The sequence below is a fragment of the Flavobacterium sp. W22_SRS_FP1 genome, assembly GCF_052113685.1.
GTDB lineage: Bacteria > Bacteroidota > Bacteroidia > Flavobacteriales > Flavobacteriaceae > Flavobacterium.
Genome location: NZ_JBGQOE010000024.1, coordinates 1 through 53,618, shown reverse-complemented (window position 1 = coordinate 53,618; position 53,618 = coordinate 1). Strand labels below are relative to the sequence as shown.

General features: G+C 32.8%; 42 protein-coding genes, 2 tRNA genes and 1 pseudogene. 26 read left to right on the top strand and 19 right to left on the bottom strand.

Annotation, left to right across the window (positions count from 1 at the left end; genetic code table 11):
- The 6 genes and pseudogenes from ACEN2H_RS12595 to ACEN2H_RS12570 all read right to left on the bottom strand — a co-directional run.
- The coding region (locus ACEN2H_RS12595) for a hypothetical protein (RefSeq protein ID WP_441732891.1) at nucleotides 1-906 on the bottom strand (906 nt) is incomplete at its 3' end.
- A 346-nt stretch (nucleotides 907-1,252) separates the two neighbouring features.
- Nucleotides 1,253-2,113 (bottom strand): annotated as a pseudogene (locus ACEN2H_RS12590) (IS1595 family transposase).
- A gap of 55 nt (nucleotides 2,114-2,168) precedes the next feature.
- Nucleotides 2,169-3,617 carry a T9SS type B sorting domain-containing protein gene (locus tag ACEN2H_RS12585; RefSeq protein WP_441732889.1) on the bottom strand — a complete coding sequence of 483 codons (1,449 nt, stop codon included), beginning with the start codon at nucleotides 3,615-3,617 and terminating at the stop codon, nucleotides 2,169-2,171.
- Nucleotides 3,599-4,540: a hypothetical protein gene (locus ACEN2H_RS12580; RefSeq protein ID WP_441732887.1), complete on the bottom strand. Its 942-nt coding sequence runs from the start codon at nucleotides 4,538-4,540 to the stop codon at nucleotides 3,599-3,601. The genes ACEN2H_RS12585 and ACEN2H_RS12580 overlap by 19 nt, the downstream gene beginning before the upstream one ends.
- 27 nt (nucleotides 4,541-4,567) lie before the next feature.
- Nucleotides 4,568-5,104: an RNA methyltransferase gene (locus ACEN2H_RS12575; protein WP_441732886.1), complete on the bottom strand. Its 537-nt coding sequence runs from the start codon at nucleotides 5,102-5,104 to the stop codon at nucleotides 4,568-4,570.
- A gap of 71 nt (nucleotides 5,105-5,175) precedes the next feature.
- Nucleotides 5,176-5,619, bottom strand: coding sequence for a DUF1573 domain-containing protein (locus tag ACEN2H_RS12570; protein ID WP_441732884.1), 444 nt, complete (start codon nucleotides 5,617-5,619; stop codon nucleotides 5,176-5,178).
- Between the two features lie 162 nt (nucleotides 5,620-5,781).
- On the opposite strand from ACEN2H_RS12570, the gene mutS reads away from it, so the two are divergent.
- From mutS to ACEN2H_RS12550, 4 genes are all read left to right on the top strand, one after another.
- Nucleotides 5,782-8,388, top strand: a complete 2,607-nt coding sequence (gene mutS / locus ACEN2H_RS12565; RefSeq protein ID WP_441732882.1) for a DNA mismatch repair protein MutS — start codon at nucleotides 5,782-5,784, stop codon at nucleotides 8,386-8,388.
- Between the two features lie 149 nt (nucleotides 8,389-8,537).
- Nucleotides 8,538-8,613 (top strand) — tRNA-Gly (locus tag ACEN2H_RS12560).
- Between the two features lie 11 nt (nucleotides 8,614-8,624).
- Nucleotides 8,625-8,710, top strand: a tRNA-Leu gene (locus tag ACEN2H_RS12555).
- A gap of 121 nt (nucleotides 8,711-8,831) precedes the next feature.
- Nucleotides 8,832-9,179 carry a DUF1508 domain-containing protein gene (locus ACEN2H_RS12550; RefSeq protein ID WP_441732880.1) on the top strand — a complete coding sequence of 116 codons (348 nt, stop codon included), beginning with the start codon at nucleotides 8,832-8,834 and terminating at the stop codon, nucleotides 9,177-9,179.
- Nucleotides 9,180-9,259: 80 nt separating this feature from the next.
- Here the strand turns inward: ACEN2H_RS12550 and ACEN2H_RS12545 are convergent, their stop codons facing one another.
- Nucleotides 9,260-9,448, bottom strand: coding sequence for a hypothetical protein (locus ACEN2H_RS12545; RefSeq protein WP_441732878.1), 189 nt, complete (start codon nucleotides 9,446-9,448; stop codon nucleotides 9,260-9,262).
- A 474-nt stretch (nucleotides 9,449-9,922) separates the two neighbouring features.
- Nucleotides 9,923-11,149, bottom strand: coding sequence for a 3-deoxy-D-manno-octulosonic acid transferase (locus ACEN2H_RS12540; protein ID WP_441732876.1), 1,227 nt, complete (start codon nucleotides 11,147-11,149; stop codon nucleotides 9,923-9,925).
- A 221-nt stretch (nucleotides 11,150-11,370) separates the two neighbouring features.
- Between ACEN2H_RS12540 and ACEN2H_RS12535 the strand changes: the two genes are divergently transcribed.
- Both ACEN2H_RS12535 and galE read left to right on the top strand, forming a co-directional pair.
- Nucleotides 11,371-12,501: a DegT/DnrJ/EryC1/StrS family aminotransferase gene (locus tag ACEN2H_RS12535; protein ID WP_441732875.1), complete on the top strand. Its 1,131-nt coding sequence runs from the start codon at nucleotides 11,371-11,373 to the stop codon at nucleotides 12,499-12,501.
- Between the two features lie 94 nt (nucleotides 12,502-12,595).
- Nucleotides 12,596-13,609, top strand: a complete 1,014-nt coding sequence (galE, locus tag ACEN2H_RS12530) for a UDP-glucose 4-epimerase GalE (RefSeq protein WP_441732873.1) — start codon at nucleotides 12,596-12,598, stop codon at nucleotides 13,607-13,609.
- A gap of 42 nt (nucleotides 13,610-13,651) precedes the next feature.
- On the opposite strand, the gene ACEN2H_RS12525 is transcribed toward galE, so the two are convergent.
- The 6 genes from ACEN2H_RS12525 to ACEN2H_RS12500 form a co-directional block, all read right to left on the bottom strand.
- Nucleotides 13,652-13,867 (bottom strand): hypothetical protein, encoded by a 216-nt coding sequence (locus ACEN2H_RS12525; protein WP_441732872.1) that lies wholly within the window; start codon nucleotides 13,865-13,867, stop codon nucleotides 13,652-13,654.
- A 160-nt stretch (nucleotides 13,868-14,027) separates the two neighbouring features.
- Entirely contained in the window at nucleotides 14,028-14,903 is an 876-nt protein-coding gene (fabD, locus tag ACEN2H_RS12520; protein WP_441732870.1) for an ACP S-malonyltransferase, read from the bottom strand.
- Between the two features lie 264 nt (nucleotides 14,904-15,167).
- On the bottom strand, nucleotides 15,168-15,695 hold the full coding sequence (locus ACEN2H_RS12515; RefSeq protein ID WP_441732868.1) for an NADPH-dependent FMN reductase: 528 nt from the start codon (nucleotides 15,693-15,695) through the stop codon (nucleotides 15,168-15,170).
- A 127-nt stretch (nucleotides 15,696-15,822) separates the two neighbouring features.
- Nucleotides 15,823-16,539: a pirin family protein gene (locus tag ACEN2H_RS12510; RefSeq protein WP_441732866.1), complete on the bottom strand. Its 717-nt coding sequence runs from the start codon at nucleotides 16,537-16,539 to the stop codon at nucleotides 15,823-15,825.
- A gap of 276 nt (nucleotides 16,540-16,815) precedes the next feature.
- Nucleotides 16,816-18,483: a recombinase family protein gene (locus tag ACEN2H_RS12505; protein ID WP_441732864.1), complete on the bottom strand. Its 1,668-nt coding sequence runs from the start codon at nucleotides 18,481-18,483 to the stop codon at nucleotides 16,816-16,818.
- A 223-nt stretch (nucleotides 18,484-18,706) separates the two neighbouring features.
- The gene (locus tag ACEN2H_RS12500; protein ID WP_441732862.1) at nucleotides 18,707-19,654 is read right to left on the bottom strand and encodes a hypothetical protein; all 948 of its coding nucleotides are present in this window, start codon (nucleotides 19,652-19,654) and stop codon (nucleotides 18,707-18,709) included.
- A gap of 93 nt (nucleotides 19,655-19,747) precedes the next feature.
- Here ACEN2H_RS12500 and ACEN2H_RS12495 point away from each other — a divergent pair, with 93 nt between their 5' ends.
- The gene (locus ACEN2H_RS12495; protein WP_441732860.1) at nucleotides 19,748-20,179 is read left to right on the top strand and encodes a hypothetical protein; all 432 of its coding nucleotides are present in this window, start codon (nucleotides 19,748-19,750) and stop codon (nucleotides 20,177-20,179) included.
- Entirely contained in the window at nucleotides 20,169-20,504 is a 336-nt protein-coding gene (locus tag ACEN2H_RS12490; RefSeq protein WP_441732859.1) for a hypothetical protein, read from the top strand. The genes ACEN2H_RS12495 and ACEN2H_RS12490 overlap by 11 nt, the downstream gene beginning before the upstream one ends.
- A 761-nt stretch (nucleotides 20,505-21,265) precedes the next feature.
- Here ACEN2H_RS12490 and ACEN2H_RS12485 read toward each other — a convergent pair.
- A complete protein-coding gene (locus tag ACEN2H_RS12485) occupies nucleotides 21,266-22,318 on the bottom strand; it encodes an HNH endonuclease domain-containing protein (protein ID WP_441732857.1) in 1,053 nt (350 codons plus the stop codon).
- Nucleotides 22,319-22,607: 289 nt separating this feature from the next.
- Here ACEN2H_RS12485 and ACEN2H_RS12480 point away from each other — a divergent pair, with 289 nt between their 5' ends.
- From ACEN2H_RS12480 to ACEN2H_RS12415, 14 genes are all read left to right on the top strand, one after another.
- Nucleotides 22,608-23,855, top strand: a complete 1,248-nt coding sequence (locus tag ACEN2H_RS12480; protein ID WP_441732855.1) for a hypothetical protein — start codon at nucleotides 22,608-22,610, stop codon at nucleotides 23,853-23,855.
- A 29-nt stretch (nucleotides 23,856-23,884) separates the two neighbouring features.
- Nucleotides 23,885-24,754: a hypothetical protein gene (locus ACEN2H_RS12475; RefSeq protein ID WP_441732853.1), complete on the top strand. Its 870-nt coding sequence runs from the start codon at nucleotides 23,885-23,887 to the stop codon at nucleotides 24,752-24,754.
- A gap of 18 nt (nucleotides 24,755-24,772) precedes the next feature.
- Nucleotides 24,773-25,279, top strand: coding sequence for a hypothetical protein (locus ACEN2H_RS12470; RefSeq protein ID WP_441732851.1), 507 nt, complete (start codon nucleotides 24,773-24,775; stop codon nucleotides 25,277-25,279).
- A gap of 152 nt (nucleotides 25,280-25,431) precedes the next feature.
- Nucleotides 25,432-26,064 carry an RNA polymerase sigma factor gene (locus ACEN2H_RS12465; protein WP_441732849.1) on the top strand — a complete coding sequence of 211 codons (633 nt, stop codon included), beginning with the start codon at nucleotides 25,432-25,434 and terminating at the stop codon, nucleotides 26,062-26,064.
- Complete coding sequence (locus tag ACEN2H_RS12460; protein WP_441732847.1) at nucleotides 26,064-27,296, top strand: hypothetical protein; 1,233 nt, start codon at nucleotides 26,064-26,066, stop codon at nucleotides 27,294-27,296. Before ACEN2H_RS12465 ends, ACEN2H_RS12460 begins: the two co-directional genes overlap by 1 nt.
- 89 nt (nucleotides 27,297-27,385) lie before the next feature.
- Entirely contained in the window at nucleotides 27,386-30,310 is a 2,925-nt protein-coding gene (locus ACEN2H_RS12455; protein WP_441732845.1) for a CHAT domain-containing protein, read from the top strand.
- A gap of 432 nt (nucleotides 30,311-30,742) precedes the next feature.
- Entirely contained in the window at nucleotides 30,743-31,786 is a 1,044-nt protein-coding gene (locus ACEN2H_RS12450; protein ID WP_441732844.1) for an NAD-dependent epimerase/dehydratase family protein, read from the top strand.
- A 56-nt stretch (nucleotides 31,787-31,842) separates the two neighbouring features.
- Nucleotides 31,843-32,775 carry a hypothetical protein gene (locus ACEN2H_RS12445; RefSeq protein ID WP_441732842.1) on the top strand — a complete coding sequence of 311 codons (933 nt, stop codon included), beginning with the start codon at nucleotides 31,843-31,845 and terminating at the stop codon, nucleotides 32,773-32,775.
- A 2-nt stretch (nucleotides 32,776-32,777) separates the two neighbouring features.
- Nucleotides 32,778-33,482, top strand: coding sequence for a glycosyltransferase family 2 protein (locus tag ACEN2H_RS12440; RefSeq protein WP_441732840.1), 705 nt, complete (start codon nucleotides 32,778-32,780; stop codon nucleotides 33,480-33,482).
- Nucleotides 33,472-34,929, top strand: coding sequence for a glycosyltransferase family 39 protein (locus tag ACEN2H_RS12435; RefSeq protein WP_441732838.1), 1,458 nt, complete (start codon nucleotides 33,472-33,474; stop codon nucleotides 34,927-34,929). The genes ACEN2H_RS12440 and ACEN2H_RS12435 overlap by 11 nt, the downstream gene beginning before the upstream one ends.
- Nucleotides 34,922-36,412: a hypothetical protein gene (locus ACEN2H_RS12430; RefSeq protein ID WP_441732837.1), complete on the top strand. Its 1,491-nt coding sequence runs from the start codon at nucleotides 34,922-34,924 to the stop codon at nucleotides 36,410-36,412. The genes ACEN2H_RS12435 and ACEN2H_RS12430 overlap by 8 nt, the downstream gene beginning before the upstream one ends.
- Nucleotides 36,390-37,742, top strand: a complete 1,353-nt coding sequence (locus ACEN2H_RS12425; protein ID WP_441732835.1) for a hypothetical protein — start codon at nucleotides 36,390-36,392, stop codon at nucleotides 37,740-37,742. Before ACEN2H_RS12430 ends, ACEN2H_RS12425 begins: the two co-directional genes overlap by 23 nt.
- A 1-nt stretch (nucleotide 37,743) precedes the next feature.
- On the top strand, nucleotides 37,744-38,493 hold the full coding sequence (locus ACEN2H_RS12420) for a glycosyltransferase family 2 protein (RefSeq protein ID WP_441732833.1): 750 nt from the start codon (nucleotides 37,744-37,746) through the stop codon (nucleotides 38,491-38,493).
- A gap of 41 nt (nucleotides 38,494-38,534) precedes the next feature.
- Nucleotides 38,535-39,248: a glycosyltransferase family 2 protein gene (locus ACEN2H_RS12415; protein WP_441732831.1), complete on the top strand. Its 714-nt coding sequence runs from the start codon at nucleotides 38,535-38,537 to the stop codon at nucleotides 39,246-39,248.
- A gap of 350 nt (nucleotides 39,249-39,598) precedes the next feature.
- Here the strand turns inward: ACEN2H_RS12415 and ACEN2H_RS12410 are convergent, their stop codons facing one another.
- The 3 genes from ACEN2H_RS12410 to ACEN2H_RS12400 are packed head-to-tail and all read right to left on the bottom strand — an operon-like array spanning nucleotide 39,599 to nucleotide 41,020.
- Nucleotides 39,599-39,913, bottom strand: coding sequence for a hypothetical protein (locus ACEN2H_RS12410; RefSeq protein ID WP_441732829.1), 315 nt, complete (start codon nucleotides 39,911-39,913; stop codon nucleotides 39,599-39,601).
- Between the two features lie 35 nt (nucleotides 39,914-39,948).
- The gene (locus ACEN2H_RS12405; protein WP_441732827.1) at nucleotides 39,949-40,470 is read right to left on the bottom strand and encodes a hypothetical protein; all 522 of its coding nucleotides are present in this window, start codon (nucleotides 40,468-40,470) and stop codon (nucleotides 39,949-39,951) included.
- Between the two features lies 1 nt (nucleotide 40,471).
- A complete protein-coding gene (locus ACEN2H_RS12400; protein WP_441732825.1) occupies nucleotides 40,472-41,020 on the bottom strand; it encodes a hypothetical protein in 549 nt (182 codons plus the stop codon).
- A 1,457-nt stretch (nucleotides 41,021-42,477) separates the two neighbouring features.
- Here ACEN2H_RS12400 and ACEN2H_RS12395 point away from each other — a divergent pair.
- Together ACEN2H_RS12395 and ACEN2H_RS12390 are read left to right on the top strand one after the other, a co-directional pair.
- Entirely contained in the window at nucleotides 42,478-42,840 is a 363-nt protein-coding gene (locus ACEN2H_RS12395) for a hypothetical protein (RefSeq protein ID WP_441732823.1), read from the top strand.
- Between the two features lie 593 nt (nucleotides 42,841-43,433).
- A complete protein-coding gene (locus ACEN2H_RS12390) occupies nucleotides 43,434-45,128 on the top strand; it encodes a tetratricopeptide repeat protein (RefSeq protein ID WP_441732821.1) in 1,695 nt (564 codons plus the stop codon).
- Nucleotides 45,129-45,233: 105 nt separating this feature from the next.
- On the opposite strand, the gene ACEN2H_RS12385 is transcribed toward ACEN2H_RS12390, so the two are convergent.
- On the bottom strand, nucleotides 45,234-46,046 hold the full coding sequence (locus ACEN2H_RS12385) for an IS3 family transposase (protein ID WP_441732893.1): 813 nt from the start codon (nucleotides 46,044-46,046) through the stop codon (nucleotides 45,234-45,236).
- Between the two features lie 468 nt (nucleotides 46,047-46,514).
- On the opposite strand from ACEN2H_RS12385, the gene ACEN2H_RS12380 reads away from it, so the two are divergent.
- Both ACEN2H_RS12380 and ACEN2H_RS12375 read left to right on the top strand, forming a co-directional pair.
- The gene (locus ACEN2H_RS12380; RefSeq protein WP_441732819.1) at nucleotides 46,515-48,119 is read left to right on the top strand and encodes a tail fiber domain-containing protein; all 1,605 of its coding nucleotides are present in this window, start codon (nucleotides 46,515-46,517) and stop codon (nucleotides 48,117-48,119) included.
- A gap of 75 nt (nucleotides 48,120-48,194) precedes the next feature.
- Nucleotides 48,195-53,618, top strand: a 5,424-nt coding sequence (locus ACEN2H_RS12375; RefSeq protein ID WP_441732818.1) for a beta strand repeat-containing protein, incomplete at its 3' end; no start/stop codon positions are given.

The following is a 53,618-nucleotide window of genomic DNA, read 5'->3' as shown; positions in this document are numbered from 1 at the left end:
TGGATTTTGAGTTCCTGCGTTATCCCATGAACAAGTTCCGGAGTTAAATACGAAGTTATCCCAACAGTTTACAACAGTAGGCAGGGGATCTTTAGTTCCATTGTTATCCCATATACAAGTGGTTGTATTAAATACGAAGTTATCCCAACAGTTTACAACAGCTGGTATTGGATTTTGAGTTCCTGCGTTATCCCATGAACAAGTTCCGGAGTTAAATACGAAGTTATCCCAACAGTTTACAACAGCAGGCATTAGATCTTGAGTTCCTATATTATCCCAAACGCAAGTTGTTGTGTTATATACAAAGTTATCCCAACAATCTACTACTGGGGGTTGCGGAGGTATTGTGTTTGTAACTGTAACAGTAACCTTTATAGTATATTCATAACTTATATTTCCACTAGCTACAGCATTACAACCAGGGGTAGTTACAGGTATTATGTCTACACTTAAATTGCCTCCAAAATCAGGTACAATATTAGGATTAACGGGAATCCCCCAAGGACTTCCAAAAATAAATGGCGGAGGGCTTGTATTGGGCAAATAATTAGGTTCTGCGAGCAAAGCAGTCGCTGGCAAACACGTAGCACCTCCAGCGTATGAACTGCATCCATAAAATAGATTGTAATAGGTTGCATAAGGGGGGCACGAACCGGCAGTAGTGTAGTTTGTGATACTTATATCCACCCTTATACCTGTAATCTGTTCACAAGGATTTGTCCTTGCTGGCAATGTGAAGTCATGGGCATAACCATCACTGCTAGCAGAAGTATCACCTAAACCACGAAAAGCTTTCCTATCAACCCCTATTGTAGCATCAGTTTGGTTCTGAGTAGGCAAAACAGTCTGGCCAAATGAAAAATTCGTTTGTAAGATTAAAAATAATACTATCAGGTATTTAAACATTTAATTTATTTTTTAAAAGGCTGCTGATTGTTTAAAAAAAACAAGCTGATCCAATTTGAGTTTAGAAAAATAGAATAATTTGAACAAAAACCAAATTCTGCTTTCATTTTTAAAAATGTAAAAAAAACTAAAATTTGATAATTTCAGAATTATTAAATTTTTATAAACCTTAGCTTATTTGTCAAAATAATTTAAATCCATTTTTTAATTTTGTCAAATTAAGTCAATTATGATTAGTTCTTCAAAATACTTACCTCTACAAAAACTATACATGGTAAAAGACTATATTACGTGAGTTTTATTTAAAAATAGAGATGTAAACTTATATACTTGTTTTAATTCTTTACTAAAGAATATGATTTAGGTTCATCATTATTATAATTACATTGTCAAATCTACTTTGCTCGTGTATTGACTTGTTTAATCGATAGCTATATTCATCTAAGGATTTTACGACATTCTGTTCATTTATCCATCAATATGTATTCATCAATCAATCATGTTTTTACCTGGTGAATTACAGTATTCATTTTAAAAATAACCAGAAGTAATACTTTTTATTTACTCAATATTTTATTGGTGTTTTAGGGCATGTAGCCAGTCTATTTATCTGTTTTTACGCAAGCTTGAGTTGAGATATGACAGTGGAAAGTTTTACAGAGTTCATCACAAGAATAATCATCAACTCTTTTTGCACCATTTTTTTCATCAAATTCAACAGCGGCTACGATTTTCTTTTTCTTACCATCGTTACTTCGTTCTTGCTCAAAATTTTATTTCTTTCGTAAACAAATACATCAACGTAAATAGTACCTGCAATTGGGTTCAACATACCGCTTTTGATAGCTAATGAACTTTATAAATAAATAGTCATGCAGTTGGTCGACTTACAGGGTATCGCTTCGTCATTTGTGAAGAAGACAAGCTTTTTGGTGTGGCGGTCATTTCAAAAACAATCCCAAATGCTTTATAAGTGCCGAATTTAACTTTATGAAAAAGGGCATTAGCTTTTGGACTTTCAGCATGATGACACAAATTGAAATCTCTCGAAAAGTTTGATTTCCGAACAGTTAATTTATTAGGATTATATTTTGACCATTGAAAATCTTCTTTTCACTTTATTGAAGTCAAATATTGTAAATAATCTAAATCCGTTTTGAATTATTCAAAAAAAATGGATTATAATTTCCCCTTTGAATGATTCCATAAATATATTTCTTTTAAGAAAGATAAAAAACATGTTTAAAGCTCTAAAATTTTTATTAACGCTTTAATGTAAAATGGCCTATCACTTCAGGAGAGCTTTCGTCTAGTTTTAAACGGTACCAATAATCATCTGCTGGTAATAGTGCGCTACTGTATTTTCCATCCCAATTATAATTAGAGGAAGTTAGGTTTATTATTAACTTACCATATCGGTTGAAAATTTGAGCACTTGAATTAGGGTAATCCGCCATTTCTTTTATCTCCCATAGGTCATTGAACCCATCATTGTTTGGAGTGAAATATTTTGCAATAGTAAAGACGGTGAAATCTTGCGCTACTAAGTTACATTCGTTATTGTCTCTAACAAAAGCGGTGTATTGTCCGCTAGAGATATAAGAAAATTCATTTGAAACTTGAAAATCTAAGCCGTTAATCGAATACTCATAGTAGCTTTCAGAGTTCACGAGTTCTATAGTAACTGAATTTTCATTCACCAGAACCGAACTTATAACAGGTTCTGGTCGTTCTGTGACGCTAATGTCTTTTTTCGAGTCACAGGAAATAACAGTCGGGGAACTAATAGTAACGCTGTGTAGACCTATAGTTGAAACAGTAATTCTTTGGGTGGTTTCTCCGCTGGGTGACCATAAGTATTTCATGCCAGAGATGGAAGCGTCTAAGGTAGTGCTTTCTCCTTGGCATAAAAACATTTCCTCCATAGTGGTAGCAATAGGGTATACTGTAGCAGTCACTCCAGTTCTTGGTCCAGTGCAGCCATTTAAAATAGGCTCAGCGTAGTAAGTTGTTGTTGTGTCTATAGTAGGAGTTGTAAAAGAGTTGCCGCTAGATAATGAAGAGCCACCGGTTAATGCAGTGTACCAATTTATATTCCCATCCGAAGGCTCTGCTGCTAAGGTGACAGTTCCTGAACCGCATACAGATGATGGAGTAGTTGAGCTTACATTTGGTGACTCGTTTACAGTTGCTTTGACAGCGGTTCGTGTTTCGCTTGTACAGCCATTTGATATGGCAGCCACATAATATGTTGTCGTTGTGTCAATACTTGGAGTTGTAAATATTGTTCCAGATCCTAATAGGGGTCCTCCCGTCGAAGCCGCATACCAGTTTATCGCCCCCGATGAAGCTGTTGCTCTTAAAGTCGCAGTTCCTGAATCACAAACGGGCGTAGCAGAAGTTGAATTAATTGTTGGTAATGTCCTTACGGTGGCAATAACCTCCGTTCTTGAGACGCTTGGACAACTCCCATTTCTTGCATCCACAAAGTAAGTGGTTGTTGTAGAAATTGTTGGCGTAGTAAATGAATTTCCTGTATCTATAACTGAACCCCCAGTTTCTGTCGTATACCAATATGCTGTGCCATTTGAGGTAGTGGCTTGTAGGGTAACGTTTCCAGAGGCGCATATGGAACCTGGGGTCGTACTCTCTATTCTTGGAATAATTATGGTGGTACTCGCTGAGATTTGAATTATTGGATCTCCGGGCATGCCGCCGTATTCAACAATCCCTTAGGTTGGTAATTCCCATTTGGCTCGCCAGCATTCGATAAATCATTCCATGAACCTGAAAGGCCAACTCCAGCAGCAGTAATGTGTGCGTAATCTTCATTTCCTTCTTGGTTCGGTTCATTATTGTTCCAAAGTGAAAAGTTTGGAGACGATCCGTTTACAGCACCATTCCAAAATACAACTCTATCAATTGCTGGTCCTGTAACCCACTTCCAAATACCTTCTGTTTCTGCATCACTTCCACCAATCCATCCAGCACCAGCAGCTTGTTCACCCGAAATTTTTGCCTCATCAGTCGCAGTCAGCGTCGCTAAATAACCTTGTAAACCATAGTAATTATTGGCTTCTGCGGCGATTTTAGCATTAGTCCAGGTAATGCCTAGTCTAGGGATAAACTCGTAGTAATGGCCGTTTCGAGGTAAATAATTGGCTTGACCTATACTTATAGAAAAGTTCCGTATACCATTTGGTGAAGTACTTGAATTGCTAAATTCAATATCTTTAATAGCTGCTTCAAAATCAGCTGCCGTTGCTGATGTTCCACTTTCATAAAGCCTGATTTTTCCTGTGTTTGTGTTAAAGGGTCCTAAACTAATTGTGGGGTGTAAGAGAGGGTTGCTTAGTGTTAATAAATCTTGACCATTAACGTATCCAGAAGATATTTGAATGTAAATCTCATTTATCACATTGTCAGGATCAGTAATTGTTACGTTGGTAACAATTTTCATTGATGTTCCTGGGCAATAGATTTGATTTCCTGTTGCTGTAATTATAGGAGTAGCATCAATTGCAAACAGAGAATGTTTTAACGGTAGTTTTGAGTAGTTAAAATTTGCAAAATTCTGATTTGAAATAAGAAGTATAAAAAACGAAGTGATGTAGAAGGATTTGTTTGGGCGCATTCCGTAAAAGTATGGCTTTTAAATTAATTATTTCGGCCAATTTAGTTTTTGAAACAAATCCCACACTGCAATCCCAGCACTGACTGAAATGTTCAAAGAATGTTTCGTTCCCAGTTGTGGAATCTCGATACAACCATCACAAGCCGCAACCGCTTCTTGTGAAACCCCATGGACCTCGTTACCAAATACCAGCGCATATTTTTCTCCTTTTGTTACTTTAAAATCTTGAAGAAATAGGGCACTTTCAACTTGCTCTATGGCTAAGGTGGTTATTTTGTCACGCTTCAAATTTTCAATTACATCAATAACATTTCCGATGTGCTCCCAAGTTACCGTTTCGGTGGCGCCTAGCGCAGTTTTATGGATTTCCTTATTTGGAGGGGTTGCTGTGATGCCGCATAAATAGATTTTTTCAATCAAAAAAGCATCGGCAGTCCTAAATACGGAACCGATATTGTGTAGACTGCGAACATCATCTAAAACGATAATAATTGGAGTTTTTTCGGATTTTTTAAAAGCTTCAATTGATTTTCGATCCAATTCGCTGTTTTCTAGCTTTCTCATGCCATTTTGAGGTTTAGTCAAAAAAAAAGCTTCCGATTTAAGGGAAGCTTTTTCTTTATGTTAATTAAAATTTAGCTTTTTGTAGCTTCGTCAGCCAAAACAGTACCTTTGATGGTAAGCACTCTAGTTGCTTGTCCTGCGGCATTTGATGTTACAGTTACCGTTTTTGTGAAAGCACCAACTCTGTCAGTTGCATATTTTACACCTATAATTCCTTTTGCTCCTGGAGCGATTGGTTCCTTTGGAGAAGTAGGAACTGTACAGCCACATGAACCTTGGGTGTTTGTTATGATTAGTGGCTTGGTTCCGTTGTTTGTAAATACAAACTCACGTTTTCCGTCTGCGTTATGTGCAATCGTCCCGTAATCAATTGTTTCTGATACAAAAGCCATCCCAGCTCCGTCTACTTTAGCAACCTTCGCAGTAGTTGCCTTTATTTTTTTTGTAGTTTCTTGGGCGTTAGAAGTTGTAACTCCTAAAACGGTTAGCATAGCTAGTAAAATTATTTTTCTCATTTTTTTTGAAGTTTAAAGTTATAGGAACAAATTTAAAGAAAATATCATGCCAATTAATTAAAATCGTCGAAAAAGTATTAATTTTTTTTCAAGGATTTAGTTATTCACTATTTAATAATTAAATTCGCTGCTGTTACAATCACCTTTTTAAAGATAAAAAATTTGGCAGCTAAAGATAAAGTAGTTAAAGAAACACCGTTAATGAAACAATATAACGAAATCAAAAGGAAATATCCTGATGCTTGTTTGTTGTTTCGAGTAGGCGATTTTTATGAAACTTTTGGGGATGATGCGGTAAGAGCTGCTAAGATTCTAGGAATTACCTTGACCAAGAGAGGAGCGGGTTCCGCTACAGAAACTGCTTTAGCTGGCTTCCCCCATCATTCGATAAATACCTATTTGCCTAAATTAGTAAAGGCAGGTCTTCGTGTCGCAATTTGTGACCAATTAGAAGACCCAAAGATGACAAAATCTATTGTGAAACGGGGTGTGACTGAATTAGTTACTCCAGGGGTTTCCATGAATGATGAGGTTTTAAACTCAAAAACAAATAATTTTTTAGCTTCAGTATACTTTGCCAACAAGTCAATTGGAGTTTCATTTTTGGACGTTTCTACGGGAGAGTTCCTTACTGCCCAAGGGAATGCGGAATACATTGATAAACTGCTGCAAAACTTTAGTCCAAGCGAGGTTTTGATTCCAAAAAACAATAAAAATGAATTTCGCGAAATTTTTGGGGAGGATTATCATACTTTTTATTTAGAGGATTGGATTTATAAAGAGGATTATGCATTCGAAACCTTAACAAAACATTTTCAGACGGTTTCCTTAAAGGGATTTGGTATCGAAGATTTGAAAGAAGGGATTGTTGCTTCGGGAGCGATTTTGTATTACTTATCCGAAACACAGCATAACAGAGTTCAACACATCACTTCTGTTCAACGTATAGCTGAAGACGCGTATGTTTGGATGGATCGATTTACGATTCGTAACTTAGAATTGTATCAGAGTTACAATCCAAATGCTGTCACGCTTTTGGATGTAATTGATAAAACGCTTTCCCCCATGGGAGGACGTTTGCTCAAACGTTGGCTTGCATTGCCATTAAAAGATAGTAATAAGGTTCGAAGTCGTCATCAGGTAGTTTCCTACTTGAAAGAAAATCAAGAAGTGTTGCAAAGTATGCAGCAGCAGATTAAACAGATTTCAGATTTGGAACGATTGATTTCTAAAATAGCCGCGGGAAAAGTGTCTCCTCGAGAAGTCGTTTACCTCAAAGAATCGCTGGATGCTATTATTCCTATAAAAAAATTGGCTTTAGAAAGTCCGCAAGATGCCGTAAGGATTATTGGAGATAATTTGCATAGCTGCGATTTACTGCGTGAAAAGATTAAAACTACATTAAATCAAGATGCACCGGTAGCTATCGCCAAAGGGAATGCCATTGCTAAAGGCATTAGCGAAGAATTGGATGAGTTAAGAGCGATTTCAACTTCTGGCAAAGACTTTTTGAACGGGATAGAAAAGCGGGAATCTCAGTTAACGGGAATCTCTTCTTTGAAAATCTCTTTCAACAACGTTTTTGGGTATTATATTGAAGTTAGAAACTTGCATAAAGATAAAGTACCTTCAGAGTGGATTCGTAAACAAACCCTAGTAAATGCAGAGCGCTATATTACAGAGGAGTTGAAAGAATATGAGACTAAAATTCTGGGTGCTGAAGAAAGAATACAAAAAATAGAATCGGAGTTATTTGAGCAATTGGTCGCTTGGATTGCAACTTACATAAAACCGGTTCAGTTGAATGCTAATTTAGTAGCACAGTTAGACTGCCTGTGTTCTTTCACGCAGTTAGCTATCGAAAACAAATATGTTTGTCCTGAACTTGACGAAACATTCGAGCTGGAAATCAAGAACGGGAGACATCCTGTCATCGAAAAGCAATTGCCGGTGGGAATGCCTTATATACCAAATGATATTTTCCTCGATCAGGAAACCCAACAAATGATAATGATAACCGGTCCTAATATGTCTGGAAAGTCTGCCATATTGCGTCAAACGGCGTTAATCGTACTTCTGGCTCAAATGGGGAGTTTTGTTCCCGCTGATAGCGTAAGAATGGGAACCGTCGATAAAATATTTACCAGAGTGGGAGCGAGTGATAATATTTCTATGGGTGAATCTACCTTTATGGTAGAAATGAATGAAACCGCCTCGATTCTGAACAATATTTCCGACAGAAGTTTGGTCCTATTAGACGAAATCGGGAGGGGAACCAGTACTTATGATGGTATTTCCATCGCTTGGGCGATTGCGGAGTTCCTACATGAACATCCCTCGAGGCCTAAAACGCTGTTTGCAACCCATTATCATGAGCTAAATGAGATGAGCGAATCTTTGTTAAGGATTCAGAATTATAATGTCTCTGTAAAGGAGCTGAAAGACACTGTTCTTTTCATCAGAAAACTAGTAAAAGGAGGAAGTGCCCACAGCTTTGGAATTCATGTTGCAAAAATGGCAGGAATGCCTCAAATCGTAATTTTGAAAGCGCAAAAGTTGTTGAAGAAATTAGAGAAAGATCATTCCAGCGACGTGTTGAATGGCATAAAATCAGAGAAAGACGAAATGCAAATGAGTTTCTTTAATTTAGACGATCCTTTGTTGGAGGAAATCAAAGAGGAAATCCTGAATTTAGATATAAATACGATAACACCGATGGAAGCCTTGATGAAATTGAACGAAATAAAAAGAATGCTCACCAGAAAATAAACGTATTCGCTTTTAAAGTTTAGGTTATCAATAGTTTAACTTTTATCTTTAATTTTTTTGTAAAAAAGGCTTGTGTAATTCAATAAATGTCCTAAATTTGCATCCGCAATACAGAACAAGTATCGCGGTTCTTTTTAATAAATGAAAATGCGAAAATAGCTCAGTTGGTAGAGCGCGACCTTGCCAAGGTCGAGGTCGCGGGTTCGAGCCCCGTTTTTCGCTCCAAACCATATTATGCTCGGATGGTGAAATTGGTAGACACGCTGGACTTAAAATCCAGTGAACAGCAATGTTCGTGCGGGTTCAAGTCCCGCTCTGAGTACTAAAGCCTCTTCTTTTGAAGAGGCTTTTTTTGTTTATATAGGGGCTGCTTTTCAAATAAAAATTTAGAAGTAAACTTTAGTTTTTGTTGGTTTTTAAATTAAATATTATCTAATCGAAATATGGCTTCTTTTGTAATTACTAAACGATTTAGCGGAGATTATAAGTTTGAGCTCACTTCTAGAAAAGGGAAAACGATTTTTACAAGTAAAGCATACGAGTTAAGGATGGATTGTGAGGCTGATGTGGAGTATGTAAGATCAGTTTTTCAAAGCTGTGCTTTTGCGAAGTTTAAGACCACTAGCGGAAAATTTTTCTTTAGGGTAGTGGTAGATGATGTGGTTATGGCTACTAGTAGAAAGTATACAACGGAACTAATGGTTCAGAAAGGGATTGACGAAATAGTTAAATATGGCTTCGAAGCGGAGATTTTAGACTTTTCTAATAATGATTTTAAATTTGAGGATTAAAGCCTGTGGAATTTATTTTTAGGCATAAAAAAAACCATCTCGTTTGCACGGATGGCTTTGATTTTTTTTGTAATTTGAAATTACTCAGCAGCAGGAGCTTCAACAGCAGCAGAATCAACAGCTACAGCAGCAGTATCAACAGCAACAGAGTCCATAACTACAGCAGTAGTGTCAGCAGCAACAACTTCTTCAGCAGCAGCGTCAGCTTTTTTACAAGAAACAACAGTCAAAACTGCAATAAATGCTAAACTTAAAAATACTTTTTTCATCTTAATTTAATATAAAGGTTAATTATTAATTCGTCGCAAAGATATACATTTTTTAATACGTTTATAATTTTTTATTTATTTTTTTAAAAATAATATTCCATTTCTTACTTTGCACGATATGTCAGTTAAAACGCAGGAAAATATGGCCTCGAAAATGAGTTGTCTATTTTGAATTACTTGAAAATTGGGATTTTTTTTTTTAAGAGCTACTATTTGGCTTCAGTTTTTTCCACTTCTGAAGTTTGTTTATAATTAATTGATTTTAAATATATTATATTTTTATAAAAGAGTATTGATAAAAATTTTAGTACTACTAAAATTTTGTTTGGCCGTTATTTAGGTGGTAAATTACGTCAGCAAGACAAGGGTTTTTTGTTCTGATTCAGTTGGGAGATGTTTTTGCTTTGCTTAAAGTAAATCGGTGTAAAATACTTAAGATATAGACAAGGAATCTATCCTTAATAGACACCAAACTTACAAGGTTTTCATGATGATGTTTGTTGCGCCTTTATTCATTAATACGAAAGTGCTGCAAATATGTCCTTTTTCATTTCTGAGCGCATCATTTAAGATCAAATCTTTAAATGTGTCATTCAGATCTTTTTTAGTCGAAATAGAGTGACATCCGCCCATATTGACCAAAGCAGTCGCTTCTGCAAAATGGGAATAGTTGGGACCTATAACGATTGGGATGCCAAAAGTAGCCGGTTCCAGTAAATTATGGACACCTGGATTCCCAAAACCTCCTCCCACGTAAGCAATGTCAGCATAACTATAGATTTTTGTAAGAATGCCAATGCTGTCTATTATAAAAACATCAAAATCAGCGAGGTTTTTGCCTTCCATTTCTGAGAACAAAACTGTTTTTTTTGTGATGCTGCTTCTTAGAACTGCTATCTGGTTGTCTTTTATGTTGTGGGGTGCGATAATGAATTTGACATTAAATTCATTTTTGTTGATAAAATCAAGCAATAGCGTTTCGTCTTTTGGCCAGGAACTACCAATTACTATTGTCAGTGTATTATCCTTGAACTGAGAAATGTACTCCAAAGAATTATCTTTTTCTAAAATTGCCGAGACCCTGTCAAAACGAGTATCACCGGAAACAGCTACGTTTGATTTTCCTAGATCAAGCAATAACTTTTTTGAAGATTCATTTTGCACAAAAAAATAGGAGAAGCCGTCCAATGCTTTCCTGTAAAACCCGCCATACCATTTGAAGAACATTTGGTTTTTTCTAAAAATTCCAGAAATCAAATAGGTCGGCGTATTTTTGGCCTTAAGTTCGTTAAGGTAGTTTAACCAATATTCATATTTTATGAAAAACGCCATTTCAGGGTGAACTATTTTTACGAATTTTCTTGCATTTCTTTTAGTGTCAATAGGCAGATAAACGGTCGCGTCTGCAACTACATTGTTTTTGCGGACTTCGTAGCCTGAAGGCGAGAAAAAAGTAATGACAATTTTGTGTGATGGATATTCTGTTTTGATTTTTTCAATTACGGGTAAGCCTTGCTCGTATTCACCAAGTGATGCTGCATGGAACCAGATTGTTCTATCCGAAGCTTTGATTTTCTGTTCCAAAACGACAAAAACATTTTTGCGGCCTTCCACAAAAAGCTTGATTTTTGAACTGAATAAAGCGATTAATTTTAAGAGTAAACCCGTAATTTGCATTACGATGTTATAAAAGAAAAGCATACCGGATTTTTTATTTTGCTAAAATACAGTTTCTTTTGTTTATCATTTAAATCTTCATGCTTAAATTCATATTTTTGTACTTGAGAATTTAAAAATAGCCAAAAGCGGATACTTCGATTTAAAAGATTGAAACAGTTTAAATACAAAATAGAATCGTAGCTATTTTTAGATGCTGTGGAGCTTTTTTAGTTGTGGGGTTAACTGGTTTAAATAAAATATAAATGAAAAAAATCCAAATGGTTGACCTAAAAAGTCAATATGATAAAATCGCGACTACTGTAAATGATTCTATTCAGGAAGTTTTAGATACAAATACTTACATCAATGGGCCGCAAGTTCATCAGTTTCAAAAATCGCTTGAGGAGTATATGGGTGTAAAGCATGTGATCCCTTGTGCAAATGGTACTGACGCATTGCAAATTGCTATGATGGGACTAGGTTTAAAGCCAGGGGATGAGGTTATTACTGCCGATTTTACTTTTGCCGCTACCGTAGAAGTAATTGCTTTATTGCAGCTTACTCCAGTGTTAGTAGATGTTGACATGTATAACATGAATATTTCTATCGAGGGCATTAGACGTGCAATCACTCCAAAAACAAAAGCAATCGTTCCTGTGCATCTGTTTGGGCGTGCTGCAAATATGGAAGCTGTTATGGCTGTCGCCAAAGAACATAATCTATTTGTGATTGAGGATAATGCACAAGCCATTGGCGCTAATTGCAAATTCTCTGATGGTTCTAAACATAAGGCAGGAACTATAGGTCACGTAGGATCTACTTCGTTTTTCCCTTCTAAAAACTTGGGCTGTTACGGTGACGGCGGAGCAATTTTCACAAATGATGATGTGTTGGCTCATACACTGCGAGGAATCGTAAATCACGGAATGTACGAGCGCTACCATCATGACGTGGTAGGAGTGAATTCCCGTTTGGACAGTATTCAAGCGGCCGTTTTGAACGCTAAGTTGCCATTCTTAGATCAATACAACTCCGCTCGACAAGATGCAGCCAGAAAATATAGTTCGGCTTTTGAAGGGAACAAACATATTTTTGCTCCAAGTATTTGTGACATTTGCGACTGTCATGTTTTTCACCAATATACATTGCGAATCATAGATGCTGATAGAGACGCGTTGATGCAACATTTGTTAGCTAAAGGTATTCCTTGTGCTGTTTACTACCCGATACCATTGCATTTGCAGAAAGCGTACACGGATTCTAGATACAATGAGGAAGACTTTCCGGTTACAAATCAGTTGGTAAAGCAAGTGATTTCGCTACCGATGCATACTGAGCTCGATGACGAACAAATAAAATTCATTACCGATAGTGTTTTAGAGTTTTTTAAATAAAGAATATTGAGACGCGATTTATCGCGTTTTTTTATTTACGAATAATACAAGATTGTGATGAATCGATTGCAGCCTTAAAAGAAAACGAAATAAAATGAAAATATTAGTTACCGGAGGTTTAGGTTTTATAGGGTCTCATACTGTTGTCGAATTGCAAAACGAAGGTTTTGATGTGATAATTGTTGATAACCTTTCTAATACTTCATTGGATGTATTGGACGGAATTTCAAATATAACAGGAAAAATTCCGGCATTCGAAAAGTTAGATTTGCGCGAAAAAGACAAAGTACAAGAGTTTTTCAAAAGACATAGCGATGTAGCGGGTGTTATTCATTTTGCTGCTTCTAAAGCAGTTGGGGAAAGTGTGGAAAACCCATTGTTGTATTATGAAAATAACATCAATACTCTAGTTTACATTCTTCAGGAGTTGCAGAAAAAAACCGATGCGAGCCTTATTTTTAGTTCGTCTTGTACCGTTTATGGTCAGGCTGAAATAATGCCAATTACAGAGGACGCTTCAATTCAGGAGGCAATGTCGCCTTATGGCAATACCAAACAAATAGGGGAGGAAATTATCACTGATGTAGCTAAAGTCACTAACGTCAATGCTATCTTGTTGCGTTATTTTAATCCAATTGGTTCTCATCCTTCTGCTGAGATTGGTGAATTACCTATTGGCGTTCCTCAAAATTTAGTTCCATTCATTACTCAAACGGGTTTCGGTTTACGTAAAGAACTGTCCGTTTATGGAGACGATTATCCTACCGTAGATGGTACTGCTGTGCGAGATTACATTCATGTTGTAGATCTGGCGAAAGCCCATGTTGTTGCTTTACAGCGATTACTGAACAAAAAGAATGTCGCTAAAGTGGAAACCTTCAATCTGGGAACTGGAACTGGAAGTACTGTATTAGAAGTGATCAAGGCATTCGAAAAAGTAAGCGGACAAAAATTGCCTTATAAAATAGTGGGTCGTAGAGAAGGAGATATTACCTCGGCTTACGCCAACACTGACAAAGCGAATAACATCCTTGGTTGGAAAGCACAATCATCACTCGAAGAATCCATGGCTAGTGCATGGAAATGGGAGCAGAAAGTGAGAAGTTAAATTTGAAATAAAAAAGGCTGCCATCTGGCAGCCTTTTTTAATCTATTTATGCTCGTCTTTTGCGTCCTCAGCTACCTCTTCAACTTTTGCAGCTCCGGTTTCAATAGCATTGTCAACTCTTGCTGCTGTAGTGTCTGCAGCATCTGACATTTCGTCTTTAACAGCCTCAGTTGCTTCTCCCATTTTATCTTGCGTTTTTTCTTTACAAGAGGTCATCAATGCTAAAACAAAGGCTAAACTTAAAAATATTTTTCTCATTTTTTTAAGGTTTTAATAATTAATGATTCTAAAGAATCATGATTATTAAATGTACAACTTTTTACCCAAAATTGTAATCTATGAAATTAAAAGATAAAAAATTTGCCCAAAGCTTTTTGCGAAGGGCAAATTTGTTCATCATTAATTCCTTATTGAGGGTTTATGCTTTAGCCGTTGCCACTTCTTTATCAATTTTTCCAATCAATCCCGCTAAGACTTTTCCTGGACCTATTTCTGTAAACAAGCTAGCTCCGTCTTTTATCATTTGTTGCACGGATTGTGTCCACTTTACGGGAGCAGTCAATTGTGTAATTAAGTTTTTCTTGATTTCATTTGCATCAGACACAGCAGTTGCCGTTACATTTTGATACACTGGGCAAATGGGAGTGGAGAATGTGGTCGCTTCAATAGCTGCAGCTAATTCTTCTCTTGCCGGTTCCATCATTGGCGAGTGAAATGCGCCACCAACAGGCAAAAGTAAAGCTCGTTTTGCTCCTGCAGCCTTCATGGCTTCACAAGCTTTCTCAACAGCTGATGTTTCTCCCGAAATCACCAATTGTCCAGGACAGTTATAGTTGGCTGCTACCACGATGCCATCGATTGAAGCACATACTTCTTCGACAACATTATCAGCAAGTCCTAAAACAGCCGCCATAGTCGAAGGCTTTAGTTCGCAAGCTTTTTGCATCGCTAAGGCTCTTTGTGAAACTAATTTTAGTCCGTCTTCAAATGATAAGCTACCATTGGCTACCAATGCTGAAAATTCGCCTAAAGAATGTCCCGCTACCATTTCTGGCTTGAAAGTGGCACCTAAAGTTTTGGCCAAGATAACCGAGTGTAAAAACACGGCTGGTTGGGTAACTTTGGTTTCTTTTAACTCTTCGGCAGTACCTTCAAACATAATGTCTGTAATACGAAAACCTAATATAAGGTTTGCTTTTTCAAATAAGTCTTTGGCTAATGCCGAATTTTCATATAAGTCCTTACCCATTCCTGTGAACTGAGCTCCTTGACCTGGAAAAACGTATGCTTTCATAAAATTTGTTTAAAGTTTAAGGTTTTCATGGTATGAATATAAAACCGACTGCAAAAATAACACTTTTTTTAGGAGCGTCGACACTAGTTATTTTTTGGGATATTTATGTACCTGAGCACCGCAATTTCTGCTAGGGTTTTCCTCGAGATTAGAGTATCAAAGAGGCAGTTGAAAACTTTAAAAAATAAAGAAAGCGTTGCTTAACACAACGCTTTTTGCAATAAAATTGCTGTTCTTCTTCAGATAATGTGTTTTTAGGTCATGTTACAGCGTAATTGAATTTACAATTTCTAGCAGCTGATTTTTTAAATCTTCATTAGTTATTCCGTCTTTTACGTCAAAATTTTCATTAAAACTTGGTAAAGAAAAGCTTCCTTTTACCGCTGCGCCTTGAAAAGGAAAACGGTTTTTTGCTATTTCTAAAACGGAGCTTCCGCCTCTTGGTCCTGGTGACGTGGACATTATCAGCGTTTGTTTGTTTTGAAATGTTTCAGAATGTATTCTTGAAGTCCAATCAAAAATGTTTTTAAAAGCAGTTGAGTACGCTCCATTGTGTTCTGCAAAAGAGATGACGAGTAAGTCTGCAGTTCCAAGTTTGTTATAAAAATCTGTTGCCAGTTCTGGAATGCCACTTTCTGTTTCTTTGTCCATGGAATAAATGGGCATTTCATAGTCATTCAAATCTAAAACTTCAACCGAAGCATTTTCAAATTGTCCTGCAGCGTACGCAGCTAATTGTTTGTTGATTGACTTTTTGCTTGATGAAGCGCCAAAAGCGATAATTTTTTTCATAGTTGTTTCTTTATTTAATTTGTAAATGATCCTGAAGAGCATTTAGCCAAAAGTATTTATTAGTTATTCTGTTAAGCACAGGCTAGTTTTACCCAAGGTGTTTGATTAGCATCAAAGCAAAATTGTTTTAATATTCCATCGGTATTTCCATTAGTAAGAATTCCGCATCTGTACTTGCTTTAATATCAAAGGAATTTATATTCCAGATCCCAAAACCATCACGAGTTTCTAATTCTTGGCCAGCAATGTTTAGCTTTCCTGATAGGATGAAAGCGTAAACACCATTTCCTTCTTTTTTTAAATTGTAAGTTGCTGTGACATCTTGGTCAAATTTACCAAGATGAAACCAAGCATCTTGATGGATCCAGACACCGTTATCTTCGGCATTTGGCGAAAGTATTTGTTGTAATTTATTTTTTCTGTCTTCAGGATTTAAGGTGATTTGTTGGTAACGAGGATCCACATTTTGTTTGTTTGGATATACCCAAATCTGTAATAGTTTAGTTCTGTGATCTGCGTTAGGATTAAATTCACTGTGTTTTACTCCAGTTCCTGCACTCATAACTTGGACATCACCACTTTTAATGGTTTCAGTATTTCCCATGCTATCTTTGTGTGCTAAATCGCCTTCCAAAGGAATTGTTATGATTTCCATGTTGTCGTGGGGATGTGTTCCAAAACCCATTCCGGCAGCGACGGTGTCGTCATTTAAAACCCGAAGTGCTCCAAATTGAACTCTTTCTGGATTGTACCAACTTGCGAAGCTAAAACTGTGATATGCGTTTAACCAACCATGGTCTGCATGTCCTCTTGTATCTGCTTTATGTAAAACTGTATTTTTCATGATATGTACTATTTTTGACTTTCTACTTTGCAAATTTACGCACTAAGTCAGTAAAAAGGACTTAATGTAGGTTAAGAAAATAGTGTTCCTTAAAGTGAGTGATCAGTAAGAAAAAGTACATGGGATGCAGTGTTGAAAAAAAGGTGCACAGTCTTGGTTTTAGTAATGGGCAATGAAAGAGTCTTCTAATCAGATTTTATTTTTATGATTTTTAGGAATTGATGATTACTAAAAAATACGGAACACTGAACACTCATTTTCACTGTCTACTGGCAATTACCTTTTTAGTAATTTGGATTTCATTTTACTAAAGAATTCAGGCGTAACGCCTATGTAAGAAGCGATTTGTTTTTGGGGCACTTTTTGAAGCAGTGTTGGGTATTTTATACAAAATTTTTCAAAGCGCTCTTCAGCGGATAAACTCAAATTATCCATCACGGTATGGGACAAGTCTATTTTTTTAGACTTGTCCCTTTTTTTTTTGCCTCGGGAAGCCCCGTTAATACTGGCAATTTTTATTAGGTAAGGGTTCATATCTGCGGTTCGAACTTTTTTATTTTCAAATTGAAAATTATTTGGAAATATCGAACCAATTATTCGTCTTTTGTCTTCAATATTGGATTGAATATACTGATTTCCAATGTTTTTAATCTTTTCTGTGGCGTTTTTGTATAGTTCGAAAACTTCTTTTTCGTTGATAGCCTCCGATTCTTTATCTTTTAATTCGGAGAGGATATTCTCATATCTGGTCTTTGCAATTTGGTATTCTGTTTTGTCAATATCGCCATCAATATAAATATCCTGTAAGCGTTGTAGTTTGGCTTCAATATTTATTACTTTTTCATAATGCTTGGCTCCAAGTTGTTTTTTATCTCTTTCGTTGTAAAGCGCTTCTTTAATTTTATCTTCGAATATTTTCTTTACAGGAGCCTCCATTGAAATTGTTTTTAAATAATCGCCAATCCAAAGATTAACATCCTCCAAAAGATATCTGCTATTGCATGGGCTTACACAGTGATAATAGGAATAATACTTAGAGCGTCCCTTTGAAGTGCTTCCTGTTAATGCATTATTGCACTTTGGACACAATAAAAATCCTTTTAGGGGGTAAGTGTCATTTAATTTTTTATGGTTGGTATGGTGCTTTTTCCTTCTATTGTTTAATATATCCTGCACCTGATCAAAAAGGGCTTTTGAAATCAAAGGTTCGTGTATTCCATTAGCAATGCATGCCTTTTCGTCTTTATAGGCTTTGATGGGAACTCCTCCATAATAGATAGGGTTTTTTAATAAATTTGAAAAGGGAGTTTTAGTAGTGCTTAGCCCTTTTTTATTTAGCTTTTTCATCACCTCAATTTGATTGTATAGGCCTGTACTCATTAATTCGAAGGCTTCCTGAACCAATTTCGCACTCTTTCCCGGAATCAGCAGCGGCTTTTTGGCACTGTCTTTTCCATTTTCATATCCCTTTGGAGCGCTTCCAACATATCTTCCTTCCTTGAAGGCTCTTCGCATTCCAGATATGATGTTTAAGGAACGGCGGTGATTCTCTACTTGCGGGATTGACAGGTATACCGCAAGCATTAATCCTTGCTCTGGAATAGATAAGTCCAAAGGCTGTTCTATTGCATTAACCTCTATGGCAAGTTCATTGAACACTGAAATCATTTGGTAGGATTCGCCAGTATTCCGAGAAAATCGGTCCCATTTAATGAATATTAGCTGATGAACCTCTTTTTTGTTTTTCTTGCAATAATCCAATAGTTTTTTAAACTCGGGACGCTTGAATGTTTTTGCAGAATAGTCCTCTCGGAATATCTCCAAAATGTTCAAGTTATTGGTTTGGCAATAATTGATTAATTTTTGCTCCTGGTCGCGAAGTGAATAGCCTCTTCCAGCTTGTTCGTCCGTTGATACTCTAACGTACAGAATTACATTTTTCATCTGCTCTTTTCTTTAATAAATTTTTTACTGTAACCTCCGCGAAAACGGTCAATAATTTCAAGATTTCTGAAATCTCTTCGTCTGTGTACTTTTTTTTTGATTCTGTGTTTAAAATTTGCTTTGCTTTTTCAAATTCCATGATACCTATAAAAGCGAAAAGGAGCAGGACCTACTCGTTTGTGCTGTTAGGTGATTTAGTGCTAAGGGATGCTTAGGACTTAAATTATTTTTCTATTATTTCTTTTCTAGTATTTGTGACTATTAAATGTTTTTCATTTCTATAGACAACCTCGATTTTTTCATATTTTTTTAGTCCAATTATCTTCCTTAGTTCTCTAGCACTTTTATCTTTAATGTCTTTTTGTGAAGAAACATTCAATGTCATAGTTCCACTAGTATGTTTTGAAATTTTAATTTCTTTTACATCATCATCGTTTAGTGCGGTAAGAATTGACTTCTCCGCTTTGGTGTACAATCCATAATCGAAACTATAAGTATCAAAATTTTCATTTTCAAACAAATTATGCAGAAGCGGCGTAATAGGAATATTTATGAATGTGCTGTTTGCAAATTGGTCTGAATAAAAAGCGTAGTTTTTCTCTTTTTCCTCTAGGCTTACTGCTTTTTCTTGATTGACGATAAGAAATTCTAAATATTCGGATGATTTTTTAACAACAATTGAAACGGCTATCCCTCGAACCAAGACAGAAAATAAAAGAGAGCTTATTTTCTTTAAAAAGTAGCCCATTTCGCTATTAATTATTTCATCTAATTGACTAAAAATATCTGTAGTCATTAAGAGTTGTTTTGCAGTGTCTTTTTGTTCAGCAGGGAAATAATTTATGATTGAATCCACAAAATCTTCTTTTGAAATTGAATCAATTTTATTTACGTCCAACTCTACATTAGAAAATAAAAATTCTTTTAATTCTCTTATAGTTTCAAGGTCTAAATTAAGATTTCGCAGTTCCGCTATAATAGAAAGCCATAAAGCGTCAAATACATTTAGATACACCCACTGTCTTTTTGATTCAAATTCAACAATCTCTTCAGTACTATTGTATAAAAGTCCTTCCTTTTTCCAATTGCTATACACTCTAGAAGAAATACCTAATAGTGAAAGGGGTATTTTCTTTTTAGCAATTTCTGGGTAATATTCAAATAAATCCATAGCGATATTTTAATACACAAATGTAATAAATTTATTTTAAATACTATTTTGTTTTTAAAAAAAATATACATTTGTATTTAATATTTTAGAAAAATGAAAAAAGAACTAAAAAAAAGAACTTCTAATAGGCGCTACCCTATTCGTACATGCAAAAAACCAGACTGCAATGAAGGATTTATACCAACCGATGCTCGGCAAGTTTATTGTTCTGAGCAGCATAGAATTGATTTTAATAATGACCGAAGAAAATTAAAAGAATCAATTGATATATCCTTTTTGAAAATTGTCAAAAAAAACAGAACTGTTTTGCACAAAATTGCCGCAAGTGATTTTTACAAAAAAAACAAATTCGCCCATAAGTCATTATTAGAATATGAAGATTATGATTTTAAGAAATATCACCAAATCATAATTAACCAAAGAACCCAAAATGAGGTTCATATTTGTTATGACTACGGTCTCGAGTTGATAGACCCAATTAATCAAAATTTTTCAATTAATAACACCTTAGATTATGACTTATAGAGAACCAACATTTCAAGAATTATTTTCAAATTCACACAGCCAACACTTAGCCAAGCTTCAATCAGCAAATTTTGTAAACCAGTCACTTGCCAAAAGAGAAATAACTGGAGCGCCTAAAGAAATACCTACAAAGCTTCCAAATCCAAAACCTTATAAACAAGTGGTTTTTGAAAGAAGTTCTGCTAGTGAATTAACAACAAATTACATAAAAGTCAATTGGAGAGTTATGATTGCTTCTGCGATTATCGGCGGTGCGATAGTTTATTTTATTTATCAAATTAATGAGCAGAATAAAAAAAATAAATCGAAAAATTTACTAAACTAAAAATCAATTTATTTCATTATATATCAATATAAATTGATACAAATCATTTCAAATCAATATGTAATTATTTATTATTAAAGGACATTAAATTTGTATTGTATTCCGCGAATTTAATAGGTTGCTTTCTATTGAAATCATTTAAGGATTGACTTAACTATTAAGTCACTTTTTTTGGTAACGGTTTACAGTTTTGTTGTATAAAATTTTCTTTTGACTTCTATTTATGCCCTCTATTCGGCAAACTGCTTTGCAGCTTGTTTCATAATTTCCTAAAGAATTTTATTTATTTCCCATTTGCTTACTTTGCCGCACAATTCAGAAAGATTGCTACCAGAAAGGCATTCGTCAAAATTAGATGGTGGCTGATCGAAAGCGTCATTATCCCTGTATTTTTCTGCCCCCAGCTTAATATAAAGCCATGCTTTTGAAAAAACATACCCATTGCGATTGGATTCAGCGACACTTTTTTCTTCTTCAGAAAAATGATTGAAAACTTTATTTAAGGCTTCTTTTTGACTAATCTCCGTAACTTATTACATATTGGTTAAAAAAATAAATCCTTTTTTGCTAAATGTAACCCTCGTTTCATATTATTCTTGATTCAAAGTCCTTTAATAATTTTTGCAAATCTTTATGTTGCTTTATTAATTACAAATGTGTATTTATTGTCGTAGAGCTTCATGGTAAGGGGCGTTTTGAAATGATGATGTTAAGGTAGAACTTATACTGGTGAGAAGTTAAATGTTTCTGTTCGGTGGACGTTAGTCTTTCATATAGACAAATCCATTGTTGCTGGCAATAGTAATCAGTGGCTGAATACTCTCTTTGTATCGAGTATAATCGAATTCGTTTCTATCGTCAAGATTGGGCAAGATGGTGAGGTATTCCTCTAAGAATTTGTTTTTTGAATTTTGCTGTTTTACGATTTCAAAGGCTGCTTTTTGGAGGTTGAAAAACTTATCGAAATATTTGTCAATTGATGGCAGTTTATCACTTTTAGAGGAATTAAAGCTTTTATCAGTTGGAATTAAATTCCAGATTAAATCATGCGAAACAAAGGCATGAGGTACGAAGTGGTCTAGGGCGTATTTTTTTTCCTCAAAAATCAATTTGTTACCGGTAAATATGCATTCTATCGATCCGAGTTCCTGAAAGACTGGTTTCCAATAGTCATTGGTTTGTTTGGCTAAGGAGCTGCGTGTAACTGATTTGATTAGCTTGTTTGGTATATCCGGCACATTGGGGTTTCTTTTTTGAAGAAACAGCGAGAGATTCCAATAGCAAAAATCCTTGAGTATTTTAGAATTGGATTTGAGGTAGCTTATCCAATCAGGGTTAATGGATATGCTTTCTTTTTCTAAGGCATAGATACATTGGTTGTCAAAATTCTGCGATAATTCATAAATGCTTTTGCGATTTCTTATTCCCGGGAACCAAGGAGAGATAAACCAATGTGGAACATTTAGATCAAAATGATTCAAAATTTCAAGAGTTTGAATTTTATTTGTATTTTCTAAAACAGTATTTATTTTGCTTTTACTTTCATCGATAGTAAGGTTTTCAATTTCTAGTATAGACCTTACGGCCCCCTGGATTAGATCTTGCTTGCCAAAAGAGACATAGAAATAATTTACGGTATACCACGAATTACTTATCATTCTTGTAAAAAGCTTTCTTTTAGGAATGACTGTGTTTCCTTCTTCTACTATTTCGAGAATAGCCAAGAACCAATAAAACTTGTAGGTTGCTGAGGTACTTGCAAATACTGAAGCTAATCTATTGATGGGCAGATTTTCGGAAAAAGGTAAGTTCATAGGTTGGAGTATTGAGTTTTTGTATTGCAATTTCAATTTGCTCAATTTTTTCTAATATTAGCTCAAAAGAGTTTTCCATTTTTTGTCATAAAAACAGGAATAGAAAGGCAACTATTACCGTTTCAAGGCTAATTAATTAACCGAAGACTACTAAGCAAAGTGTTCAATGGGTTAGAGCTACAAGTTTAAGTCATTAGGGGTAGCCTTTAATTAACTAGATTCAATTAATAAATGCAATTCTCAGGGTTACCTTTTTGTTTTTTCGCTATTAATAAGAAAAACAAACGTCATGGAACTTACAAACAACGAAAATGAACAAGCAGTTCAAACTGCAAATGAGACTTTAGAAGGACAAAACGATAATCTATCTACTCAGAAGGTGGAGCGCGTAAAAAGCTTCCGTAAATATGCTTTTGAAAAAGCAGGCTTGAATCGTGGGGATTTCCTTTCCTTGAAAACGTATTTAAAATGGATTAAGGATGGGCATCTCGTTGATGAAACCTACAATGAAAATGAACAACATTTTTTGAAAGAACAAGTTAAAAATAATATTGTTTCAAAAGAAGAGAACAGAGTACAAGTAGATGGAGAAAAAAGAACTGCAGTCGAAGTCTCTAAGCCTTCTATTGAGAAAAAAATTAAGGATTTGAATGATGAAATTCAGCAAACTAGAATTGATTTGGCAGAAAACAGAGTTGAAACGGGCTATCAAGCTGAAAAGTATTATATGTATGCTGGGCTAACGATTGTATTGTCTTTTTACTTGCTTTTTTTCTATGCTTCGGCAATTTATGCTTCTTTTTTTAGAAATGCAGGCACCATGCTCAAAATGGCGGGTGATGACATCGCCTTATACTTGGATAGTATCTTTGATGTAAATGGAATTTTCACCGCTTCACCAGCCTTAATTATTGTTTATCTAGGCGCTTTTATCTTTTTTGCGATAGGATTGATTCCCCATAATATAGAAGGTAAAAATAAAAATGTACTTATAGGACTAGCCATTTTTGGAGCTTTTATGGCCGATACGCTAATGGCTTATAAGATCGATTTAGGAATTCATGATTTGAAAGTAATGGCTGGAATTGCTGATGCGGAATGGCAGTTTTATACCAGTATTAACTTTTATATGGTCCTGCTTTTTGGATTTTGTGCTTATTTGGTCTGGGGTTATATGTTTGAGTTGATGCTCAAAGAAAAAAACAAAAAAACAGGAGATGTAAAAGCCGCTTTAATTATTAAAGGCTTAAAAGAAGAAATTAAAACCTTAAAAAATGAACTTCAAGTTTTAGAAGCTAAAATCATCGAATTAGAAACTCAAATTAAAAATATTTTATCCCAATTAGAACAATTGAAAAAAGACTTGGAAAGTCGAATGCTTAATCCAGATGCCTTATCACAAAACTTAACAAGTTTTTATATGGGATGGCTTCAATACTTGATTGGTACTGACTTAAGCGAAGAAAAAGTGCGATGTGAAGAGACTTTTAATGAATTTATTCAAGCACAGTTTAATCAAAAAAGTAACAGTAACTAATTATTAATTAAACATTTAAAATCAGTATTATGAAAAACTTAATATATACCCTAAGCCTTATTTGTATCACTTCCTTCTTTCTTAACTGTTGTGGTAAAGAAGCAATCAAAATTGAACGAAAACCAACTAACTATATTGTTGTTTTGGATTTGAGTGATCGCATACTTTTACCGGAACAATTAAATAAAGACTTTTATTTGATTGAAAAATATTTTAATGCTTTCCAGAATAATGCAAAGCGTAATTTGGTGTTAAGTTCTAAAGATCGTTTTTCAGTTAGAATCATTCCTCAAAAAAATAGTCCTTTGAATGTGAATCACTATGAAGATTCACTTCAATTGTATCTCGATGAGACCGAGGTTCAAAATAAAAGCAAATCCTTGATCACTCTGGCACAATCTCTTCCTAAAGTACTTGAAAATTTAAAGAAAGAAGCGATTTATGGGAAAACCTCTAATAGCTATTTTGGAGTTGATATATGGGCTTATCTGCATGATAATGGAATGGGATTGAGTAAGTCTGGTTTTGAAAATAAAGTACTAGTTCTTACAGATGGTTTTTTTGATTTTGAGAGCCAAGCCCATGTTATTCAGGAAAAAAATAAATACACTAGTACTCGCTTTCTAAATGAGCTGACTTCATCTAATTGGAAACATTTATCAGAATCAGAAGAATATGGTTTGTTACCTATTCGATTAGAGAAAAACACTAAATGGATTGTGGCAGGTATTTCGGCTAAGAAAACTGACGATATTTTGCAAACAGAGAAAATAACATACTTCTGGAAAGACTGGTTGAAGCAATCTGGAGTAATGAACTCCCAATTTATTTTGAATGGTTCAAAAACTGAAATGACTTCCTCTTTACTTCAGCAATTAAAAGAAACAAACATAAATTAATAATTAAATAATTATCAAATGAAAAATTTAAAAACACTATGTACAATTATAATTTGTACTTTTTATTCTAGTATTAACGCTCAAGAAAAAAAAGCATCACGAGAGGCATTTGCAACATTTGAAATTAGCGATGCAAGAGATAATGGAACCGACATTACTCCAGAAGTTTTAGAAGAAGAAGCTAAATTAGTTCTTTATAAGTCAATGGATGGGGAAGAAATATTGTTTTCTAATTATTGGGCAAAATCTGACTCGCAAAGTTCGGGTCGTATTTATTATGTTGAAAAAGAAGAATTTCCTGAAACTGAAGAGGAATTAAAATATGCTTTGTATCAATTTCAATGGAGTTACAATAATAGTTATGATGATAGAAAGGGTACCGCAAAAATCAAATTGTTTGTAATTTATAAACCACAAGTAATCTATTTTGAATGCACTGTTTTACCAGAGAATTTAGATGTGCTGGTTTATAAAGGTCGCATGGAGGGAGATTTATCAGATTTAGAAAGTAGTATTAAAAAGTAGGTTGATTTGTTTTTTTTAAAGACCGTCTTGGATGGCGGTCTTTTTTATAAATGAAAGCGTTTATTAATATTTGATTTCTTATCACTCGACCATAGTGACAAAAAAATGTTAAATTGCTGCCTTTATAATCATTTTCAAATTTAGTGGTTACCATGGCAGACAAAAACATTTTTTCAAATCTTACTGACCAGGAGTTAGTAGTTAAAATAATAGAAAATTCAGATTATTTGGGTGTAGTTTATAAACGATGCAAGTCCAATTGTTTGAATTTTATGAGAAGAATGTCTAATGGTAGTATTAGTGAATATGAGCTTGAAGATGTTATTCAAGATACCTTTATTATCCTACAAGAAAAAATAATAATAAAGGATTTTCTTCTTACGGCTTCATTTCAAACGTATCTAAACTCTGTTTGTCGTTTTCAGTTATTAAATAAATATAAATCCAATTTAAAAACAGTTGTTTTTGATGATTATGGAAAAGGCGATGTTGACGATGATGAAAACGAAAATTATCAATATGATTCTAATATTACAGATGAGTTGGAACCCATAAAGAATGAAAAAGAATCACAATTTGAAGCTATTGAGAAATCATTAGAAAAAATGAAAAATGCTGGAGGGAGATGTTATGATTTATTAACTCAGTTTTGGTATAAAAAAAGAAGTATGACTGAGTTAACCGCAATTTTTGAATATACCAATCCGGCTAACACTAAAAGTCAAAAAGCAAAATGTCAAGAAAGACTGCGAGTAATGTCTTTTAACGAATTGAACTCAAACTAATGAATACAAAATCGACTATTATTAAAGGGTTAATCCTGCCACTTTTGTTAAAGTCAACCCAAGTGGATATTGCTAGAGTGCCCGATACTTTTTGGGAACAGTTTGCTAGTGATTTAATTCATTATGAAATTGATGCTACCCCTATATATGCCTCTTTATATAAATTAGAATTACAAAATCCGGAGGATGTTTTTGAAAAGCTTTCTGAAGTCTATTCTAGTTTTATTAAAGAACTTGCTGAAGAATATGTTTTAGATAATCAAAGCGAGTTAACTACAAAATTATTAGAAAGTAAAAATGAAACTTTTTTACAGGAAGTTAGTTTTTTAAAAACTATGAAAGCGGTTATTACCAAAGTTGAAAGACAGGAATTAAAAAAAAATGTGCCTTTACTTTATAATCGATTGGTGTTTGAATTAGATGAAGAAACATTAAGGCAAGTTGCAAAAAAGAAAACAAGGGAAGACTTAAGAAATAAGTTTAATAAATGGGATGAAGAATTGGATGAAGAAAACTCCAAATTGCAGAGAGAAAGAAGTAAAAATTTTTCATTTTCGGGTGTGAAATTTTCTTTGGCTGACAAAGATTTAATAGAAGCAAATGAGTCAGAAATTTGTTCTAGTAATAATGAAGACAATGATACTATTCCAAAAGCTAAAGTGATATCCTTGTTATGGATGAAGTATGTAAGTATAGCTGCAATTTTTATTATTGGATTTATGGTTTGGCAACCAAATAAATTATCTATTGACGAGCTTTTTGCTCAATATAATTCGGAGGAATCTATTTATTCGATAGATTATAATAATGTGGCAATAATTTCTGAATCAGGAGGAGTTAGAGGAGGTGAAGTCTTGTTTCAAAATCATACTAAATCAGAAACAGATGAGGCAATGAAAGCAATTGAGTTATTTAAAAATAACAATTATGAAAATGCAAAAAAAATATTAACAGATCTAAATCCAAGAGGTAAAAACAACAATATTCTCTTGTTTTTGGCAATAGCTCAACTAAAAACAAATCAAGTCGAACAAGCTGTTACTAATTTAGAATATCTTAATACAAGATCTAATTATGAATTTGCAAATGAGGTGAAGTTTCATTTGGCACTGGGTTATATCAATCAAAATGAAAAGAGGAAAGCAAAGGATTTATTAGTGGCCCTAGCAACAACAGACAATAAATATTCCAAGACATCACAAGACATTTTAGATAATATGAGATGGTTTTAACACTTGATTTTTTTAAAAGGAAAGTTACTAATGTTTTTTATTTATTAGTGTTTCTACTTGTATTGTATTTTGTTGTTAATTTTTTTTATTTGATTTGGTATATTGCTAATCCAGAAGGTTTTTGGGGATTCAACTATTTTACGGAGTTATTACGAATTGCTATTTTTGTAATATTTATAGTATTTTTTGTGATTTTTATAATTGGTCTTTTGATCTCCTCATTAATTTCAATTTTAAAAAAACAAACTAATAAGAATGAATTAAAACAACTATTTGGAGTTTTATTACTTGGTTTAGTTATTTCAATTTTTAATTATTTTTATTATGCAGGTTTTTCATTATATATTTCGAAAATCCTTTCTGATAAGTATAGTAATCTTAATAAAACAGAGGAATATTTAAAAGATGATAATAAAATTGCAGCATATGAATATGCAAAATCATCATACGAAAAAGAAATAAATAGGAGTGAAATATCAGACTATCTTTTTTTAGCTAAACTTTACAGTAAATCGAATTTTGACCAAAAACAAAAACTAATAAACAAATATTCAGCATTAATAAGTTATGCTTATTGTTTAAAGTTAGAGCCTAAAAGTATTTCGAAATCCGAATCATTATTTAATGCTGGATTAGAATTAATTAATTCAGATTTGGTAAAGCAGGAAAAGGATAATTTATCAATTTTTCCAACACTTTCATTAGCCGAAATTAATTTGCAAAAAGGTAATTATATTAAGGCGGAAAATTATTTCAGCAAACTTTATGAATTAAATAAAAACTCAGACCAAGAAGATCTTTATTACATCATAAACGGCAATATGCTATTTGCTGACCAAGCACTAAGGGTTGGAGATATAGCAAAGACAATGAGACTTCAATTAGATAATCTTAATCTTTATGAAAAAACGGAACTAAGTAAAACCTCATCGGATTATTTAGGCCTACTTTTACTTGCTGTAACAAGTGAGTTATATTTTGAAAATTATGAAAAAGCTTCTGATTTGTTGTTGAAATCCATTCCTATTGCCGAGAAAAAACAAAAGAAAGCTGTTTTTAGTATGTATTTGTCTATAAAAGGCAGTTATTGCTATTCTGCCGCACTAAACAATCGTGGAAATGAATTAATTCTACAGAATAACTGGTGGGAGAACGTTAAAGGATTGTTTTCAGAGAAGCCAAATTTGAACAATGAACTTTTTAAGGAAGCTAAAAAATGTTTTGCAGAATTAGTTCAAATAACGAAATCAAAATCGGGAGAAAATAGCCCTGAGTATCTAGGTAGTTTGAATCAATTAGCAAGTTTTTACGGAGGTATTGGAAATTATGACAAGGCCCAAAAAATATACAAAGAAGCACTGTTTATTTTAAAGCCTAATAAAGCAGCAAATAAAGATCTGTACTACAGTTTATTATTGAATGCCGAATCTGTTGGATTGAATAAAACGTCAAGTCAAACTACTCTTGAGGAAATTGAAGATTATTATTATAAAAAATTATCAGACAATTATATTTTTCTTACTGAAGATGAGAAAGTTAGTTTTTCATTAAATACGGAAAAAAGATTTGATATAATAAACAGTATATATATTACTAAGGGTAATGAAAAATCAGGAGCGAGTTTGTATAATAATATTTTAGCATTAAAAAACATTGCGTTGTATTCCAATCAAAATATTAGGGAATATTTAAATATTGCTAATGCTAGTTTGAAAAAAAACTATTTGAGCCTTTTACAAGAAAAAGAAAAATTGCTTTATACTAATTTGAACTCAAAAGAAATTGAGTTTAATTTAAACCTAAAACAAAAAAGTTTAATTGAACAAATTACTTCTGATCCAAATTATCATTTTATAGACCCTAAAGCTATTAAATGGTGGGATATAAAGAATTCGCTAGATTCAAAAGAAGTTGCAATTGAAATAATAAATATACCTTTAAACAAACCAGGAAAGAATGATAGAGGTTATTTTGCATTATTTATAAAGAATAATTCTAACGTTCCAGAAGTTATCCCATTGTTTTTAGAAAGTGAATTGTCAAATGTTTTAAATCAGAAAGGGAATACTGAAGTAAGAATAAATTCTATTTATCAACAGAACAAAGAAGTATTAATTAATTTGATTTGGAAAAAGATAGAGAATAAAATAACCCCTAATGACAAGGTTTATTTATCAGTAAGTGGGTTGCTTCATACCATTTCTTTTCCTGCATTATTGAATGAAAAGAAAGTTGATGTTACTTACCTTGGAAGTACAAAAGAGCTTATTGCAGCAAAAAAAGAAGTTACAAAAAGCAGCAATATTGCATTGTTTGGTGACATAAATTATGGTGAGAATAAAAATGGTGAGAATTTAAAATCACAAAACAGGAATGGAACAAATAAGGCAAAGTACACCTTATTACCATATTCTAAAAATGAAGTTAATGGGATAAAGTTAATTTTTGAAGATGCATCTGAAAAGAAAATTTCTCTTTTCTCCCAGAATGTAGCTTCTGAAGAAAATTTCAGACAACTTAATTTCCAAAAATTTGATATAATTCATATTGCTACGCACGGATTTTATGATTCTTTTGGTAATCTAATTAGTGGGAACAATGATGATAGTGTAGATAATGTTCTGTTAAAAAGCGGATTGGTTTTTTCTAATGTAAACAATAAGTCTGCAAACACTAAAAATGATGGTCTTTTGAATTCTTTTGAGATTTCTCAATTGGATTTATCTGGAGTTGATTTAATTGTTTTGTCGGCCTGTGAAACAGGTTTGGGCTCTATTAAGGGAAGTGAGGGTATTTTTGGACTTCAAAGAGCATTTAAATTGGCGGGTGTAAACTCTATGATTGTTAGCCTATGGCAAGTTCCTGACAAGTCTACATCAGAATTAATGGTAAGCTTTTATAAGTTTTATCTGGACGGGTTTTCAAAAAAAGAATCATTGTTTAGAGCTCAAAAAGAAATTAAAAATAAATATAAACTTCCGTTTTATTGGGCTGGTTTTATGCTTGTTGAATAAATGAAAAAACAAAAAATATGGCTAGAATTATGATTTCAGTACTTGTTATAGCAATAGTATTAATCGTTTTTGGAGCTAATGATGCTGCGCAGGAACTTTATTGAATGGAATGCTTTCATTTGTTAAATATATTTTTATAATTGATGGGATTGCGCTTGTGCTTTTAATTTTGTGGTCATCCAATAAATAATAATTTATGAGTTTTGTGACACTATATTATCAAATATATACTTGACTATTCATAAGTGCACCAATATTCAATGCAATCAATTAAAAAATCAGTTCAAATGTAAAATGTTTTTTTTGTAGTAATAAGTTTATGACATTTATATACATTTGAAATAACCAAAATACATTAAGGGAGCCGATGTTGTTAGTAAAACACGTGAACTTAATAGTCAATGCTGAAATAAATAAATAAAACAAGATATAATGAGTAAAAAGATAGCAATAATTACGGGGTCTGGGGGTTTGGTTGGAGTGGAATCAGTACGGTTTTTTGCTCAACATTTTGATTTAATAATTGGGATTGATAATGATTCAAGAGGATATTTTTTTGGTCCAGCTGGTTCGGTCTCAAAAAATATTGAATCGATATCTAACGAAATTGAAAATTATGTGCATTATCCCATTGATATTAGAGATAAAAAAAGATTAAATAATTTATTTATAAAATACAAAACGGATATTCAGTTAATAATTAATGCTGCAGCTCAACCTAGCCATGATTGGTCTGGCAGATATCCAATTGAAGATTTTGAAATAAATGCTGTAGGAGCCCTAAATGTTTTAGAGGAAATGCGTAATAACTGTCCAGCTGCGGTATTTATTCAACTTTCTTCAAGCAAAGTATACGGAGATAATATGAATACTTTTAATTTTATTGAGACTGATACTAGATACGAACTCGAAGAGAATCATAAATATTTTTTCGGTTTTACTGAGGATATGGCTATTGATCAATCCTTACATTCTCCTTATGGCGCATCTAAATTAGCATCAGATATTATGTGTCAAGAATATGCAAGGTATTATGGTTTAAATGTTGGTATTTTTAGACCAAATTGTATTACGGGAGGGCCTCATTCAGGAGTTGAACTTCATGGGTTTTTATCATATATGGTTAAATGCAAGACAACATACAACGTATTTGGTTTCAAGGGAAAGCAGGTTAGAGATAATATTCATGCGCGTGATTTAATTTTGGCATTCTTTGAATACTATAAAAATCCAAAAGCAGGGGAAGTTTATAATATTGGCGGAGGGAGAGAAAATAGTTGTTCAATTATTGAAGCTTTAGCTTTAGTCGAAAAACTAACACTTCGAAAAAGTGATTATAAAATTATAGAGGACCCAAGAGTTGGAGATCATATTTGGTGGGTAAGTAACAATCAAAAGTTTAAATCACACTACCCTAATTGGAAAATAAATATTGGTTTGGAAGAAATTATCAATGAGATTAATCAAAGTATTTAAAAACAATTATGGTGAAATTTAGGAATATTTTGATATTGTTTTGCTGTTCTATAACAATGATTTCTTGCAAAGGAAAATCGGATGATTGGTTATTTAAAGAAGTGGGATCGTTGCTATGGGTTAATGAGACTATGCCAGATGCCATTGTGAAATTAGGAGTTAAAGAGACATTAGAAAACTCCTCTATTATAATTGCTCAGGTTTCCTGGTCACCAATGGATCGCAGTGTCATTAAAAATGTAAAGTGGTATCATTCTTTAGCTATACAATCTGGAAAATCTTTTATGTTGAATATAGATTGGTTAAAAGACAATCGTTCTGGTACAAACGGTAATTGGAGTTTTGAAAATGAAAAAGTGAGAATTCTTTTTATTAAAGATATAAATCGGCTTGTTGACCTATATCACCCGAACTATTTAACATTAGGGGTCGAAGTTAATTATTATGCATTAAATTCACCGGCAGGATATAAAGAATTTATAAAAACGTTCAATGAATTAAAAACTAAACTAAAAGATAACAACCCTAACATGAAAATAGGATTATCTTTTCAGTTGGAACTTCTTTATGGAATTCATACAGGATGGGAACAGACAAGAACATTAGAAGCATTAGATGCTGTTGTAGAAAATTTAGATTACATTGGTGTTTCTACATACCCTGATGTCCTAATTCCTATTGTTAATAAAAGATTTTATTCAATTGATTATCTTGACAGTCTTTCAGTGACTTATAAAAGACCAATTGGTCTTTCGGAAACAGGGATCAGTTCAATTACATATAAAAATATTGATAGGGTAAAATATATACAGCGAATTTATAAAAAAGCTGAAGATTTAAACTTAAGGTTCATTGTTTGGGGTTCAATCATAGACGGTCCTATACAGGGTGATTGGAAAAGCAGATTAGGATTAATGGACTCTAAAGGTATTTATAAGCCTGAATTTGACATTTGGAAGCGGGAAAATAATAAAATAATTAAAAACTAAATATGAAACTTTGTGTACTTATTCCTGCTAAAAATGAGGAAGGAGCATTGAATGAAACGATTTCAAATATTTATAAAGAACTAAATAATCATATTCAATTTAATATTCTTGTAATTAATGATTATTCTGATGATAAGACTGAAAGCGTATTAATTGGTTTGTCAAGTAAATATACAAACCTTTCATTTGTAAATAATAGGTTTGATAGTGGTGTGGGTAATGCAATAAAGTACGGCCTTGAAAGATGGGAAGGAGATATAGTTGTAATTTGTATGGCTGATGCTTCAGATTCTCCAATTGATATATTAGCATCATATTATAAATTAATAGAAGGTGATTATGATTGTATTTTTGGTTCAAGATTTATAACTGGTAGTAGTGTAATAAATTACCCTATTATAAAACTATTACTAAATCGAATATTTAATAACACAGTAAAATTAATTACAAAAAATAATTTTAATGATTTTACTAATATATTTAAAATGTATAATAGAAAAGCTATTAAAGCAATGGCGCCAATTGAATCTGATGGTTTTAGTATAGGTCTAGAAATGAGTTTAAAAGCTTTTTCAAATAAACTTAATATTGGATATATTCCGATATCGTGGAAGCAAAGAACATCTGGGAAATCCAAACTCAAATTAGTCAAGAATGTTAAATTGTATATGCTAACTTTAGTAAGATGTATTAAATATGCAAAATAAACAAAATTTTATTTTATTAATGTTGCTGTTCTGCTATGGTTTATTAGGATTAATTCACTCTAATAATCAGGGCTTTTGGCATGATGAAATTTATACGTTAACATTTTTAAAAGGAATTAGTGCTTACACATTTGATGGAAATACATTATCAAGTTTTACAAATGCATTTCCCATACAATATTGCAAGGACATTTTGCAAAAAGATAATTTCCTGAGTAATTTTCATATTCAAATACTTCATGAAGGCCATCCTCCACTTTACTTTCTGTTTTTAAAAGTTTGGGCGAATATCTTTGGCTATACCGAATTAGCTCTAAGGAGTTTTTCATTAATTTCTGGTTTGTTAGCAATAAAAGTCTTTTTTAGTATTTTAAAAGATAATTTTAAAAGTAAATTCACAATTTGGATAATATTAATATTGGTTTTATTCAACCCTTTTTTATTTTATTATTTCACAGAAGCAAGAATGTATGCATTTGCTTTCCTGTTAGCAATGCTGTGCTTTAAATATTGGCTTAAATATCGTGAACATAAAATTTTAAAGTCTTTTGATTTTATATGTTTTATGATAGCTTCTGTAGCCTTATTATATACTCATTATTACGGTGTGTTTTTCTTAGTAGCTTTAGGGTATTATGAAGTAATAAAAAATGGGCCTACTTTTAAACTACTCAACTATTCTATTCCCATTATACTATTCCTTCCATGGACTTTTATTATTAAGCTACAAACAGAATTTCACAATATTCACTGGACAGACGGTTCCTTTTCTTTGTTCGATTCTTCGATAGGATTTGGAAAAGGGCTGATAAGTTTATTTTTTTCACCGATGTCTGATGCAAAAAATTATGAGACTGTATTTGGAATTGTGATTAGTTTGATATTGTTATATTGGATAGCCAGTACTTGGAAACAGAGAATAATTTATCTAAGTGTTGGTTTTTTATATTTTTTTCAAATATTTTTATTTGACAAGGTATTAAATCATCATACGATAATAGTTGCACGATATTATATTTTCATTCTTATTTTTTTCTACTGGGCTATCGCTAAAGTAATTGAGAATTATCCTAAAAAAAATATTATATTTTTCACCTTCGCATATTGTATTATTTCGGGAGTAGCTTTTTACCAAATATACACGCTTTCACTTGCTCCTAAACAAATGTATAAAGAACTCGCAAGTTACATTGACTCAAAACATGATTCGAAAAACACTATAATTGTTGTAGAACCTGGAGGTCCTATAATTTGGGGTTTATCATATTATTTAAAAAATGATTTCAATATAATTTCTGCGAAATATTTTAAACCGAAAAACACTTCCAAAAATATAATTTATATTGATGAAATGCTGGGCGATAAATATTGGGAAAATCATCTTAATTCTGAAAATCAAAAAAAACTTAAACTAGTGCCATTTGTAGGCGTATTTTTATATGAATAAAATAAGACCAATCTTTTTATTTCTAATTATAGGAGTTTTATTAAGCACCCTATTTTCCTCTGGTCAAATAGAGAATCCAGATACTCACCTACGCTTAACTCAGACAAGAATTTTTTTAGAGAAACACCGTTTAGGTTTGCCGAATGACGTTGGTGAAGATTTTCATGGTAACATAGCAATTAATCAAGTAGGTGAGCGATTTATGGTATATAACCTAGGTCAAACACTTTTTTTTATTCCAATTTATTATTTAGCTGAATTGACCTCGGATAGTGAGGGGGATTGTTATTATACGGCTGCTTTTTTGGTTTCATTTGTTAACTTAATTATTCATTCACTCTGTTGCTTTCTATTATTTAGGATAGCTCTTTCAGTTGGAGCATCAAAGAATAAATCCTATTTTGTTGCTTTTGTTTTTTGTTTCACCTCTTATTCTTTTTCTTTTGCTCAAAGCACATATGAGCATCACTTTGAAATGTTTTTTATTCTTGCAGGATATTACTTTATCTTATCAAATAGTACTAAAAATACTGGGTTACTTGCAGGATTGTTAATTGCAATAGGGTTAATATTTCGAACCACAACTGTCTTGGTGTTGCCGGGTCTACTTTTGTTAGCTAATAACAAGCAGAGATTATATTTGATTTTAGGGGTTGTTCCTGGTCTAGTGACAATATTATTTTACAATTACTATAGGTTTAGTAATCCATTTGAGTCGGGGTATAATTTAGCGTGGCACTTGGCTTGGGGAAACAGTACGGTTTTTTGGTCGTTAACTAGTATTCCTCAAAATCTATTTGGTTTTCTTTTATCCCCCGGTAAAGGTTTGTTAATTTTTTCACCTACAATAATTCTTGGGTTTTTAGGCATGAAAAGATTTTGGAACAAACACAACAAATTTGCTTTATCGATACTTGTGTTAAGTGGTTTGTATTTGATATTATTTTCAATGAATTTTGCTTGGCATGGAAGTATTTGGTCTTTTGGCCCAAGGTATATCCTGCCAATCTTACCCCTTATATATTTACCAATGATAGAAATAAATATTAAAAAGTGTTATTATCCTTTACTGATCCTAGCTGCTTTTAGCCAAGTTCTATTAATGTCAGTAAATTATAAAAGAAATTTACTTGAGCAAAATATTCGTTATCATGGAATTGACGAACAACAATACATTTATAATATTGACAACATACCATATATTGTTCAGATAAAACAATTGATTTTAATTTTGCCCAAAAATCTATCTGGTATTTTAGTAAATGATTTTCCTAAATCTGCATGGAAAAAGGAAATTAGAGCTGCTTCAAGTGACCATGTATTAAATTACTCAATCGAAAAAAACTCAGTTAATTTTTGGTGGATTAGGGTTTTTCAGTGGAAAACAAGTCTAACAGAAAAAACACTAACAATATTTATTCTCATAAGTACCATTATAGGATGCTTCACAATATTTAAAAATGCAAAAAAAATCATTAAATAGAGTTATTATAATTTCAATTTTAGTTATTGGAGCAATTCTAAGACTGACGCTATTCTTTGTTAGCCCTCCTAATAATTCATTTGACGATCACTTAGAGGTAGTTAATATCTATGCAAATACATTAAGACAACCTTTAGCTTCTCAATGTTGGGAATGCTACCAACCCCCAATGTATTACACTATTAGCGCTGCAATATATAAAGTGATTAGTTATACAAACACAACTAGTATTATTGCGTGGAAATTTGTTCAACTGATTAATCCAATTTTATCGATTATAGTTTTGATTTTGTATCATAAACTATTATTGAGATTTAGCATCTCAGATACTAGAAAAATACTGTACTTGTCCTTTATTGCTGTGTTACCCATTGATTTATTCACATCGTCTATGATTGGTAACGACTATTTCTTAGTTTTCGCATCAGTTGTATCCTTTTTTTACTTTCTCAAAAGTATCGATGACATAAATAGCAAAGAAAAAACATCTTATAATAATTTTGTTTATTTGTCAATATTTGTTTTAATCGGATGTCTATCAAAACAACATGGGTTATTATTATTAATTTTCCCATCAATAATTATGTTGATTCTTTTTGTACGAAAAGTAAAAATCACATATTTTACATTTTCAGCAGTTTATATTTTATTAATAATACTTTCATTTTCGAATGAATTTTCGAAATATAAGCAAACAGGGAGGTTTATAGTTAGTAATCAAGATTTTTACGACTATGCTGTAGGACAATTCCCTGGATCATTAGAAAATGTAGAATTTACTTCATTTAGAATTTATTCCTTACTACAAAAACCATTTATTTCAAATCAAACTGCAGCGTCATTTCCAACTGAGATTTTTGCAAGAACTTTTTTTGATTATGAATGGAGATTTCTTAGTCCTAATATTCCTTTTGCAAATATTGTTGGACGTTTAGCTTATATTCTGGGTATATTATGGATTATTTATTTTCTTGGGACATTATTTTCTGCGATATGGAAGAGGAAACAAATAAAGTTTCAATCAAATACGCACAAAATTTTAATTTATACTCCGATCCTAGTCGGAATATTGTTTTTTACAGTACCTTTCATACAAACATTGAGATACCCATATTTTTCGAGTATGAAGGCAACCTTTGCTTTACCAGGTATAATAATATTATTAATTACACATGCTTATTTTATTAGGAGAGTAAAATTATCAGATAAAATTTGTTTTTTGCTCTCATTTTTGAATATTAGTTATGGTGTTTTTCTTATATATTCAATTTATTCATTTATGCCATTTACAGTTAATCATTTAAGTGGGCCCCTCTGGCCAATACCATAGTATGATACTAGATAAAAAAATAATTGTTGTTTTACCTGCATTTAACGCAGAAAAAACCATTTTAAAAGTACTTAATGAAATTCCTAATGACATAGTAGACGACGTCATTTTAGTAGATGATAATAGTACTGACGACACAATATTGATAGCTAAAGAGTATGGTTTACAAAATATAATTAAACACGAGAAAAATCTCGGCTATGGTGCAAATCAAAAATCTTGTTATGACAAAGCTCTAGAATTAAAAGCAGATATAATTATCATGTTACACCCAGACTATCAGTACACCCCAAAATTAATTCATTCAATGTCATATCTCATAGCAAACGATTTATACGATGTAGTTTTAGGGTCAAGAATATTGGGCAAAGGAGCTTTAAAAGGAGGAATGCCTTTGTATAAGTATATATCAAACCGAATTTTAACTTTTGTACAAAATATTCTTATAAATCAAAAATTATCAGAATACCATTCTGGTTATAGAGCTTATTCCTCAAAGGTTTTGAAAAGGATCAATTATGAAGAGAACTCTAATGATTTTGTATTTGACAATCAAGTCATTTCACAAATATTTATGGCTGGTTTTGAAATAGCTGAAATTACATGCCCCACAAAATATTTTCCAGAAGCATCTTCTATAAATTTTAAAAGGAGTTTAAAATACGGTTTTGGATGTCTCATAACATCAGGAGAATATTTATTTCATAAAATCGGATTAATTAAAAGTTCCATTTATAAAGAAAATGAGTGATAATATTCAATTAAACTTAATTTTTAAAATATATAAAAAAGATGAGTAAGCTTTCAATAGTAATACCTGTATTTAATGAAGCCAAAACAATTCATAATGTTTTGGAAAAAATAAAAGCTGTTGAGTTATTTAATTGCATAGAAAAAGAATTAATTATTATCAACGATTGTTCAACAGATTATTCTGAGGATGTTATATTATCTTTTAAATCAGCAAACAAGGACTTAAATATTCATTATTTTAAACATCTTTTTAATCAAGGGAAAGGTGCGTCATTAAAAACTGGTATACAGAAAGCTACTGGGGATTATTTAATAATCCAAGATGCTGATTTAGAGTACGACCCCAATGAATATAATATTTTGTTAAAACCAATAATTGACGGTTATGCAGATGTTGTATATGGCTCGCGTTTCGTTGGAGGTAAGCCGCATCGTATTATATTTTTTTGGCATACAACTGGAAATAAATTGTTAACTACAATTTCTAATATTTTTACTAATTTGAATTTGACGGATATGGAAACCTGTTACAAAGTATTCAAAACCGAAATCATACAGTCAGTAAACTTAAAAGAAAAAAGATTTGGATTTGAACCAGAGATAACAGCTAAGATATCTAAAATACCTAAAATTAGAATTTACGAAGTCGGAATTTCATATTATGGTAGAACATATGAGGAAGGTAAAAAAATTGGATGGAAAGATGGTTTTCGCGCTTTATATTGTATTTTAAAATATTGGAAAAATAATTAGCTACTAAATATCAATCTTTTGATAATACAATTATGACTCTACTATTTTAGCAATTAGATGAAGTTAAGAGGATTCCTTAGTTTTTAAGGATGAAAGCAATCAGGAAAATTTGTAAAAATGTTTTCAACTAACAACGATTAAATTGAGTAATAAGAGATTAACGATTACTGCATAGAACAAGTACTGAGTATAGATGTTACAATCTTTTATAAATGTCGTAATGACTACGAAAAATATTGTTAACGGAATTTTCCAGTAGTAACAGGGTTTAGAAATTATTTACTCAATTCTATTACTGGGCAGGGTTTATATTATTAGAGTAATATTTATTGCTAAAACCAATGGACCTCCTAGTGATTTAGGAGGTTCATTTCTTCTTTGTCCAAATATCCATTGCAAACACCAAAGTCGTAAAGTTGATTGTCTTTTATTTCAAAATTGAATGCTATCTGACTTTCATGAATCTTGGAGTTCATTAGAGTTTTATCTATTTTGTATTGATACCTCCATTTGTAAACTTTTACAGATTTTCCAAATTCGCAAAACAAGCATTTAGAATTGAACTGTACAACTTCTAAAAGTTGCGTTCCATACTCTGAGATGTCCCAACTTCCCACTATACTATATATGCTCTTTGGATATGGAGATATAAATAAAACCCGCATAAAAAGTTAAGAATAAAAATCTTAACTTTAATTTATTAAAAAGGTTGATTTTTTAATTCTTCATTCCAAAGTGTCATTTTTTCAAATTCATCGGTAATGTCTTTTTCTTCATAACCGAGTATAAAGTCTAATAAAAATTCTTCAGGATGTTTCTCGCAAAATCTCCAAAGTAATTCACTTGCAAAATAGCCATTGGCTTTTAATAGGTCTATTGTAATTTGTTTTAAACTTTCATTTTCTGGAAACATTACATAAAGTTGGCCGCAGTCATATCGAATTGAACCTCCATGATCCAGCTCTATTTGAGCAAAGTAAATTGGGTTGTCGTTATTTTCTTCAATAAGACCGGCAATTTCAATATGATGGTTTTTTCTTGTCCAAAAAGTAGGTTCGCTTAAACGTAGTAATGAAATTTCCTTTTCATCTTTTAAAGTGGATAAAAGTTGAATGCAGAAATCCCTTCCCCGTAAAAATGGAATTACTGAAATAAATCTTGCATTACTGAACGAAATATAATTTTTTTTTTTGCAATAACTAAACCATTGATGTACTCCCATATTAATAAGTGTAATATTCTAAACTAGTATCTTCAAAAATGTCTTGACAATTTTCGTCTTCTGTCTCAGGGCATTTTCTTATTTTCATTTTAATAAAAAAACCAATACTATCTTTTAAGCTAGCTTTTATATCTCGTGAAATAACATAGTTTATTGACATGCCATTCTCAGTTATGTTCCTTTCTTTGTATTCTGTAATTGCTTTTTCAAATAATTTCTTCATAAAAGTGGAGCTTTCTAATGAATAAATCCTATACTCATTTGATCGTTCTCCCATAGGATAGGAATAGGAAAAACTCGTGAATAGGAATTTCTTGGAGTTAATTTTAAAACTTTGGTAATCCACACTTTTTCCCCATTGACCACCCCTGATAGTGTCTGTTAAAGTTCCTTTACTAACTACTAGTTTACCAAAACAATTATGGCAATCATTACCTTTTATAGTTTCAAATGCTACATTAAAACCAGAATTATCTTGTTTTTTTTCAGAACAAGAAAAATTGAATATTATTATAATTAAGACCACTAAGGATGTAATGTATTTTAGCATTTATTTTTTTTGAAAATGAAATTCAAATCTAATGAAATTATTTATTGGAATAACATTTGGTTATCCATGATTACAAGTTTAACGAAAAACCTTAAGAATAATCAAGATTTTTTTATGACATTTTTTCAACAAAGTCCGTTAGAAATTCCAAAACTTGGTTTGAGAATAAATCAATAGTCTTCACAGTCGTACCAAAAACCTCTAAAGAAATTTAGGGGTTTTTTTACGGCATTTTTTCTACCAAATTTTCTAGAAATTCCAGTACTTGGTTTGAAAAAAAGTCTATCGGGTTCACAGTCGTACCAAAAACCTCTAAAGAAATTTAGGGGTTTTTTTACGGCATTTTTTCAACCAAATTTTCGAGAAATTCCAGTACTTGGTTTGAAAAAAAGTCTATAGGGTTCACAGTAGTGTCAATGACCTTAAATTCATTTTTAAGGTCATTTTTCATTTCATATCGAACCGATAGTTTACACTAAGAAAGCAAATCAAAAGATAATCACTGCCTATTTTTATCCATGTTTGATGCTAATGAAGTTTGCAGAAGATAGAGCAGTTTACGATTGCTGACCCTAAGAAGATTATTCCTAATTAATTAGCCTACTGAAGAACAACATTTTTCTCTTTCCATACTATTTTTATTTTGTCATAATACATCATAATATGAATGTATTGTTTTGCAAAACTGTCGACAAAACACACTTATCCTTGATTTGGGATAGTCATGTTTCATTTTGCGGACTGCTTGGCACAAAACTTTTTTCTGATGGCAATGTTAAGCTAATCTTCAGCCACATCAATAAGCGTAGTAAGCTCCTTGATCTTCAGTTCGGCTTCTTCCAATGGCTTTTGTAGAGCTTTAGCCTTTGCAGCACAGTTATTCTGTCTAACGCAAAAGCCTTTATTAGGACCGTTTTCGAGATTATATTTGAAGATTTTAATCCTTTTATCACTTGAGCAATTACGATTATAAAGGCCTATAAGTAATCTTCAAATTCTATAAAACGTGACACTAATTTAGCTCATACTTCATCGCAAAATATTAATAATTTGTCCGTTTGTCGAATTGGCTTTGCTCAATCTAATTGTAGTGCGGTTCATTTTTTAACGGATTAAAAAATAAGTTTTCACTGTCAATTGATATGATTTAAGTAGCTGAAATAAAAGTAACTACTTATAAATTAAATATTTTATCTTTTGGTGAACTCGAAATTTGCATTCTAGATCACAATTTGAACAATATATACTTGTAAAACTCTAAAATAATTTTTTACTATATTTGAAATCGATATTGATTTTTTTTTCGATTTCAAAATCATGAATTTCGGTATCTTGACAGTATTTAATCAGTGTTTTTTTTTATAAATAATTATACCCAACGGGTTATAGTTTACTATATCAAAACTCATAATTTTAAAAATGTACTATCGGTTAATAGTACTTTATCATCAATCAAAATGAATAAGAAAATTTGTTTTTTTATATTTTTATTTTTTCCTGCATTATTTTTTGCCCAACCTAATGTAAACTCACTTGAATTATTATCACAATCTCAAAACAAAGACGAAGCATGGGTTGATAAATTGATTATAGAGGTAGGAGATATAATAAATAGCAATCCAAAATTAGCGGTAGAGTACACAAAAACTATTTTAAATATTTCTAAGAAACTTTCTTATGAGAATGGAATCAGCAATTCATTAATAAAAAATGCAGCAGCATTAAATGTTTTAGGTAAATATGATGAAGCAAAAAAACAAATTGATATTGCTTTAAAAAGTATTCCAGATAATATTCTATTGATAAAGCTAAGGCTCTAATACTACTTGGTAAGGTTAATTATAATCTTGGTTCCTATGATTCTGCTCTGTTATAACTCAATTAAACTCCTTTCTCTTTGAAAACGCCCTCATAAATTTTTCGATTCTTTTTCACAACTTAGAATTAGGTTTATATTCTTAACTTTTTGTTGGGGTAAAGTTAGCATGTCCAGAGTAAGCTTTTTGTAAATCCTGATAATAAAATAAAAGTCGATTTGTATAGTTGGACAAAACTGAAAAATTTTAATCTGTATGATTTAGAAAAGAATCTAGCAAATGGTTAATAATAGGAAAAGACTCTATTGGGAACAAAACAACAAAAATTGATTTAGATGCTTTGCTAACCCTATTATACTTTTAATCTATCCTCAAATCACAAAGTGCAAATATAATTTCACTAATTCAAAAATAGTTACACATCTTGACGAACAATTTACGATTCATTTTAATATAACATAAAAAAATATTTCTAATAAAAAAATACGTAACGTAATAAACCTAATTTGAATATATTTGAGGATTCAAGCTAATGCGTTTGGATTTGATAAATCTTAACAAATGAAGTTTAGATTAAAAACCAAATTTATAAAAGAATGTCTCAAAAAAAAATAATTAAAATAGTACTAGTTATATTATTTTTATTCAATTGTACATTCTCAAATGCTCAAGATAATAATAATGAGAAGTATAGAAAGAAATACAGAGAGTTATTTTATACACAACCAGACAGTGCTTATTTTTATATTAATAAATTAAAAAACAACTTTTATAAAGATCATGATACTATAAAAGCACAGGATTACAATAACTTTTCCTACTATTACCTATATAAAAATGAAAAAGACTCTGCGATTTATTATTTAAAAAAATCTTTAAAGTTAGCTTCTGATGTAAATAAACCAAAAACACTTTTCTCTCTAGGTATTGTTTACAAAAAAGCAGGCAACTTTGAGAAGGCAATTTCAATTTTTGAATCAGTAATACATTCCGATATTACAACGCTTGAATATAAGGCTAAGGCTTATTCAGAGATAGCATCTACATATTCGTTAAAATCAGATTTTGATAAATGTAAATTTTATTTTGTTAAAGCTATTGAAATTTCTGAAAAAATTAAAGATTCCGTCACTCTTAATATTAATAAAATCAACTTCGCAAATTTTTATAAAAAAAATAATTTATCTGAATTAGCATTGCCTTTGTATCAAGAGGCTTTAACTTTTTATAAAAGCAATATTAATAGTAGAAATTACTTCCTAACTGTAATTAATTTAGCTGGTTGCTATGAACGAATCGACAAATCAAAAAAGGGATTAGAATTATTAAATACCATAGAATTTACTAAACTAAAAGGCCTTAGTGATAATTCGATCTTAGCGACCTATTTTAGCACAAAAGCCCAACTTTTAATGAAGTTAGAGCCGCAAAACAAAACCATAGATACCCTATATACGAAATCATTAAACTATGCAAAAGCTTCGCAAGACAGCCAGTTTATGATGTTTTATAATAAATATTTAGAATATTTAATTGAGTTACGTGCTACAAATAAAATTAATAGAAGCATTAAAGAGTATAATATAGATTCAGCGTATAAAAAAATTAATTTAATGGACAAACATGGGTTTATGAATTTATTATCTCAATCAAATCTAGACATTAAGTTCAATAAAATAGATGGTAAAGAATTAAATGTATTAAAAGATAGTTTATTTAACACGAATTCAAAAATCGTTAAAGACGAATTATTATTAAACTATTCTAATCTCAAAAAAACTATTGTCCAAAGTGATAAATTAAAAACTAATAAAAATATCATTTTATATTTTACCGCTTTATTGTTTGGAATCATGGTATACTTGATATATAAATTTAGATCGAAATTTAAAAGCATTTCTATTAGTACAAAAAATAATATAGATTCTGTAAAAAAAACACATTATAAATCTTTATTAAAACTAAAAAAAGAAGTAATCGAATTTAATTTAGAAAGATCCATAAATAATGAAAAACAAAATTTTGCTTATTGGAATAAATTTAAAGAAAAATTAAAAAATTTAGATCCAGAATTCATTACCACAATTAAAAATTATCATCCAGAACTTACTCCGTCAGAATTAGATTTATGTAGTTTTATTAAATTAAACATGAGTAATAAGGAAATTGCGGAATTATTAAAAATCGAATACCGAAGCGTTGTGGTTAAGAAATATCGTCTCAAGAAGAAATTAAAAATTGCAGATGATTTAAAAATTGAAAAATACATTTATCTCTTAACTGACTCTTAAATAAACTAATAATATCAAAAAATATTAAATACTTGCGTTTTTAGCGAGTGTTTTGTGTTTTGACCCCTATAAAACAAGAGTATTATTTTAAATTTCGATTATTAATTATGCGGTTAGTTTATTCATTAAAATTAGATGTTTATTCTGATTCCATTGTTCCATTGGTGTAATTCGGCCCAAAAGTCCATGTAGCCTAATATTATTATAGAAAACCACATATCTTTTTAGTATTAGTTCTATTTCTCCAAAAGTTCTATAGTCAACTCTTGCAAAGACTTCTTTTTTTATTATGCCATGATAAGCTTCAATATGGGCATTTTCTTCTGGTGTGGCTACATGAGTAAATTCCTGCTGAACGCCTATTAGCCCTAGATATTCTCGAACACTTTTAGTTATAAACTGACTTCCATTATCACTTCTAATAACGACGCTTTCAGGGTATTGGTATTCTAAAAATAAATCTGAAAGAAACGTTATTACCTTGTCCTGTTTTATAGAAAAAGAGAAATAGTCTTTTAATATTCTACGTGTATGAACGTCTATTATTGATAGTAAATAAGCATTTTTACCTACATTAGGAATCCATACCATCTTTATATCCATTTCTAAGCATTCAAAAGGTTTAACGGTATTAACTTTTCTATATTTCACAAATTTACGTCCAGAACCACTTCTATTTATTCGGTCTTTTAATTTTAATAAACCTTCTCCGCTCATAATCCTATAGAGCTTTTTATGATTAATTTGATAACCATCCCGTTGTAAATAAGAGGTCATTAAACTGTACCCACAGTCAATAAACTCATGACTTAAAATAGCTTTAATAGATTCGACAACAGCATCTTGATTCACCAACCCTTTAGATTCATTGTAAGTGAATTCACTAGGCTTATTCCCTTTTTTACTAAGGCTTGGTATTCGGTAATAACTGCTTTGAACTATACTGACTTATTCGAGAAGAGAATTTTTGTGTTGGAATTTCATCTTTGATAACATTCGTTTTTTCTACTGAAAAAATAGCAGCAAGATTTCTTATGGACTAAGACTTCCATGCTGAAATTTGGTTGGGAAGTAATTCGTATTTTTTTGCTTATATCTGGATGTTATCTTTTTCTTTTAAGGCTTCTAAAACAACTTTGGCTTTGAAGTCTTTTCATAAGGTTCTTCTGATTCTTGGAATAATACTGGTAATTTAAGGTTTTTATTCCTATTTAAATTAGTCTCGAAAACTTGTTCGGATTTTTGGGGTCAGCATAGTACCTTTTTAGTATTTAGATAACTAAATTTTAAAAAAAACTTATTTAGTATACCATTTGTATACCGATAGAAATAGTATTTGATTAATATTTAACTTCTTTTTGCATCATACTTATAAACGAAAAAAAAATGAAAAAAATTAGCACCACATTATTTTTAATTATTTTTGGTATTATTTGCCAAAATAAAGTTTCAGCACAATTTACCACAGTATCAGGAGATAATCTATCCATGGTAGATGTAATCATCAAAGGTAATTTAGCTGTAGGAACAGATGTGCTTCCTAATATCAACTTTAACTATGATAACTTAATTTTTAAAGAAAATAATAATCGTGTTCTTTTTGATGATACTTCTGCTGATACTTCAACATTTGGTAGATTTGATTGGCGCTTTATTTTTAATGACTCTTTTACAAGTGGAGACAACTATTTTGCTTTAGAAAATGTTACATCCACTGATTTTTCTGGCACTGAAATTATTCCTTTCAAAGTTAGAGGCACTGCCCCACATAATTCACTTATTGTAGGTGATTTTGGCAGGATAGGTTTTGGCACATTGGACCCTATACAAGCGCTGCATTTGAAAGTTTTTGTACCTACCATCCGCCTAGAACAAACTGAATCAATTCCTGGTTCAAATTCAGGTCAATATATTTGGGACATTGCAGCATCGGATAACTCTTTTACTATAAAAGATCAAATTTTTAATAGCAGTCCTTTTGCAATTAAAGCTGCTGCTGAGACTAATTCTATATTTATTGGTGATAATAGAGCTATAGGTTTTGGAACTCAAACCCCAAATGGTTTATTAGATATTGCCCATCCAAGTAATTTAAATAACCATGCCTTTTTAGTAGATACTGCAACAGGTAATGTGGGTATTAATGTAGATGATAATTACACACCTAATGGTTTGTTGGATGTACAAACAACAGGTGGTAGTTCTGTCTTAAAAATAGAGAATAATGGAAGTTTAGTTTTAGGTGCATCTAATGCTGGTTTACAATTAAACAGATTAACAACCATAGATAGAGAAACATTAGGAACAAATATCGGGGCAACAGGTATTGGTACACTAGTATATGATACAGATGATAATTATACCTATTGTTTTAATGGCACAGGATGGGTCAATCTTGTTATTACTTCTGGAAATAACACATCGGCTACAGGGCAGTTTGCTACCGCTATGGGCTCTAACACAATAGCAAGTGATTATTCATCCCTTGTTATGGGGTCTTACAATAATCAAGGAGCTATAGTTACGGATGATGATAATTTTTTTAGTACATCAAATAGTGCGTTTGTTATAGGAAATGGAACTAGCGATTCAAATAGATCAGATGCTTTTTCAGTTATGTTTAATGGCGATACAACTATTGGTAATGATTTAACAGTGAGTGGTAATATAGTGGTTTTGTCTGACGAAAGATTAAAAGCAAATATTATGTCTTTAGGTTCAACGCTTACAAAACTTATGTTGATAGACGGTAAGTCGTATACCATGAAAAAAGATGGTTCGCACAAAATAGGAGTTTTAGCACAGGACATACAGAAAGTATTTCCAGAACTAGTAAGTCAAGTAGATAAAAATACGTTAGGCGTAAATTATCAAGGACTTGTACCTGTTTTGATTAACGCTATAAAAGAACAACAAAACGAAATAGAGCGCTTTAAAATTCAAGAAAAACGTTTAGAACGTTTAGAATACTTAGTATCTAATTTAAATTAAACAGCATTATCCTAATAGAAATATAATGTTTAACTATTTAACACTTAAGTTGTGAAAAAATTAATTCGATTTTTAATGCTAATCATAGCATTTAGTACATATGCACAAACAGCTGTGCTAAAAATTAACAATGGTGCTTCAATCACTCTATCACCAAGTAGTTCGGTAGATTTAGATGGGTTTAAAATAGAGCCCAACACTACATATATAATTGCAGATAATGAAATCTACAACACCTCAAATGCAGTTGCTATAGGTTCACCTGCAAACAATAGTATTGAAAGAGTCTATTCCTCAACAAATGCATTAACAAGTTTTTCAGGAACTCTTTCTGTGCGTTATTTAGACGGAGAATTAAATGGTAATGACGAAGCAAACTTATCATTGGCTTTAAAAGGGGGTAATAATGAATGGACAACTTATTCAAGTTCAGTCGATAATATTTCGAATACCATTAGCCAAAAATTTTCTGAAGCGGTAGCTTTTAAGAGTATTACTGCTTTGCAAGCAACAAACTTAACCTCACCTTGCGTACCAGGTGTACTCTGGACAGCACAAACCGCAGCAGAAGAAAGTGCATGGAGATCAGTAACTTATGGCAATGGTCTATTTGTAGCGGTAGCAGTTGGTGGAACTAACCTTGTTATGACCAGCCCTGATGGAATTAGTTGGACATCACAAACCGCAGCAGCGGCATATTCTTGGTCTTCAGTAACTTATGGTAACGGTCTATTTGTAGCAGTAACGAGTGATGGTACTAACCGTGTGATGACTAGCCCTGATGGTATTACCTGGACGGCACAAACAGCAGCACAACAAAATCAATGGAGATCAGTAACCTATGGAAATGGTCAATTTGTAGCAGTAGCACAATCTGGTACTAACCGAGTAATGACAAGCCCTGATGGTATTACCTGGACGACACAAACAGCAGCAGAAGCAAATGCATGGGGTTCCATAACTTATGGTAATGGTCTATTTGTAGCAATAGCAAGTGATGGTACTAACCGTGTGATGACTAGCCCTAATGGTATTACCTGGACGGCACAAACAGCAGCACAACAAAATCAATGGACCTCTATAACCTATGGGAATGGTCAATTTGTAGCAGTAGCAAGTAGTGGTTTTAAACGTGTTATGACTAGCTCTGATGGTATTACCTGGACGGCACAAGCCGCATCAGAAGCAAATGCATGGGGTGGCATAACTTATGGTAATGGTCAATTTGTAGCAGTTACATATAGTGGTACTAACCGTGTGATGACTAGCCCTGATGGTATTACCTGGACGTCACAAACAGCAGCAGAACAAAATCAATGGACCTCTGTAATCTATGGTAACGGTCTATTTGTAGCAGTAGCAAATAGTGGTACTAACCGTGTGATGACTTCAGGCTGTACAGTGACAGCAGCAACGCCAATTATAACATACGATGCTTCTCAAATTTCAAGTTTTACTTCTACTTTTGGTACAGCATCAACGGAACAACTAGTTACAGTTTCAGGAATCGATTTAACAAATAATGTAACGGTAACAGCACCAACAGGCTTTGAGGTAAGTTTAACTTCAGGTGCTGGTTTTGCAAGTTCTATAGATATAACAGCTAGTGGTACATTAAACGCAACAACCGTTTATGTTAGAATTTCTAGTACAGCTGTTAGCGGCTCACTTTCTGGAAATATACTTTTACAATCACAAGGTGCAACCGATGAAAACATAGCGATTTTGGGTACTGTAAGTGACGCTTCACCCTGTACCCTAGCAGCAACTTGGACAGCACAAACCGCAGCAGAACAAATTGCTTGGACTTCAGTAACTTATGGTAATGGTCTATTTGTAGCAGTAGCAAGTACTGGTACTAACCGAGTAATGACGAGTCCTGATGGAATAACTTGGACGGCACAAACCGCAGCAGAACAAAGTATTTGGCTTTCAGTAACTTATGGTAATGGTCTATTTGTAGCAGTAGCGCGTGATGGTACTAACCGAGTAATGACGAGTCCTGATGGAATAACTTGGACGGCACAAACCGCAGCAGAACAAAATAGTTGGCTTTCAGTAACTTATGGTAATGGTCTATTTGTAGCAGTATCAAATGGTGGTACTAACCGCGTGATGACCAGCCCTGATGGTATTATCTGGACGGCACAAACAACACTACAAGGTTCATGGAGTGCTGTAACCTATGACAATGGCCTATTTGTAGCAATAGGAAGTGGAGCTTACCAAGTAATGACTAGCCCTGATGGTATTATCTGGACGGCACAGACAGCAGCAGGAACAAATTCATGGTATTCTATCACCTATGGCAATGGTCTATTTGTAGCAGTAGCAAGTAGTGGTAGTAACCGTGTGATGACTAGCCCTGATGGTATTATCTGGACGTCACAAACCGAATCACAAGCAAATTCATGGTATTCTGTCACCTATGGCAATGGTCTATTTGTAGCAGTAGCGTCAGATGGCAGAAAACGTGTCATGACTAGCCCTGATGGCATTACCTGGACGGGAAAAAATGCAGTAGAACAAACTACATGGTTTAGTGTAACCTATGGCGGTGGAAGATTTGTAGCAGTAGCGACAAATGGCAGAAACCGAGTGATGACTTTAGGCTGTTCAGTTACAGCAGCAACGCCAACTATAACATACGATACTTCTCAAATTTCAAGTTTTACTTCTACTTTTGGTACAGCATCAACGGAACAACTAGTTACAGTTTCAGGAATCGATTTAACAAATAATGTAACAGTAACAGCACCAACAGGCTTTGAGGTAAGTTTAACTTCAGGTGCTGGTTTTGCAAGTTCTATAGATATAACAGCTAGTGGTACATTAAACGCAACAACCGTTTATGTTAGAATTTCTAGTACAGCTGTTAGCGGCTCACTTTCTGGAAATATACTTTTACAATCACAAGGTGCAACCGATGAAAACATAGCGATTTTGGGTACTGTAAGTGACGCTTCACCCTGTACCCTAGCAGAAACTTGGACAGCACAAACCGCAGCAGCACAAATTGCTTGGACTTCAGTAACTTATGGTAATGGTCTATTTGTAGCAGTAGCAAGTACTGGTACTAACCGAGTAATGACGAGTCCTGATGGAATAACTTGGACGGCACAAACCGCAGCAGAACAAAGTATTTGGCTTTCAGTAACTTATGGTAATGGTCTATTTGTAGCAGTAGCGCGTGATGGTACTAACCGAGTAATGACGAGTCCTGATGGAATAACTTGGACGGCACAAACCGCAGCAGAACAAAATAGTTGGCTTTCAGTAACTTATGGTAATGGTCTATTTGTAGCAGTATCAAATGGTGGTACTAACCGCGTGATGACCAGCCCTGATGGTATTATCTGGACGGCACAAACAACACTACAAGGTTCATGGAGTGCTGTAACCTATGACAATGGCCTATTTGTAGCAATAGGAAGTGGAGCTTACCAAGTAATGACTAGCCCTGATGGTATTATCTGGACGGCACAAACAGCAGCAGGAACAAATTCATGGTATTCTATCACCTATGGCAATGGTCTATTTGTAGCAGTAGCAAGTAGTGGTAGTAACCGTGTGATGACTAGCCCTGATGGTATTATCTGGACGTCACAAACCGAATCAGAAGCAAATTCATGGTATTCTGTCACCTATGGCAATGGTCTATTTGTAGCAGTAGCAAATAGTGGTACTAACCGTGTGATGACTAGCCCTGATGGCATTACCTGGACGGCAAAAAATGCAGTAGAACAAACTACATGGTTTAGTGTAACCTATGGCGGTGGAAGATTTGTAGCGATATCAACAAATGGCACAAACCGAGTGATGACTTTAGGCTGTTCAGTTACAGCAGCAACGCCAACTATAACATACGATGCTTCTCAAATTTCAAGTTTTACTTCTTGTTTTGGGTTTACTTCTGCAGAACAATCGGTGTCAATTTCAGGAACCAATTTAACAAATAATGTAACAGTAGCAGCACCAACAGGCTTTGAGGTAAGTTTAACTTCAGGTTCTGGTTTTGCAAGTTCTGTAGATATAGCAGCTACTGGTACTTTAAGTGCAACAACGGTCTATGTTAGAGTTACTAGTTTAGCAACAACAGGTGCTATTTCAGGAACTTTAACAATGGCATCAACAGGAGCAACAGATCAGACCGTAAGTTTATCGGGAGTTGTTAATTCTATATCTTTAACACCAGCATCACAAACTAACATTGCTTGTAATGCAGGTTCAAATGGATCTGCTACGGTAAACACCCCAACAGGTGGAACGGCTCCTTATACTTATGATTGGACAGGAACTCCAACAGGAGATGGAACAGCTTCAGTTACTGGTTTAACAGCAGGAAGTTGGACTTGTACAGCTACAGACGCAAACGGATGTACGGCTACACAAAGTTTTACAATTACAGAGCCTACTGCTTTAATAGCTAGTTCTAGTATAGACGCTAACGTTTCATGCAATGGTGGTTCAAATGGATCAGTTACTGCTTCGGTTAGTGGAGGAATATCACCTTATAGTTATGCATGGGATAACACTGCAACCACTGCTTCTATTACAGGATTAACAGCAGGAACTTATGGATGTACAATCACAGATGTTAATGGATGTACCTCTAGCACTTCTGTAGTTATTACAGAGCCTACAGCTTTGAGTTTTACAACTACAATTTTACCTGGTTATGATTATAATCTTTCATATAGTCAAAATATTTTGGTTGCAGGGGGTTCAGGAACAAAAACGTATTCAGTTACGGCAGGTAGTTTGCCCTCAGGTTTAACTTTATCATCAAATGGTGCTTTAACAGGAATTTCAACTCAGATAGTCGATAGTAATTTTACTATTACGGCTTCTGATGCAAATAGCTGTACTGTAACATATGATTTTGTTTTGAAACTAAATCAAATACCAATTACGGTTACAGCAACAGCATCACAAACGAAAGTATTTGGACAAATTGATCCCGTTTTTGCATACTCTGTAACACCAAGTTTGTTATCTGGAGATTCTTTTACAGGAACTTTAGACAGAACTTCAGGAGAAGATAGTGGTAATTACACTATAAATGTGGGGACTCTTTCGGCAGGGCCTAAATATTTAATGACATTTGTTGATGCGGCTTTCTCCATCACAGCTAAACCTATAACTGTTACAGCTGATGCTGCTCAAGCCAAAGTATATGGAGCTACAGATGTGGTATTTACCTATTCTGTTACTCCAAGTTTATTATCTGGAGATTCTTTTACAGGAACTTTAGATAGAGCTTTAGGAGAAGATATTGGTAATTATGGTATAACGCAAGGCAATTTAAGTGCCGGTTCTAATTATGCCATTACTTATGAGGGTTCAGCTTTTTCCATCACAGCCAAAGCAATAACTGTGACTGCTGATGCAGCTCAAACCAAAGTTTATGGAACTACAGATGCAGTATTTACCTATTCCGTTGCTCCAAGCTTGATGTCTGGAGATTCTTTTACAGGAACTTTAGATAGAGCTTTAGGA

Coding starts and splice junctions, on each gene's coding strand:
- ACEN2H_RS12585 (WP_441732889.1), bottom strand. CDS start 3,617: ATGCCCGGAGATCCAATAATTCAAATCTCAGCGAGTACCACCATAATT.
- ACEN2H_RS12580 (WP_441732887.1), bottom strand. CDS start 4,540: ATGCGCCCAAACAAATCCTTCTACATCACTTCGTTTTTTATACTTCTT.
- ACEN2H_RS12575 (WP_441732886.1), bottom strand. CDS start 5,104: ATGAGAAAGCTAGAAAACAGCGAATTGGATCGAAAATCAATTGAAGCT.
- ACEN2H_RS12570 (WP_441732884.1), bottom strand. CDS start 5,619: ATGAGAAAAATAATTTTACTAGCTATGCTAACCGTTTTAGGAGTTACA.
- ACEN2H_RS12550 (WP_441732880.1), top strand. CDS start 8,832: ATGGCTTCTTTTGTAATTACTAAACGATTTAGCGGAGATTATAAGTTT.
- ACEN2H_RS12545 (WP_441732878.1), bottom strand. CDS start 9,448: ATGAAAAAAGTATTTTTAAGTTTAGCATTTATTGCAGTTTTGACTGTT.
- ACEN2H_RS12540 (WP_441732876.1), bottom strand. CDS start 11,149: ATGCTTTTCTTTTATAACATCGTAATGCAAATTACGGGTTTACTCTTA.
- ACEN2H_RS12535 (WP_441732875.1), top strand. CDS start 11,371: ATGAAAAAAATCCAAATGGTTGACCTAAAAAGTCAATATGATAAAATC.
- galE (WP_441732873.1), top strand. CDS start 12,596: ATGAAAATATTAGTTACCGGAGGTTTAGGTTTTATAGGGTCTCATACT.
- ACEN2H_RS12525 (WP_441732872.1), bottom strand. CDS start 13,867: ATGAGAAAAATATTTTTAAGTTTAGCCTTTGTTTTAGCATTGATGACC.
- fabD (WP_441732870.1), bottom strand. CDS start 14,903: ATGAAAGCATACGTTTTTCCAGGTCAAGGAGCTCAGTTCACAGGAATG.
- ACEN2H_RS12515 (WP_441732868.1), bottom strand. CDS start 15,695: ATGAAAAAAATTATCGCTTTTGGCGCTTCATCAAGCAAAAAGTCAATC.
- ACEN2H_RS12510 (WP_441732866.1), bottom strand. CDS start 16,539: ATGAAAAATACAGTTTTACATAAAGCAGATACAAGAGGACATGCAGAC.
- ACEN2H_RS12505 (WP_441732864.1), bottom strand. CDS start 18,483: ATGAAAAATGTAATTCTGTACGTTAGAGTATCAACGGACGAACAAGCT.
- ACEN2H_RS12500 (WP_441732862.1), bottom strand. CDS start 19,654: ATGGATTTATTTGAATATTACCCAGAAATTGCTAAAAAGAAAATACCC.
- ACEN2H_RS12495 (WP_441732860.1), top strand. CDS start 19,748: ATGAAAAAAGAACTAAAAAAAAGAACTTCTAATAGGCGCTACCCTATT.
- ACEN2H_RS12490 (WP_441732859.1), top strand. CDS start 20,169: ATGACTTATAGAGAACCAACATTTCAAGAATTATTTTCAAATTCACAC.
- ACEN2H_RS12485 (WP_441732857.1), bottom strand. CDS start 22,318: ATGAACTTACCTTTTTCCGAAAATCTGCCCATCAATAGATTAGCTTCA.
- ACEN2H_RS12480 (WP_441732855.1), top strand. CDS start 22,608: ATGGAACTTACAAACAACGAAAATGAACAAGCAGTTCAAACTGCAAAT.
- ACEN2H_RS12475 (WP_441732853.1), top strand. CDS start 23,885: ATGAAAAACTTAATATATACCCTAAGCCTTATTTGTATCACTTCCTTC.
- ACEN2H_RS12470 (WP_441732851.1), top strand. CDS start 24,773: ATGAAAAATTTAAAAACACTATGTACAATTATAATTTGTACTTTTTAT.
- ACEN2H_RS12465 (WP_441732849.1), top strand. CDS start 25,432: ATGGCAGACAAAAACATTTTTTCAAATCTTACTGACCAGGAGTTAGTA.
- ACEN2H_RS12460 (WP_441732847.1), top strand. CDS start 26,064: ATGAATACAAAATCGACTATTATTAAAGGGTTAATCCTGCCACTTTTG.
- ACEN2H_RS12450 (WP_441732844.1), top strand. CDS start 30,743: ATGAGTAAAAAGATAGCAATAATTACGGGGTCTGGGGGTTTGGTTGGA.
- ACEN2H_RS12445 (WP_441732842.1), top strand. CDS start 31,843: ATGATTTCTTGCAAAGGAAAATCGGATGATTGGTTATTTAAAGAAGTG.
- ACEN2H_RS12440 (WP_441732840.1), top strand. CDS start 32,778: ATGAAACTTTGTGTACTTATTCCTGCTAAAAATGAGGAAGGAGCATTG.
- ACEN2H_RS12435 (WP_441732838.1), top strand. CDS start 33,472: ATGCAAAATAAACAAAATTTTATTTTATTAATGTTGCTGTTCTGCTAT.
- ACEN2H_RS12430 (WP_441732837.1), top strand. CDS start 34,922: ATGAATAAAATAAGACCAATCTTTTTATTTCTAATTATAGGAGTTTTA.
- ACEN2H_RS12425 (WP_441732835.1), top strand. CDS start 36,390: ATGCAAAAAAAATCATTAAATAGAGTTATTATAATTTCAATTTTAGTT.
- ACEN2H_RS12420 (WP_441732833.1), top strand. CDS start 37,744: ATGATACTAGATAAAAAAATAATTGTTGTTTTACCTGCATTTAACGCA.
- ACEN2H_RS12415 (WP_441732831.1), top strand. CDS start 38,535: ATGAGTAAGCTTTCAATAGTAATACCTGTATTTAATGAAGCCAAAACA.
- ACEN2H_RS12410 (WP_441732829.1), bottom strand. CDS start 39,913: ATGCGGGTTTTATTTATATCTCCATATCCAAAGAGCATATATAGTATA.
- ACEN2H_RS12405 (WP_441732827.1), bottom strand. CDS start 40,470: ATGGGAGTACATCAATGGTTTAGTTATTGCAAAAAAAAAAATTATATT.
- ACEN2H_RS12400 (WP_441732825.1), bottom strand. CDS start 41,020: ATGCTAAAATACATTACATCCTTAGTGGTCTTAATTATAATAATATTC.
- ACEN2H_RS12395 (WP_441732823.1), top strand. CDS start 42,478: ATGAATAAGAAAATTTGTTTTTTTATATTTTTATTTTTTCCTGCATTA.
- ACEN2H_RS12390 (WP_441732821.1), top strand. CDS start 43,434: ATGTCTCAAAAAAAAATAATTAAAATAGTACTAGTTATATTATTTTTA.
- ACEN2H_RS12380 (WP_441732819.1), top strand. CDS start 46,515: ATGAAAAAAATTAGCACCACATTATTTTTAATTATTTTTGGTATTATT.